Origin of the sequence: Corynebacterium sp. LK26 (genome assembly GCF_014335085.1) — a bacterium.
GTDB lineage: Bacteria > Actinomycetota > Actinomycetes > Mycobacteriales > Mycobacteriaceae > Corynebacterium > Corynebacterium jeikeium_D.
In genome coordinates, this window is record NZ_PDHB01000018.1 from 57,672 (window position 1) to 115,342 (window position 57,671).

The window sequence follows — 57,671 nt, forward strand, 5'->3', positions numbered from 1 at the left end:
AACCTTGGTCAGCTTCTTGGTATTGGTGATGGTCATCAGTGTCGTGGTTGGGTAGCCAGCTTCCTTGACCTTGTCGAAATCGACCTCGGCAAGAACATCGCCGGCCTCGACGTGCTGCTTCTTGGAAACCTGGACATCGAAGCCTTCACCGGCCATCTTGACCGTGTCGATACCGACGTGGACGAGTACCTCTACACCGTCATCGGTCTTAATACCGAAGGCGTGACCGGTCTTTGCCACAGTCATCAACGTGCCCGATACGGGTGCGACCACGGTAGAACTGGTCGGCTTGATACCGACACCGTCACCGAGAGCACCGGAGGCAAAGACCGCGTCGCCGGCCTCAGCAAGGCTGACAACCTCACCGGCAACCGGGGCCTGCACCTGTACAGGCTTGGTATCAACGGCAGTTGCGACACCACCGGCGCCAGCTGCCGCAGCAGCCGGTGCGGCAGCCTCGGCGTTGGTACCAGCGTCACCGGAAGCCTCAGCTGGAGCCGAATCGGAGCCACTGGTGGCAGCGTGTGGGGTGGCGTCGCTGGGTTCGTCGTCAAGCTCTGCGGCGCGTGCGGCCTCGGCCTCAGCCTTCTCTTCCGGCGTGCGGTAGTCGGTGAGAATGATGGCGAACATGGCGACGAAGAATGCCACGGCGACGGAAATCAGGTAGACCCACATCGGTTTGAACACGACAGTGGTGATGAGGGAGGTGAAGACGAAGGCGTTGGTTGTCACACCACCGAACGGAGCCGACAGGATGGCGATAGTCAGACCGCCGGCAAAACAACCGAGCAGCATGCGTGGGTAGATCCGCTTGAAGCGCAGGTGAATACCGTAGAGGGACGGCTCGGAGATACCACCGAAGAGACCGGCAGCGAGTGCACCCGTTGCAGTTTGGCGCATCTGAGTGTCGTGGTCGCGCATGGAAAGAACCAGCACACCGGCAGTTGCGCCGAAGCAGGCGAAGTTCCAGGCCCCCATCGGGCCTTGGATGAAGTCGTAGCCGAGAGTCTGGATATTGACCAGCATCAGCGCATTCAGTGGCCAGTGCAGGCCAAGCGGTACGAGGAACGGGTAGAGCATCGGGATGAGAATTGCGAACACAAACGGTGCGTTCGAGTTCATCCATGCCAGGCCGGAGCCGATGCCGTTACCCAGCCAGATTCCCAGTGGGCCGATGAGGAAAGCGGTCAGCGGAATCATAATCAACATGGAGATAAACGGAACGAAGACCATCTGCACATTCTCCGGGAAGATTTTCTTCAAACCGTGGTAGACCACTGCCAGGATGGCGACCATGATCAGCGGTACAAAGACCTGTCCGCCGTAGTCATTGAGCTGCATTGGCAGGCCGAAGATGTTGGCGGTGAAAGTTTCGGTACCGAGTTCCTCGTTGACTGTCTTGATGGTGTCCGAGAAGCGATCGGTATCCTGCAGACTCATAAACTCCGGCGTCATTAGGGCAGCCATGATGGCTGCGCCCAGCCATGGATCTACCCGCAGCTTCTTCGCTGCGTTGTAGGCGACCATGATTGGCAGGAAGTAGAAGACGCTGCGCCACATGGCGTCAACAAAGATCCAAGTAGCGGACTTATCCTCAGCGCGGAAGTCGACGATGTTCAGACCGTCGAGAACCGCGGCAATAGCGATAATCAGCGATGCGCCCAACAGCACACCCAGGATTGGGCGGAACGAATCGGAGAGGTACTCGAAGAAGTTGTCCAACCAGGAGTACTTGCCGCGTGCCTTCGAGCGAGCTTCTGCCTTAACGTCTGCGTCGGACTTAGTGGCGACTGCGCCGGCGCCCTTCATTTCCGGTAGATGCTTAATTGCCGTGTACATCGATTCGACGCCACCGCCACAGATGACCTGGTAGCGGTTATCGCCCTGGTGAACGACACCGAGTACGCCCGGCACCTTGTCAATCTTGTCCTCGTTAATCTTGGAGACATCACCGAGTTCAAAACGCAGACGCGTCGCACAGTGCGTCATGCTTGTGATGTTTCCGGGTCCACCGAGGTTTTCAACTATTGCCCTCGCGCTGGAATCTTTTGACGACCCCATCGTGACCTTCCTTCACAGTAAGCAGGGCCGTTAAACGCAAAAAGACCCGAGGCACCACAAACTGTGGGCCTCAGGTCTTGCCTCAAAAGAGTAACAACCCTGGGTTGATATCTATTAACTTCGACCCTACTCCGCTTTACATAGTTTTGACAAGGTAGTAATTCAAGCTCAAATTTCACATTTGGGGATAGCCTGGATTGTCTGTGGACAACCGCATGCAACCTATTTCGCGCTCAGTGCGGAAGTCGTAAGGTGGCAGCTATGAGGATTGGAGTTTTAGGTGTAGGAGCTGTCGGCGGCTGGTTTGGCGGTCGCCTCGTGCAAGCGGGTTATGATGTCGTCTTTCTCGCCCGCGGCGAGACCCTGACACGTCTTCGTGAGGTGGGGCTCACGCTTATCGACGAGCACGGGGAACGCAGCATTATCCCCGTCAAAGCAGCCGACAATTGGGGTGAACTCACTGCCGATGGCGTCGACGTCGATGTTGTGATTGCGGCAACCAAGGCGCTGCCGGGCAACGATCCTTTCCCGCAAGTTCCGGCTGGTGCAGCAGTGGTGACCACCCATAACTCGGTGGAAATCCCTTATTTGGCAGCGGGGCGGTTCGGTGAAGACAAGGTGTTCCCGGGTGTTATCCGCGGTTTCTTTATCCACACTGGCCCGGCAGAAGTCACCTTCCGACCAGGACCGATGAGCCTGAACATCGGCACATTCGATGACTCCACTAATGACCTGGTCGGGGCAGTTATCGAGGCATTGCACATGGCTGGGCTCGGTGGCGAACAGCTCCCGGATATCTGGGTCGATATCTGGGCAAAAGCGATGTTCGTGGCTAACCTCGGTGCCCTAGGTGCCCTGGCTGATAGTCCGATTGGTTACTTGCGTTCGGAAATGCGCGACAGCTTGACGCGGATGTTTGAAGAAACCGAGGCAGTCGGTCGAGCCTGCGGCGTTGCGCTGCCAGAGGACATCGTGTCGCGGACCTTGGCCTTTACTGATGATCAAGGGTACGACAACACCTCGTCGATGCAGCGCGACTACACCGCGGGACTTACCAATGAGCTCGATGCCCAGATTGGCGCGATCCGCCGGATGGGGCAGAAGGCGAAAGTGGAAACGCCGACGCTGGATCTGGTGTATGGCGCTCTGGTTGGGCGTCAACACAAGCATATGAATTAAGAGCTGCGGTGCTCAGCTAAGTCAAACCGGAATTGGGGGATTGGAAAGACTGATGAAAATTGGATCGGACTACACGGAAAACAATGGGCTCATCATCGGTGAGGATGGATTGGCTCGACCGGCATGGGCTGCTCACAGTGAGCTGCTGAGAGAGTACTACGACACCGAGTGGGGGATGCCGGTGCGCGATGAGCAAGGACTATTCGAACGGCTCAGCCTGGAGGTATTTCAGGCGGGGTTGTCGTGGGAGACAGTGCTGAAGAAGCGGCCCGCGTTTCAGGAAGCCTTCGCGAACTTCGACCCCGATGCGGTTGCTGATTTCGATGACGAAGATGTCGAAAGATTGATGAATGATGAACGAATCATTCGGAATCACAGGAAGATTACCGCGGTAATCAATAACGCCGCCGCGACTATTGCCTTGCGTGAAAACGGCGGCTTAGCCGAGTTGATGTGGTCGTTTAAACCGGAGAAGTCTCCCGAGCCACGTTCAATCGAAGAGGTGCCCAGCTTCTCCGAGGAGTCCGAGGCGCTTGCCAAGGCATTGAAGAAAGCTGGTTTTAAGTTCGTAGGCCCCACCACGGTCTTTGCATCAATGGCTGCCGTGGGGATTGTCGATATCAACATTGTTGGCGCACATCGGCGCGGTGCCTCTGGCGTTTTTGACTAGGGGGGGGGGAAGAGGAGCTTGACTAGTTAGGGGGAAAGAAAAAGAGCGTGCCAACCGGCACGCTCAAAATCTTTCGGTTCGTGTCGAACTACTTGTTCTCGTAGGAGTCGGAGTAGTTCTGGCCGTCCTCAGAGGTCCACTTCATGGTGTCCTTAGTGAACGGCTGCTCCCAGCCGTTTTCAATCTCCGACTCCGGTGCGGTCGGCAGACCAATCTCGTTTTCCAGTGCACCGTTGGCAACCCAGGTCTCGCGAATCTTACCGATCAGCGGCTGTGCACCATTAGTCTCTGGGGACTCAACGAAGGTGACGTTCTCGTATTCAGCGGCAACCGCGTCGCCGACCTTCTTAGCGGACTTGAACTCGCCAGCCTCAGAATCGTACGGGGAGGTGAAGGAAGAAGCTGCCTCGGTGATGGACTCAGGCAGGTCAGCCTCTGCCACATCCTCGCCAGCAGCGTCGCCCAGCCCCAGACCGTTCATAGCCTCGCCAGCCTTGTCCTTAGCGCCATCAGCAGCCTCGCCAGCCTTGTCCTTAGCGCCATCAGCAGCCTCGCCAGCCTTGTCCTTAGCGCCGTCCATAGCGTCGCCAGCCTTATCAGTGGCGTCGGTTGCTACCTGGCCCGCCTGATCCTTGGCGTTGTTAGCAGCATCCTGTGCGTCATCGGAAGAACATGCAGCCAGGCCGCCGAGAAGAGCGGCGGAGCCAACGATTGCGGTAGCGATACGGGTCATCTTCTTGTTCTGCATTTCAAAACCACTTTCTTGAGAGCTAACTAAGTTACCTATTCAATTATTGGCATCTTCCACTATTTGTCCGAATTAAATTCAAAGAGAAATTGACAATTCTTTTGAATATCGGACATTCGAAGATGGTGTGGCTTCAAAGCCGTACAGAAAGAACACTAGGTAATTCTGGGGCCTGTGCAAGTCAAATGGCGCGAATCTGTGCACTCTATGCTCTATTTGTTACCGAATTTGCGTGATTGCGAAATTGGAATAGTGCTGGTGAGGGCGTTGCGAGTAACGGAAAGGTATCAATCTTATTAAGCTTGACGTTTATTGCTTATTTTCTTTCTCTGCGTGGTTGGAGCCGCGGGCATCGTCGTCAAGCGTGTACTCGCCATCTGGCAGGACGAACCAGGCCAAGAGGTAAAGAGCTAGGAACCCAGCGCCAATCTTCCAGCCAATCATCGATCCAACGCAGGGAAGGATGATGTAGACCATTCGTGTGAAAGTGATATCCCAGCCTTGGCTTTCCGCGATTCCTGCGAGGATGCCACCGAGGAGGCGGTCATTACGCGAGCGGTAAATTTTCTTGGTGGGTTTTTCGGGAGCGGCGTCGCTCATTAGATAAATACTCCAAGGTATGGCTATTTAGGTATTTTTCGGTCGACCGCGCTTATACGTAAGTTTCCTTCGGCATGATAATCCATGCTGCGAGGTAGAGAAGAAACTGCGGACCAGGCATCAGGAAAGACGCGACAAATATAACGCGCAGCAAAGTCGCATCCCAGTTGAAATACTCAGCGAATCCACCGAGTACACCTGCAACCATTTTGTTATTGGTGGAACGGGTCAGTGACTTGTTGTTCATAACAATCAAGGGTAGCCCCAATCCGTTTAGTTCGCAGTGGTGCTAGCTCTACTAAATGTGCCGACTAAAAACAGCGTGTCCCAGCTAAAAACACCGCTACCCCAATACGGTTAGGTGGGGTAGCGGTGTGGGCGTCGTCAAGCGAGCTTTTACGGGGCGAATGCTAGCAGTCGTAGTAGAGCTCGAACTCCTGCGTCGTCGGGCGCAGACGTGCCGGCATAATCTCCTGCTCGAACTTGTAGCGGATATGCGCGTCGATGAGATCCTGTGTGAAGACATCGCCGGCAAGCAGGAACTCGTGGTCCTCTTCCAGCGCCTTCAGCGCACCCTCCAGCGAATGCGGGACGGTGGGGACGTCCTTGAGTTCCTCTGGTGGCAGCTCGTAGAGATCCTTGTCAATCGGCTTGCCAGGCTCGATGCGGTTCTTGATGCCGTCGAGACCAGCCATCATTGCGGCGGTGAAAGCCAAGTACGGGTTGCCCGACGGGTCCGGAGCGCGGAACTCGATGCGCTTGGCCTTCGGGTTTGCGCCGGTAATCGGGATTCGGATGGCGGCCGAGCGGTTCTCCTGGCTGTAGACCAAGTTGACGGGAGCCTCGAATCCCGGAACCAGGCGGTGGTAGCTGTTCATTGTCGGGTTGGTGAAAGCCAGGACTGCACCGGCGTGCTTCAAGATGCCGCCAATGTAGTAGCGCGCCATGTCGGACAGGCCACCGTAACCGTTTTCATCGTGGAATAGTGGCTTGCCATCCTTCCACAGTGACTGGTGGATGTGCATACCAGAGCCGCCATCGCCGGCCAACGGCTTCGGCATGAAGGTAGCGGACTTCTGGTTGAACTTGGCGGTGTTCTTCACCACGTACTTGAAAGTCTGCATGTCATCGGCGGCGTGCAGCAGGGTATTGAAACGATAGTTAATCTCCTGCTGACCGCCGGAGCCCATCTCGTGGTGGGAGCGCTCAACATGGAAGCCAACATCCTGCAGGTGCTCGCCGATTTCGTCACGAAGATCCTGCATGTGGTCATACGGAGCAGTAGGGAAGTAGCCGCCTTTGGTGCGCACCTTGTGGCCGAGGTTGCGCGATCCGTCCGGGTTTACCTTCACACCGGAGTTCCACCAGCCCTCAACCGAGTCCACCTCGTGGAATGACTTGTTTGAACTGGAGTCGTAGCGGACGGAGTCGAAGATGTAGAACTCTGCCTCAGCGCCAAAATTACAGGTATCGGCGAAGCCCAGTTCGTTCAGGTAGTTCTCGGCCTTACGGGCAATATTGCGCGGGTCGCGGCTAAATGGCTCGCGGGTGTGCGGGTCATGGACGAAGAACTTCATGTTCAGCGTCTTCGATTTGCGGAACGGGTCGATGAAAGCCGTGTCCAGGTCGGGCAGCAGCATCATGTCGGAGTTATCCACCGAGGTGTAACCCGCAATGGACGATCCGTCGAAGGCAAGGCCCTCGTAAGCGGAGTCCTCATCAAACTCGGATACCGGAACGGTTAGGTGCTGTTCGATGCCGGGAACGTCGGTGAACTGGACGTCTACCCAGCGAATGTCATTGTCCCGGATGTATCGTTGGATTCCTTCCGGAGTTGTCTGGTCACTGCTGGGTTTGAACTTACCCATTGGTAAAACTCGCCTACTTCGCGTCTAGCTTGTTGAGCTTACTAATCGTGTTGTCGAACTTACTGGTCACTATTACTTCAGCAGCGGAACATCCCACAGGTTCAGCTTGGTGCCGATGCCCTTTGCCAGGGCGTTGTCGTAGACATCGGTGGCCCAGGCGACGTCCTCGACTGGCATGCCTCCGATGGAGTAGCAGAAGATTTCCTCGTCGTTCTGGCGACCCGGGGCCTTACCGGAAGCGATATCGCCGATGTTGACAAGCTTCTCGGCGGGAAGAGTGCCCTCTTCCTTCATGTCCCACCAGCGGTTACCCGGAATACCGAGCAAGCGCTCATAGGTCACGTCTGGGCCGTTCTCGTTGAACCACTCTTCGTACAGGCCGGTGTAGTCAACGACGAGGTTGCAGTCGTCGGAACGCACGAAGTCGTCGTCGAGGCGTGCAGCGGCTGGCATGAGCAGCAGCGCGCCGGGCTTCAGGTACTCCTTCTTGAAGTACGGGAAACCGGACGGGCCATCGGAGGAAGTCGAGGTGCCGGCGATGAGGATGTCGGAGTCGCGGATGGCCTCTTCTTCGGTCTCGACGATACGGACCTCTTCAAGCTGTGGGAACTCGTCCTTAATCCAATCGACAGCCTTCTGGGTCGAAGCCTGGGAGCGGCCCTTGACCTTGACCTTCTTGATGCCCGGACGCTGCGACATGGCAGAGCCGAGAATGGTGCGGCTCATAACACCCGGGCCAATGATGCCAACGACCTCGGCGTCTTCGACGGCAAGGTGCTTGACGCCGACACCCGGAACAGCGCCAGTGCGGTATGCCGACAGGAGGTTTGCCGACATGACAGCCTTCGGGGCACCCGTAATTGCATCGTTGAGAATGAACAGGTGGATCGAACGTGGCAGGTCGTTCTGGCGGTTATCGGCATTGGAGCCGTACCACTTCACACCTGCGCCGTTGAAGCGACCACCGAGGTAAGCGGGCATTGCCATGAAACGACGGTCAGGGCCATTTGCCGGCATACCCTCATGGATTGGGTTATCCGGGAAGTTGATCTGGGCACCGTGGGAGTTAGCGGAAGCGCCGGCCATCCGGTAGTCGCCGTCGGCCAGCAGAATCAGGGTTTCTTCCATGGTCTCAACACACTTGGCGAAATCCGTGACACCAGCTTCAACCATGTCAGGTTCGCTGAGGTAGAGAAAATCAATGCGAGTTGAGTTTTCTGGGTTGGCAGCGTTTTCGTTAGTCAAGAATGCTCAAATCCTTCTTAATGTTCATCGGCCACCCTATGCGGCGGCTGGGCTTAAGTTATTCCAGATGCATGCTCTCCAGAATCAATCAAAACGCCTCGGCGCGGGCTCTCGAGGCGCCATTTCCGAGGGGTATGTCGTACCACCATACGGAAAAACCACAGCGTAGGGGGCGTTTACGCAGTTTTCAGCACGCCATTTCTGCTTTACGACGGTCACAGCGACAGAGCCCAATTTCCGTCAATAAGTTGCCCGTAATAACTACTTCGACATGCACAATTGATACTTTTTGAGAACGATTACAGATGAGTGAATTATCCTCCCACGCATCAATGTTTATGAACTTTGTCACATGTCATTAAGTTGCGACACATTTCTGGTTCAACGGGCGTGATTGCCTGGCATCCTACCTTCGCAGCATGCCCCATCCGCTCTTGGTGTCCGCCCCCCCCTTGCGGTGTCCCTCGCATCCGTCCCTCGTGTTGTCCCTAGCGACACCCTCGCACGTATGGCCAATTTCCTGGCACTTATCGATGATTTTCCTTCACTTATCGACGATTTTTCGTCACTTATCGACGGCTGTCCGGCACTTATGCGCACGGTATCCTCCCCACCCTGTCACTTGTCGATGCGCTGTTCACTTATGGCCACGCTATAGCGCATCGACAAGTGAATATTGCATCGATAAGACTGGGGCGGAGAGTGTGCAACTCTACTCGTGCAGGAGTCGCGGCCCTTTTGTGGTGGTGTATGACCCTGTTCAGGGGAGTGGCCCGGAACCGCGCACAAATTCGTGCTCACATACGCGCGCGTATGCGGGCCCAGGCGCCCGCAGCCAGCATGACCGCAATGAAAAACCGCCTGACCACATTAACTGTGGTCAGGCGGCATCTAACAAGCTCGTTGGGCGGCCATGAGGAGCAATGGGGGGGGTGCTTGCTGTGGCCGTCGTGAAGCGAAAACTTTAGCAGTCGTAGTACATTTCGTATTCCTGCGGAGTCGGGCGCAGGCGAACCGGTTCGATCTCGTTTTCGTACTTGTAGTCGATGTAGGTCTGGATGAGGTCCTCGGTGAAGACATCGCCCTCGAGCAGGAACTCGTGGTCGTTGCGCAGGGCCTCGAGTGCGGCCTCGAGAGAGGTCGGAGCCTGCGGGATGTCGGCGGCTTCCTCCGGCGGGAGCTCGTAGAGATCCTTGTCGACCGGAGCGTGCGGCTCGATGCGGTTCTTCACGCCGTCCAGTCCGGCCATCATCATGGCAGCGAAGCCAAGGTACGGGTTGCCCGACGGGTCCGGGGCGCGGAACTCGATGCGCTTTGCCTTCGGGTTGGAGCCGGTGATCGGAATGCGAACAGCGGCAGAGCGATTGCGCTGCGAGTAGACCAGGTTGATCGGAGCCTCGAAGCCCTTGACCAGGCGGTGGTAGGAGTTCAGGGTCGGGTTGGTGAAGGCCAGTACCGCACCTGCGTGGTGCAGGATGCCGCCGATGTACCAGCGAGCGATGTCCGACAGGCCTGCATAACCGGCCTCATCGTGGAACAGTGGCTTGCCGTCCTTCCACAGCGACTGGTGAGCGTGCATGCCCGAGCCGTTGTCGCCAGCCAGCGGCTTCGGCATAAAGGTGACGGACTTGCCCTCTTCCCAGGCGGTGTTCTTGATGATGTACTTGAAGGTTTGCAGGTCGTCTGCAGCGTGCAACATCGTGTTGAACTTGTAGTTGATCTCCTGCTGGCCACCAGTGCCGACCTCGTGGTGGGCGCGCTCCAGGTCGAAGCCGGCGTCAGCGAGCTTCAGGCACATCTTGTCGCGCAGGTCCTGGTAGTGGTCGTACGGAGCGGTAGGGAAGTAGCCGCCCTTTAGACGGGTCTTGTAACCCAGGTTTGCAGAGCCGTCCGGGTTCTGGTCCTTGCCGCGGTTCCACCAGCCTTCGATGGAATCAACTTCGTAGAAGCCGCGGTTGGTGTCGGTCTCGAACTTGACGTTGTCGAAGATGTAAAACTCCGCCTCAGCGCCGAAGAAGCAGGTGTCGGCGATGCCGGTAGAGATGAGGTATTCCTCCGCCTTCTTCGCGACGTTACGCGGGTCGCGGGAGAACGGCTCGAGGGTAAACGGATCGTGGACGAAGAACTTGACGTTCAGGGTCTTTGCCTTGCGGAACGGGTCAATGCGCGCGGTGCTCAGGTCGGGCAGCAGTGCCATGTCGGACTCGTCGATGGAAGTGAAACCACGAATCGAGGAACCGTCGAATGCCAGGCCTTCGGCCATCGCGTCCTCGTCAAATGCGGATGCCGGGATGGTGAAGTGCTGCTCGATGCCGGGAACATCCGTGAAGCGGACGTCGACGAACTCGACGCCCTCTTCCTTGATATACGCGACTACTTCCTCGGGAGTTTTGAAGGACATGTGCGGTCTCCTTAGTTGGCCTTGTTTAGTACGCAGTAGGGAATTCTTGCACGATGTTTCGTGCACCTGCCGCGCTGTCAAGGACTGGCCGGTTGACGCCTTCAAGCTTAACGAACCACGCATTCATTCTGGAATTAGAACCACGAATTTCTGGCATGGTGCGTGAGAAATTCGCCAATACGGAACAGGTTACGCAAATAGGGAGCAGGTTATCTATTTGTGGAAACAAGGCAATACCCTGCGCATTCATGTCACACACGCTTTACGACGCGCCTTTAGCTCCCGTGCTGATAAGAAAATGGAAAAGGCGACGCAACATCGCCCCCGGATTACCCCCGCACGCGCTGAATGGCTGTCCCAGCCCGTGATTTGATAGCCGGATTGCTGCATTAGACTATGAACACATGGAAGAAAAGCACAGTTGGCTAGATGGCCCTCAGATTCCGGGAGAGTTCGATAATCCGGACAAGCTCTCGGACTATCCCGGCCAGGCATTGGGTCTTGCCCCCGATGGCCCAGGATCGCAAGCGACGTTGATGCGTCGCGTCGGCGGCATTCTCATTGACTGGATTATTTCCTTGATGATTGCCGGCGCTTTTTCGATGTTCTTCGGCCCGAGCGAGGCGCAGATTGACCAGTTCGGGGATTCGTTTATCGCCTGGCAGTCATTCCTTGCGACCTATTCGCCAGTTGTCTTCCTCATTATTGGCACGGTGTCGGTTTGGCTGTTCGCCCGCACTCCGGGCCAGTGGATGATGAAGATGGGTGTCGCTCGCGTGGACAAGCCCGGCGAGCGAGTTGGCTTTGTTCGTGCCTTCTTCCGCAGCTTGCTTACTCTTTTCTTGCTGCCGCCAGCAATCACCGACTCGGATATGCGCGGCATGCACGACCGTGCCACTGGCACGGCCGTCATTTTGGGTTAGCGCTATAGCACCAACACAACCAGGACCTGGGCGAGAATAATCTTCATGATCATGGCCATTGGATACACCGTTGTGTATCCCATTGCCGGCAACTCGTTCTTGGCCTGGTCGTTGACGTATGAGAGCACTGCCGGGTGAGTCTGCAAGCCCGAGAGGATACCCGCAGTTTGGCCGAATGGAATCTTCAGCACACGGTGACCGACAATGAGGGTCAACAGTGCGGAGCTAAACGCGATGATGGCGGCAAGACCCAGAACTGTCAGTGATGCCGGGTCAGACAACGCAGCCTGGAATCCCTTACCGGCAGTGGTGCCGATACCTGCCAGGAACAGTGCTAGACCCATGGTGCGGAACGCCAGGTTGGCCGAGTAGGGGATAGGCCAGACCAACGGGCCAGTGCGACCGACAGCACCCAGAATCAGCGCCACAACCAGTGGACCACCAGCGGATCCCAGGGCGAGCGAGCTGCCGCCCGGAAGCGGAATCTTGATGAGACCCACCAAGACACCCAGCGTAAGCCCAAGGGTGAGGGGCAAGAGGTTGACGTCGGAAAGCTTCTTGTAGGAGTCGCCGAAGAACTTTGTTGCGTCCTTGATTTTCTCTGGCGGTGCAACTACGCGGACGCGATCACCAAGCTCTAGGCGCATGTTTGGCTCTGCGACGATGTCGTGGTCGCCGCGGCGAATACGCGTAATGATTATGCCGTCCATGCGAGTCTGAAGTTCCGCAATGGGTACACCGACCACGTCAGATGCAGAGACGAAGATGCGACGGAAGTCCAGGCGACCGTCGTGTGTCGGATCACCCGGCATAAGCTCGCCAATGTACTCGGCGGCACGAGCAATTTCTTCCTCTGTACCGACGACGGAAATAATATCGCCGACGGAGACAGTGTCACCCGGAGACGGAATGTAGAGGTGGCCCTTGTACTCAATGCGTGAAACCGTAATGTCCAAACCGAACTTCGACGGAAGGTCAGTGATGGAAGGCAGGTCGTCCTTGAGAATCTTGATGTCCCGAGTATGCAGCGGAAGCGCGGCAACACCTGCGTCAATAGCTTCCTGGTCGTGATCGACGCGGAAGACCTTCGACATAATACCGATAGAAGCAATCACTGCCAGCACGCCGATTGGGTAGGCCAGGGAGTAACCAATCACCGGCATATCGTGCGCAGCGGCCAGCTCGCCCTTATCCGAAATGAGGCTAGGAAGAGCATCGACGATTGCTGCCATAGCCGGGGTGTTGGTCAGGGCGCCTGTGAAGGCGCCTGCGCCTTCCACCGGATCGATAGGCAAAAACTTGATCAGCAGGAAAGACTCGATGGTGACAACTGCGAGCACACCAATGCCGAACAGGTTGTGCTTGATGCCGCGCGAGCGTAACGAGCTGAAGAACTCGGGGCCCGCCTCCAGCCCGATGGTGTAGACGAATAATGCCAGGCCCACGATGTAAATCAACGGGGAGATTTGAATTTCCGGCTCAATAGTCGCGAGGATAAGGCCGACGAAGAGGACGGCAGCCACGCCAAGCTTGAAGCCGAAGATCTTGATCTGGCCAATTGCCAGGCCAAGAAACAAAATCACTAGAAGCGCTAAGAGTTCATTTTCAGCCAAGAGTTGCACATATCCCATGGTGGCACAACTAGCAGTAATCTTCATTAAGCATTGTTTCCAGCAAGGATATGACCTTTGCTGACAGCGTGATAAGTGAGAGCAATCACTTCAACAAGACATCAATAACTGTGTTTGAAGTCATGGCTTTAGTCTTCGTTTTAAAGCTTTAAAGCACAAAAAAAGGGGGCCCGAAAGCCCCTTTTTTCTGCTTCAACCTAGATTGCCCCTCGGCGGGTTGCCCGAGCAACCGACCCTGGTGAAACCTAGCTAAAACCTCTAGTGCTTCTTGCCGCGATTGGCGGCACGGCGCGCACGACGGTTCATGCCGGCCTGTGGGTTAGCGCCCTTCGGCATTGGACCCTTGGGCATGTTCGCGCGCGCATCGCGAATACGGTCCATCGACTGGATGCGCTCATTCAGAGCGTTGGCCTGATCCTTATTCAGGTTGCGCGGCAAACGCATGAGTTCGCGCTGCAGCTTCTTCGGCGGGACCTGGCCCTCGTCGCTACCAGCAATCATGTCGTAAATCGGAGCTTCGCCCGCAATGCGTGCCAGCGACTTCTTCTCACGAGCAATCATCTGCTTGACGCGGTTCGGATCACCTTCACCGACCAGCACAACACCGGCGTTACCAATAACACGGTGAACAGCATCCATGTGCTGATTAGCGACAACACCGGTCTTGACGTGCCAGACATAGCCAACGCCCTGACGCATATTGTCCAGCGTCCACGCCGCAGCGCCGGCCTGGCCTTCCGCCTCTGTGTAGAAGGACGCCTCAAGACGCTTAGAGAAGATGTACATCGCGACCATAAAGCCGATCGAAATACCAATAATCGTCAGAATCCAGGGCCAGACTCCACCAATGAGCAGACCAATCAGTAACAGCAGGATGATCGGACCGAAGAAGCCCAGTGCCATGTAAGGCACGAGCTTGTTGTCCCGCGAGCGCTGCAGCTTAAACGCCTGCCACATCTGGCTACGAGTCTGCTTACGCTGAGCGCGCTTGGCGGCGCGGTTCGCCTTCTTCATTTCTTTCGCATCATTGGTCGCCATAATCACCAACTTTAGGGCATGCGATGTAGTTTTAGGCAATAGACCGCGCCGTAGCGCCGTTTCGCTTTACGACGGCGCTGCGGCCGTCGGCCTCTAGGAAGCCGGAATAGTCGAAGTGACTGGCGTATCCTCCGATGCGCCATAGCGGTCGAGCAGAGTCGAGGCTTCCTGAAGCGCGAGGTTGTTGTCGTTGTCGTCGGCAAGCGCGGACAGATGCGCAGGCAGCTCCTGACCGCGGTGCGCCAGTGCGCGGGCGTAGAGCCGTCCAGCGCGGTAGGAAGAGCGGACCAGCGGGCCGGACATGACGCCGGCAAAGCCCATCTCTTCAGCGGTCTTGGAGAGCTTGACGAACTCCTCCGGCTTAACCCAACGTTCAATTGGATGGTGCAGTGGAGTGGGGCGGAGGTACTGAGTGATTGTCAGAATATCGCAGCCGGCATCGTGCAAATCTTGCATAGCGGAGATGATCTCGTCGTAGGATTCGCCCATGCCCAGGATGAGGTTGGACTTGGTAACTAGCCCAGCTTCGCGAGCGCGAGTGATGAGTTCCAAGGAACGCTCGTAGCGGAATGCGGGGCGGATGCGCTTGAAGATACGCGGCACCGTTTCCAAGTTGTGGGCGAAAACCTCGGGCTTGGCGTCGAATACCTGCTGTGCTGCAGATTCGTCGCCACGGAAGTCATCGACAAGGAGCTCGACTCCGGTATTCGGGTTGAGTTCGTGGATCTGGCGGCAGGTCTCAGCGTAGAGCCAGGATGCACCGTCGGGCAGATCGTCGCGGGCGACACCGGTGATAGTGGCGTAACGAAGACCCATCTCGCGGACGGATTCCGCAACACGACGCGGCTCATCCTTATCCAATGGGTCGGGCTTGGCTGAGTTAATCTGGCAGAAGTCGCAGCGGCGGGTGCACTTATCGCCGCCGATGAGGAAGGTGGCCTCGCGGTCTTCCCAACATTCGTGAATGTTCGGGCAGCCAGCCTCCTGACAGACCGTGTGCAAAGAGGCACCCGAGACACGGTTTTTCATGTCCTTGTAGCTGGGGCCCGGACGAACCTGGTTGCGAATCCACCGGGGCTTGTTCTCGATAGGGGTCTCGGCATTTCGTGCCTCGACGCGCAGTAACTTACGTCCTTCTGGCTTAACAGTCACAGTTTCATCCTACTCTTTTGTTGATGAGTACTCGAATATGCCGGTGGTGGAGTTGTGCTTCACCCGGTGTGGCAGGTCCTTCGTGGGGTCGGGCGCGGAGCCGAAGGAATGGTCGGCAACGGTCAAACGGCCTTCCAAAGCATCTTGCAAATCTGCCAGAAGCGGCTCTGTCATCTCTGACACGCTAACATTTCGGTCAAGCTCCCGGGATAGGGTGGTCACTCCAGCATCGGAGATGCCACACGGGATGATGTAGTTGTAGAACTCCATAGAGTTGTCGCAGTTCAGACTGAGTCCGTGCATGGTTACACCATGGGTCACGCGGATTCCCAGTGCCGCAATCTTTCGGTCGCTCAGTCCGTTTGATGCGGGAACCCATACCCCCGAGCGGCCATCGATGCGGCCAGCAGCCGCGATGCCGGCTCGGCGAACGGTTTGAATGAGGGCTTCTTCCAGTCTGCGGACGTAGTCCACCACATCGACCGGCTGAGCGAGCTTGATGATGGGATACATCACAAGCTGGCCCGGGCCGTGCCAGGTGATGCGGCCACCGCGGTCGACATCGACGACCGGCAACCCATTGGTAGGACGGTCCTCCGGCTGGGTGCGCTTTCCTGCTGTGTAAAGACTCGGGTGCTCAAGCACGAGAACCTGATCTGGAATTAGGTCTTTCGCACGCTTGGCAGCAAGGTCTGCCTGTAGGTGCCAGGTCTCTTCGTAGTCGACAAGGCCGAGATGTTGAATCTCGATGTCGGAGCTTGATTCCCGAATGGATTTATCTGCGCGAGTAAAAGGTTTTCTTGGGGCAGTCATGGTGGCCTATAGGATACGCCGAAATTCTGTAGGCCTCAGATTACTTGTTACTTGGATAGCGCCAAACTTACTTGGATAGCGCCAGACGTAAAAATACCCCGGTGGTCACTAGAAAGTGACCGCCGGGGTAAAAGTGGCGTGCTTTTGTGGGCTTAGCCGAAGACGACGCGGAGGATGGAAACGGTGATTGCCGAGATACCTGCAGCGGCCGGAAGGGTAATAACCCAGGCCAAACCAATCGGCTTCATCAGGTTCCAGTTAGCGGCACGGTTAACGATACCGACACCGAGAACGGCACCAATCAGAATGTGGGTGGAGGAAACCGGCAGACCCAGCAGGGAAGCAATCATAACGACCACAGCAGCGGAAAGCTCTGCGGCAAAACCCGATGCTGGGTGGATCTCAGTCAGGCCGGATCCGACGGTCTTGATAACGAAGCGGCCGATAAACCACAGACCGGAGATGAGAGCGACACCCATGGTGGTCATGACTGCCAGCGGGACGCCGGACTCGGAAGAGATCTCGTTGGTACGGAGAACATCCAGAATTGCCACGAACGGGCCAAGCGCGTTAGCGATGTCGTTCGAGCCGTGGGAGAAAGCGAACGCAGCAGCGGTGAAGACCTGCATCCAGCTGAACAGCAGGAAGGTGGAACGATCCAAATCCTGACGCTTCAAAGTACGCGCGAAGATGTAAACGGCAAGCCACACTGCGGTGGCGATCATGCCCATAATCAGGAAGTTGTCCAGGCTGGAAAGCCCTAGGTGAAGGTTCTTCAGACCCTTGAACAGCATCATCGCGGAGATGACAATAGAGCCCAGGGCTGCTAGACCCGGAACCCAAGCTTCCAGCGCACGGTGAGCGCGGACATCATCAACCTTGGATTCGATGTGGACGAGCTTGCGGAAGTACTCAGACTCCAGGTCATCCGGAGTCCAGTCGTTGTCACGCATCGTCGTAGCGTCGCGAAGCATCGCGTTGGTGTACGAGATCTGATCGTGCTCAGGGAGCTTTTCGAAGTCGTCGCGGTGCTGCGCCTTGAGGTCCGCCTTTTCCTGGTGGATGGCCTGCAGCTGCTTGGAAGCCTTGTCGTTGTAGACGAGAATCGAGTTCTTAATGCCGCCGAACAGGAGGAACGCGACCAAACCGCCGAGGAGCGGAGAGAGGACCCAGGAAACGGCGATCTGACCAATCTGATCCCACTGGACCATGCTCCAGCCACCCTTGCCGGTGATGAAACCGACCGTCAGTGCGGCACCGACGATACCGCCGACGATGGAGTGGGTAGTGGAGACTGGCCAACCCATGCGGGTGGCAACGAGGAGCCACACTGCCGCGCCGAGAAGCGCGGACATCATGATGAAGGCGAACTCCATCGGGTCCAAACCGTGGATTGCGTTCAGGTCCACAATGCCGGAACGGACGGTGTCAGTAACCTCGCCACCAGCGAGGACGGCGCCCGAAACCTCAAAGACTGAAGCGACAACAAGCGCCTGCTTCATGCTCAGGGTGCCGGCACCGACTGAAGTACCGAAGGAGTTAGCAACGTCGTTACCGCCGATGTTGAACGCCATGAAGACGGCGAACGCGATGGTAATCAGAAGGATTGCCGTATTTGCCTGCGGGCCCACAAAGTCATAAGCCCAGAAGACAAAAACTACGATGTTGATTGCGAGAAGCCCGCCGAAGAAGAGGTGCCACCACTTATCTGAGGAGCTCGATTGCTCAGATGATGTGGTCCCGGTCGACGAACTAGTATTCGCTGGAGCCGAGGACATGCTCCACCTTTCTAAGTTACGTACAGAGAGCAAAAATAGGCACGCCAAAGAAGCCTGCTGTCTAATGATTTCTTAGATTGGTAAAGGCTAATTGCTAACTAGGTGACGGCGAGGTTAACAAATAATGAATTTAATTATCGCTATCTTCAGCTCTCGTCGGTGTAGCTGAAAGCGATAGCCGGAACTGTGTGCGGGGGTGTGTGGTGTTCTCGCATTTCGGCAGGACAAAAAGTATGCGCATTTGCTACTTGCAGCTTTGCTTTCGGTTCGACCCTCCCGCTGTCTGCTAATGGCTTAACGGCGCAATAACAGCACGTTAATTCTTTGTGCCGATGGAGCCTTTGCTAGCTATGTGTGGCTACGTGAAATCTGAGCACTAGCCAAGAATAGGGGGCCTGCGCATTTGAAGGAATCGCTGATTAGGTTCAACTGCGGGACGAATGCGGCAAAAGAAATACCCGCGTCAGCCGCAAAGTGCGACTAACGCGGGCAGGGAAGAGGCAGAACCTCCTGCTAGCAAGCCAGCTAGATTCCCGCGGCGCTACTACCCCAGGAAGGGAGCAAGCTGCTTAGAGCTGCAGATCCGATTCGAAGTTAGCAACCTCGAGGCGGTCAACAACGGTCGTCATAAAGCGACCTGCATCAGCGCCGTCGATCAGGCGGTGATCGTAGGTAATTGGCAGGAAGACCATGGCGCGAATACCAATGGCATCTGCCTCATTCTCGGTGACGACTACTGCGCGCTTCTTAATCGCGCCGGTGCCGACCATTGCGGCCTGCGGCGGAACCAGAATCGGAGTGTCGGTCAGAGCGCCCTCGGAGCCGATGTTGGTAATGGTGAAGGTGCCGCCGGACAGGTCGTTCGGGGTCAGCTTGTTGTTGCGAGCGCGGTCTGCGATGTCCGCAATAGCAGCAGCCAGCTCCGGCAGGGACATATCCTGAGCGTTGTGGATGACCGGGGAGAGCAAACCCCGCTCGGTATCGACAGCGATACCCAGGTTGACCTGCTCGTGGTAGGTAATCTCCTTGGTCTCTTCGTTCCAGGAAGCGTTGACGTTCGGGTGGCTGACCAGAGCCTCAACGATTGCCTTTGCAAAGAATGGCAGGAAGGTCAGCTTCGCGCCGTGCTTCTTCTCGAACTCAGCCTTCTTAGTAGCGCGCAGATCCCAGATGGCAGTCATATCGGCCTCGTGGACCTGGGTCAGCTGTGCGGAAGTCTGCAGAGACTCGAGGGTCTTGGCAGCGGTAATCTCGCGGATGCGGTTGACACGCTGGGTGGTGCCGCGCAGCTCAGCGAGCTCAGGGCGAACGCCCTTGGTGGACCAGTTGGAGCCGGACTCAGCAGTAGTCTCCTGGCCGCCCTCGGCAGCGCGCAGAACATCCTGCTTACGAATGCGGCCGCCGATTCCAGAGCCCTCGACCTTAGTCAGGTCAACGCCGTGCTTGTCAGCCAGCTTGCGGACCAGCGGGGTGACGTAAGGAACGTCCTTGTTAGCGGAAGGCTTGGATTCAGCCTTCGGAGTCTCCTTCTTCGGCTCTTCCTTCTTCGGCTCTTCCTTCTTCGGCTCCGGCTTGGACTCTGCCTTCGGCTCTTCCTTCTTTGGCTCCGGCTTGGATTCAGCCTTTGGAGCTTCCTTCTTCGGTGCAGCCTTCTTTGGCTGGCCACTGCCAACGCGAGCGATGACCTCGCCGACGTCAACGGTGTCGTCTTCGTCGTAGAGGACCTCGAGCAGGGTGCCTGCGACCGGGGAAGGAATTTCGGTGTCGACCTTGTCGGTGGAAACCTCGAGCAGTGGCTCGTCGACCTCGACGGTGTCGCCGACCTTCTTCAGCCAGGTGGTGATGGTGCCTTCGGTGACGGATTCGCCGAGCTCCGGCATCTCAACGTCAGTAGCGTCGCCAGCGTCAACGTCGGTGGAGTCTTCCTCAGTCTCCTCGTTAGCCTTTACTGGCTCCTCGTCCTTCTCGACTGTGGCAGATGCCTCCTCGGCCTCTTCCTTGGCGGCTGGAGCAGCGTCTGCATCGCCAACGCGAGCGATGACCTCGCCGACGTCAACGGTGTCGTCTTCGTCGTAGAGGACCTCGAGCAGGGTGCCTGCGACCGGGGAAGGAATTTCGGTGTCGACCTTGTCGGTGGAAACCTCGAGCAACGGTTCGTCGACCTCGACGGTGTCGCCGACCTTCTTCAGCCAGGTGGTGATGGTTCCTTCGGTGACGGACTCGCCGAGCTCCGGCATCTCAACATCAGTAGCGGAACCGGAGGCAGCCTTCGGTGCTTCCTTCTTTGGCTCTTCAGCGTCTTCCTTCGGAGCCTCTTCCTCGGTCTCCTCAGCGGAATCGTCAGCGCCTTCCGGCTCTTCGCCCGGCTCGCCGACCTTTGCGATGACCTCGCCAACATCGACGGTGTCGTCTTCTTCAAAGAGAATCTCGGTGAGAACACCGGCGACCGGAGATGGAATTTCGGTGTCGACCTTGTCGGTGGAAACCTCGAGCAACGGTTCGTCGACCTCGACGGTGTCGCCGACCTTCTTCAGCCAGGTGGTAATGGTGCCTTCGGTAACTGATTCACCGAGCTCCGGCATCTCAATAGAGGTCGCCATGTTTGTGCACTCCTCGAAAAGTTAAGAAATCTCGTTTTAAGACGGTTATTACAAATTAGCTTACAGGTTGAAAACTCTGCTTGCCCCGTGGGCTGCGCCCGCTTTCGACTGGTGCTTGGAATAGCTCATTCCAGCCATGATTCCAGCCGGGCGGGACGCAGTCGGATGACCGGCTACTTCGTTGCCAAATCCTCAATCACAGAGAACATCGTCCGAACCGGAACACCAGTGCCCCGCTTCGGGGTATAACCATACTCCCCGGTGGTGTTGAAGGCCGGACCGGCAACGTCGATGTGAACCCATTCAACATCCTCGCCAACGAATTCGCGCAGGTATGCAGCTGCAACGCTCATGCCACCAAAGCGAGAGTTCGTGACATTCCGCAGGTCAGCTACCGGCGACTTCAGGGCCTCTGCTAGCTCAACTGGAATCGGCATTGCCCAACCATTTTCACCAATGCTCTGAGACAGCTCTGCAACACGGTCACGGAACTCGTCGTTACCCAGGACACCCGGGGTGCGCTCGCCAAGAGCGACTAGCTGCGCACCGGTCAGGGTGGCGGTGTCAATCAGGTGAGTCGGATTGTCTTCGCAGGCGCGGACAATGGCATCTGCGAGTACGAGGCGGCCCTCTGCGTCGGTATTCAGAATCTCAATGGTCTTACCGCCGTACTGTGTGATGACATCGCCCGGACGGTACGCCTTACCGCCCGGCATGTTCTCCGCCATTGGAACGGTTGCGGTCACTGGGGTGGATACGCCTAGGCGAGCAGCCAGGACGACTGTGGCAATAACAGCCGCAGCGCCGCCCATATCGGAGATCATGTTCTCCATGCTGGCGCCCGGCTTCAGCGAAATACCGCCAGTATCAAAGGTGATGCCCTTACCGACCAGGCCCAGCGAATTCTCTGCCGACTCATCGCCCTTCCAGATCAGGCGCACCAGGCGCGGCCCGCGCGAGGATCCACCACCCACGGCATTGAGGCCTCCGAAACCGCCGGCGCGCAGAGCGTCGTCGTCAAGCACCTCGACCTCGAGCCCCGCGTCACGGCCCAGCGCTGCAGCAGCGTCAGCAAACGTCTCGGGGTAGAGGTGCGACGATGCTGTATTGACGAAGTCACGCGCGGTGGCAACGGCATCTACAATTGCCGAAGCGCGCTTTACGACGTCGTCATCAGCGCCCAACACAACCACCTTCTGGGTGGCCTCGTTGCTTTCTTCGTCGCTCTTCTGACCGGAGTAAGCGTAAGCGCCCAGCGCAAAGCCCTCGGCTGCAGCCTGCGGATCGATGGCGCCGAGAGTGTTAAAGACCACCTTGGCCTTGGTCATACGGCGCGCAGCGGCGCCGCAGGCACGGCGGATGTCCTCGGCATCCAGGTCCTCAGAACCCACGCCAACGCCCGTGACACTGTCGACATCCAGGCCAGCAGGAGCCGGGATGGTGGTCACGGACTCGGCCTTAGCGCTGGCGGAGACTGCCTCAAAGGAGGCGAGCAGCTGCTCTGCAACCGAACCGATGGCCTCGGGTGCGACCAGCTCGAGGCCATCCTCGCCGTCGATAAGCGCGACGAGGACCGCGTCGGCGTCCGCGGGCAGAGAGTTGTCGGCAGCGATGACCACGCGAGTGCCGATAGCCGGCAGGTAATTGGACAAAACAGCGGCGTTGCGAGAAGCGCCGAGCTGTGCCGAATCATTGTTAGCGGGGACTGACATGTAGTTGCATCTCCTTGTAGTCGTACTATGTGGTACACCACCGTATCCCTATTTGCCGGTTCGTGTCCTTCACCCCTGGACAGCGGACTGACGAGCCAGCGCCACGACTATTGGAATGTACCCGCGCCTAGTGCCCGCGACGCTGACATTGCCCTGACTAACACGGTCTTTCGGGGGCGAGTATTGATACGACTCGATCCTCGACGGTTTAGGATGAAAGACATGTCTGCTTTGGAATTTGCAATCGAACGTAACCCGAATCCACTCTCTGATGCCGAGCGCGAGGAGATTTTGGCCAACCCTGGTTTCGGTAAGCACTTCACCGACCACATGGTCCGAATTGACTGGACTGCAGACAAAGGCTGGCATGGCGCCAAGCTGCAGGCATACGGTTCGATTGAAATGCAGCCGTCTTCTTCGGTCCTGCATTACGGGCAGTCGATTTTTGAGGGACTGAAGGCGTATCGCATGCCGGATGGTTCCATTGTTACTTTCCGCCCGGAGCAGAACGCTCGTCGCTTCCAGCGCTCCGCTGACCGCATTGCAATGCCGCAGCTGCCGGAGGAGACCTTCCTCGAGGCAATTCGCCTGCTGGTTGAAGCCGATGCAGCATGGGTGCCGCCAGCTGGTGGCGAAGAATCCCTGTACCTGCGTCCAATCATGTTCTCCACCGAGAGCACCCTGGGCGTGCACCCGTCGAACTCTTACACCTTCCTGCTCATCGCTTCACCTGCTGGCGCGTACTTCTCCGGTGGTATTAACCCGGTGACCGTGTGGATCTCCCACGAGTACGTGCGTGCCGCGCCGGGCGGCACCGGTGCTGCGAAGTTCGCAGGTAACTATGCAGCTTCGCTGGCGGCTCAGCAGCAGGCAGAGGAAAAGGGCTGCGACCAGGTTGTGTGGCTGGACGCTGTCGAGCGCAAGTACATCGAGGAGATGGGCGGCATGAACCTGGCGTTTATCTACCCGGATGAGAATGCTGAGGCTGGTGTTCGGCTGGTGACTCCAGAGCTGTCTGGTTCGCTGCTGCCGGGCATTACTCGGGCATCGCTGCTGCAGGCTGCTCAGGATCTGGGCATGAATGTCGAGGAGCGTCGCATTTCCACCGAGGAATGGAAGAATGATGCCACCTCCGGTGTTATGAGCGAGGCATTCGCCTGCGGTACTGCTGCAGTCATCACCCCGGTCGGTTTTGTGAAGTCCGCTGAGGGCGAGTTTGAGGTCAACGGCGGCGAGACGGGCGAGTGGACTATGAAGCTGCGCGAGCGGCTGACCGGTATCCAGCACGGCGAGGTTGAGGATACCCACGGTTGGATTTACAAGCTCGTTGAGGCTTAGTTTCGGCGTAGGTCGGCTAAGAAAAATTTAATAGTGGTTACTAGAATTAGTACTTTCGCAGCCCCTGTTTAGTATTCGCTGGTCAGGGGCTGCGTTTTTGCTTTGCTGGTTCCCCAACGGCTGTGCGATTTTCTCATGGTTCATGAATTGTTCAGATGGCATTTGTTTAGCCGTTAAAAACATCTCTAGCGTGACCGGGGTCACTGTGAAAAACTACCAACACGATTGATTTTTGTAGTTGGGAAAACAGTTTGAGGCGCTGTGATGGTGGTAGTTCAAGACTTTTTTAAAGATAGTTTTTCGTCAAGTAGTTCAAAGCGCCTAAGGGTAACCATCGTTGTCACTCTGTTGTTGGCTGCGTGGACGATTGGGTTTAGTGCGATTCCGGCTCCGGTGGCGGCAGCCCAAGATTCGCCTTCGCCGTCCGGGGTGGAACGGCCCGCTCCTACGGGCGAAGGGGGTACGGGCGAAGCAAAAGCAGAGCTAATCATGGATCTGTCTGGTTCGATGCTTGCCGACGACGCCGGAGGCACCCGCCTCGATGCGGCAAAGCGCGCATCCACGGAGCTGATTGACTCCCTCCCGGATGATGCGCTGCTTGGCATGCTGGTTTATGGCCAGCGCGAATCCAGTGATGAATCCAACCGCGAACGTGGTTGCCAGGACATCGAGGTGCTGTCGCCTGTCCAAAAGGTCGACAAAGAAGGCCTGAAGAGCAGGATTGCCGGGTTGGAAGCTCAGGGCTACACGCCGATCGGCAATGCACTGCGTAAGGCGGCTGATGAGCTTGGCCCAGACGGTGAGCGGTCAATTATTTTGGTCTCTGACGGTATCGACACCTGCGCGCCGCCACCGGTGTGTGAGGTTGCGAAGGAACTGGCAGGGCAGGGTGTTGGCCTGACGATTCACACAGTGGGCTTCAAGGTCGATGAAGAAGCTCGCGCTGAGCTGGAGTGTGTTGCGCAGGTATCCGGTGGACAGAGCATGACTGCGGACGATGCTACCCAGCTTGCAGACCACATGAAGTTCTTGACTCAGCGGTCAGTGCAGGGCTACGAAACCACGGGTACTCCTTTCGAGTTCTCCGAGACTAAGGAAGGCGCGAAATGGCTCGGCGAGGGCAAGTACCAGACGACGCTGGTGCCAGAGGTTGCTCAACACGATCGCACCCCGCTCTACTACCGAATCGCAGTGCCGAAGGGACACAACGCGATTGTTACCTCAAAGGTGTTAGCGAATATCGATGCTGAGGGTAAGGGCCAGCAGGATGTCCGAACTGAAGTTGACGAAATCATCAATGAAACTGGCGGAAAATGCCAGGACGACGGTCGTATGGGGTCGCTGACTGGCGCCGAAGCTAGTGCCGATTCGTGGACTCCAACTTCGGCTGATGCAAGCATTCTTGCATGGGATAGTGACCGCATCGAATCCAGTTGCGATCAAACCAAGTGGCTCGTCGCAAATAACGTGTGGGTCTATGACGGTGATTCAGTAGCGGACTATCGTGATGAACCGGTGAAGGTCGAGGTTAGCGTCCAGTTTGAGCCAGTCCTGAAGAAGCAGGATGCTGGCAAGCTAAATGAGGGGCGGTCTTCTTCGACCGGCGACAAAGCCTACAAAAAGGCCACTTTTGGAGAGGCCAAGCCCGTAAACGGTGGCAATAACGCAGCCCAAGCGCCGGAAGTTAAATCTGGGGATACCATCTCTGACACAATCGTGCCCGGTGAACAGAAGTTCTACAAGATCCCTGTCGAGTGGGGTCAGCGACCAGTGATTGCTGCCCGCACTGGAAATTCGGAGCGCGATAATGCCGATTCCATGGGAGTTGCCCTGCTGAATCCGTTCGAGGTTTCCGTTGCGGATGGAACAATGCACTTTTATCAGGATTCCGAGGACCTGAACTTGTCAACAGATCGTCCGGTCGAATACAACAACCGAGAATCTAATGTTGGAGGACGACCTGTAGCCAACGCCGGCTACTACTACGCGACTGTCCGAATGGCTAACTATCGCCCGGATGAAGAGGTCAGTGGCATCGATCAGCCGTTCCAGCTCGCATTCCTCCTGGACAACAAGCCAACTAAGGGGCCTGACTGGCGACCGACTGACAAGAACGGCCCGACTCCATCCGATAAGCCGATTCTGGCCAAGGGAGAGTCGGAACAGGAAACGTCAAAGGACTCGTCAGAAGATGCGTCGAATGAATCTGACTCCTCGGATACGGATTCTCAGGCATCCGCATCCTCGTCGGACATGGAAGATGAGGGCATGAGCCCGTTGGTCATTGGCACCGTTGTAGCAGTGGTCGCCGTGTTTATCGGCATTGCCGGCGCAATCGTCTACCAGAACAAGAAGCGCAAGGAGTAGACAAACCGTAAGATCAGGAAGTTCCTGAGCAGGGGGGGGGCAGGGTGGGGAAGGCAGCAAAATTGTGTCCGCTTGGCGTATCGCTGGCGGGCACATTTTTTGCTACTTAGCCGCAAGAACTGACAACTCCAAGAATTATGGGCTGCAGATGTGAAACTGTGTGAGTTTATGACACTTTCAAGCCATTTTTCGGACCATTTTTGACATAAACGCAGTCAGTAACTCGCATTGGCCCGCCGTCGCTAACATAACCGCAGTCACTAGCCCCCCACTGAACCCAAACCCCACTGAACCCAAACCCCACTGAACCCAAACCTGGGAGTGTTATCCCAACAAAGAAAAGCGCGTCCCGTGCATTGCTGCGGTGGGACGCGCTTTTTTAATTAGCTGGGAGGCTAGAAGGTGTGCTCGTTCTTGGCGCCCCGGCAAACGGTCGGCGCAAAATAATTTGGGCGAGCCCCGAAACGAGCCTCCTGTACTCCGCCTTCCCGGCGGTGTGCCCTCAGAATACGTCCGCGTCAAAGCGACCGTCAATAGTTCTTTTTAAAGAAAACCCCAACGGGGGCAATGCGCGCATTTTCCCTGCTAGAACCCTATGGCAAGTGCCACGGCACAGACAGCGCACGCTATCTCAATGACTGCACCAAACACGTCGCCGTTGACTCCGCCAAACCTCTTCACGCAATGCCGCGTCAGCAGCAGTGTAACGCCAAAGCTCAGTGCACAAGCGACTACGCCCACGAGCCCAACCACCCAGCCCGACACAGCGAGCAGCAGTATCCACCAGCAGGTCACCGTGACTGTGGACTGAGTACCGGCAGTCAGAGAGCCGAAGCCGCTGTTCGAAAAAGGCGGAAAGCCGCGCCAGCAGGCAGTCGTTGCTGCCGCGCGAGAGGCTACAAAAGGCAAGCACAGCGCAACCACACCAGGCCACATCTGACCAGCAGACCACTGCGACAGCACACTAGCCACAATCACGGCAAAAGCAGTCGTCGTCGTCAACATCGTCAGCACGATGGAGCCCACGCCCATTGGGCCGGTGCTCGGATCGCGCAGCACCTCCCGCGCCCCCTCCGGCGGCTTATACGAGCCGAGGGCATCCGCCACATCCGCCAGCCCATCCAGGTGCATCGCGCGGGTCAACATCTGTGCCGCCACCATAATCAGGGTGCCGCCGAGGATCGGGGTGACGTCGTAAAGCGTGGGCGTGCCTGACGACGACGTTGCGAACAGCGCCGCCGTGATGAGAACTGCACCCGCGGCAGGAACGAGCCCAGCTACTGGCAGTGCAGCGATGGCGCGGCGGCCGGTGATGCGGTCGAACACGCTCGCGCCTTTGAAAGGCAGGACAGTGAGCCAGGACAGGGCAGTGGTGATGGCCTCAGCGACGGCATTGCCGTGAGCGGAGGGATCACCGTCGAGGTTGTCCTGGTGAGACGGGCCGGCTTTGTCGGACAAGTCGATTAGTCCTTGGTGCTTACGCCTGCGTCGGCGAAGGTAGCCATGTTGCGCAGGACGGATACGCCGGACTTGACCAGCGGTAGGGCAGCGACGGCGCCGGAGCCTTCGCCAAGACGCATCCCGTATTCGAGAAGTGGTTCCTTATCCAGGTGTCGAAGGGCAAGCGCGTGCGCGGGCTCTGCCGACTTGTGGCCGGCGACCCACCAATCGCGGGCGCCCGGAGCGAGCTGGTCAGCCAGCAGAGCAGCGGATGTGACAACCACGCCGTCCAAAATCACAGGAGTGCGACGCACCGCTGCCTGAGCCAAGAATGCGGCCATCACAGTCATATCCGGCGAGGAAATACGACGGAGCACCTCAACCGGGTCATTGCGCAGGCGACGCACGCGGAACATGGCATCGCGCACGGCAGCGACCTTGAGCTTCCAGCCCTCGTCATCAATACCAGTGCCTCGGCCGACGACGACAACTGGTTCGGAGTTGGTCACGGCACCAATCAGCGCTGCGGCTGGAGTAGTGTTTCCGATGCCCAGGTCGCCGGCAATGAGCAGGTCAGCTCCTTCATCAACGGCGGCGTCGGCAATAGCGACGCCCGTGCGGATGGCCTTATCGACCTCCTCCTCGCTCATCGCATCCTCGCGGTCGATAGAACCGCAGCTGCGACGGATACGGTATGGCCCTTCGGCATCGTGGTCGAGGGAAATGTCTACACCGGTAACTGTGGCTCCCGCGATGTCAGCGATAGCGTTCACGCCGGCACCCTTTTCCTCGATGTTGGCAAGCATCTGGATAGACACCTCGGACGGGTACGCGGACACCCCGCCCTGGGCAATACCGTGGTCACCAGCGAAGACATAAACACGACAATCGTCCAGGTCATGCGGAGGGCATTCTCCCTGGCACGCCGAAATCCAAATGCCGAGTTCTTCCAACCGGCCGAGTGAGCCTGCGGGTTTAGTCAACTGCTCATGGCGCGCGCGGGCGGCCTGTTCAGTCTCTTCGTCAGGGCGCGCTACCGGTCCAAAATAATCCGCGTTCATACTCTCAAACGCTACCCGAAAATGATTTGTGTACCGACCATTGGTACACAGTTATTCGCATTGCTGGGAAGACTGTCATAGGAGGAGGGGCGTGGAGTGAATCTAGCTCGCCGCCTTGACTTCCATAGGGCAGCCCGCCACAACTAAGACAACACGATCACAGACAGCTGCGAGCTGCTGGTTGAGAAGGCCAATTTCATCACGGAAAAGCCGCCCTGAGCGGTGCTCGGGAATGACACCGAAGCCCACTTCGGGTGACACAATGAACAGGTCGGAATCTGCGGGGAAGTTGCGCACGGCGTCGACAAGCGAGTGCGTCCACGGCGCGACGCTGCCCCTCGGTGCCTCCCACAGCCCCTGCGCATCGATGATGTGCGTCAGCCAGGTGCCGACATCGTCGAGCAACATGCGCCGCCCCGGCCCAGCGAGTGCATCCACCGCATCGACGTCATCAACCGTGTGCCAGGCCACTCCGTGCTCTTGTGCCTGTGCTTGACGACGAATGCGGTGCTCCTCGACCCTGGAGTGAAAGTCACTATCACCGGGGAAAGGCCGTGCAGTTGCGATGTAGTGCAACACTGCTGAGGCTGCGGCATCTGAGGCACCGTCGGTCGAGACTGCGGCGGTGGCCAGCAGCTCGTGCTCAGCCCATGAGGACTTGCCTGAGCGGGCGCCACCGAGAACCAGAGTGCGCATGGCAGATGGAGGCTACTTGATCTCGTCGCCGATGTTGACCTGCGGACGCGGAGTACGCAGACGACGCGGCTGAGAAGCGCGGGAGTAAGCGTAGAAGCCCAGCCCCCAGGCTCCCTCGGTGGTCTTCGGGAAGCGCTCACGCGTCAGCTTGATGGCGCGGCGGCCGATGTAGATACCCTCGATAATCAGGGCGATGATGAGAACCATCGCGATGAGAGATGCGATGTTGGCCAGCTTTGGCAGGGAAGTGCCAATCATCATAATCAGCAGCAGAATCAGCGCGAACGGGAGGAACACGTTAGCGAGGAAGCGACGGGAATCAACCCAGTCGCGGACAAACTTGCGCTCAGCGCCCTGGTCACGCGGCAGCATGTAGCGCGGATCGCCGGCGGCCATACGCTCGTCGGCAATGCGACGCTGCTCACGTCGCTCTGCTCGCTCGCGTGCCTTGGCGGCCTTGAGCTCTTCCTTGGACATGGAGGCCTTAAGTTCCTTGCGGCGTTGGCGAGCTTCCTTAGCGGTCAGCGGTGCCTCGACCGGGCCACGGCGGATGCCGCGTTCGCGCTCAACCTCGTTGCGCTTCGGGGTGGGGCGCCCCTTCTTCGGAGTAAAAGCACCGCTGTGCTTCTTCTCGGGCTGCTGAGACTCCGAAGCGGTGCCCTTGGCGCCGCTGGATGCGGTCGCGTCGGTGGCTACGTCTCCGGCGTTGGTTGCGTCAGCTTTAGTTGCGTCAGCTGCCTTGGACTTTTTGTCATTCTTTTTCCACGGTAGATTCACGACCCCAGATTATAAGGTCTCCAAGGTGCTTCCCTAATTAGGTTGCAGGTTGAGGGCCAGGGTTCCGGGGCAAGGGCGTGGTTTTTGGGGTGGCCGCAGCGTGGGGTGGGAGGGGAGAGAGTGCGGTTGTGGCGTGGGAAGCCGTGGTGCGGTTGCGAGGTGGCGGCAAGAAGAGACTTCAGAAAAAGAGAAAGAAAAAGAGAACCCAGAATTGGGAATTAAAGACTGGTCGGTAAGGTTGTGATAAATAATGACGTAGCCGACCTTGGGGTCGACTCGCATACTTAAACACTTCAACAAGGAGGACACGCGCTATGACTACTGCTCAGAGCACTGGCGTTACCCTGACCGAAGCTGCGGCTGCCAAGGCAAAGGCACTTCTGGACCAAGAAGGTGCTACCGACCTGGCACTGCGTATTTCCGTGGCTCCGGGCGGCTGCGCCGGCCTGCGCTACCAGCTCTACTTCGATGACCGCAGCCTCGACGGCGATGTCGCCGAGGTTTTCGGTGGTGTCAAGCTGGTTGTTGATCGCCAGTCGGTTCCGTACCTGTCCGGTGCCACTATCGACTTCGCTGACACCATTGAGCAGCAGGGCTTCACCATCGATAATCCGAATGCCACCGGCTCCTGTGCTTGCGGTGACTCCTTCAACTAAGTCATTAGCTGAGCAGAGCTGTTAGTAGACGCTGTAAAAAGCGTCGGATAGCAAAAGGCTCGGACCTCACTCTTGTTAATTGAGTGAGGTCCGAGCCTTTTCTTTTGGTTGCGCCGGCTATGGTGGCAGCCTGCCGGGGCAGGATGGGGTTGAGGCGCGGGAACCGTCGTAAAGCGAACTAGCGAACTAGATCTCGACGGGGTAGTCGCGCTGCTCGATGTCCGGAGTGATGCGGTCTTCGATGAAGATGCCGTGCCAGACCATGAAGGCCAGGATGGTCCAGAGGCGGCGGGAGTGGTCGCGCTCGGTTGGGTGGTGCTCGGCGAGCATCTTGAGCACGGCGTCCTTATTAATGAACTCATCAGTCTGGGACTCGCGGATGATGTCCTCGGCCCAACCGTGCAGTTCGTCGCCTGCCAGCCAGTGGCGAATCGGCACCGGGAAGCCCAGTTTGCGGCGGTTGAGAACGTGCTCCGGAACAATCTGCTCCATGGCGCGACGCAGTGCGTACTTGGTGGTGCCGTGAGAGACACGCATGTCCACCGGCAGCGTCTGTGCAACGTCGAAGACCACACGGTCGAGGAACGGCACGCGCAGCTCCAGGGAGTTGGCCATGGTGATCTTGTCGGCCTTGACCAGAATGTCGCCACGCAACCAGGTGAACAGATCCAAGTGCTGCATCCGGGTCACCGGGTCCCAGCCTTCAGACTGCGCGTAAATCGGTGCCGTGACATCGCTGTGGTCCCATTCCTGCTTGGCCCACGGCAGGACTTCCTGCAGCTGCTCAAAGTTAAAGGAACGAGCATTGCCGTAGTAGCGCTGCTCCAGCGGAGTAGTGCCTCGCTGCAGCAGCGACTTGCCACGCATGCCTTCTGGCAGAGCTTCTCCGACCTTAGCCAGACCACGCAGCAGGGGAGAGGGAACCTTGTCGAACGGTTTCAGCGACAGCGGCTCCTTATAAATGGTGTAACCACCAAAGAGCTCATCTGCGCCCTCACCGGACAGTACGACCTTAACGTGCTTACGAGCCTCTGCAGCCACGAAGTACAGCGGCACCAGTGCAGGGTCAGCTACCGGGTCATCGAGGTACCACATAATCTTCGGAATCGCCCCGGCGAACTCCTCCGGCGAGACGACCTTCACAATGTGCTCGACGCCAATGGCGGCGGCGGACTCGGCAGCCACATCGACCTCGGAGAAGCCCTCGCGCTCGAAGCCGGTGGTAAACGTCAGCAGGTTCGGGTTGTGGCGCTTAGCCAAAGTTGCAATCGCAGTGGAGTCGATACCGCCCGACAGGAACGAGCCCACCGTGACGTCGGCACGCATATGCTTCTCGACGCTGTCCTCCAGCGCACGGGCAATGCGGTCAAAAACGTCCTGCTCAGCGCCCTTAGTCACTGGCTGAATCGGGAAATCTGGCTTGAAGTAGCGGGTCTGCTTAACTTCGCCACCAGGCGTAACGATGGCAGTGCAACCCGACTCCAGACGAACAATGTCGGTGTGCAGCGACTCCGGCTCCGGCACGTACTGCAGATCGACGTAGTGCTCCAGTGCGCGCTTATTCAGCTTCTTCGCATCGATGCCCATCTCCGGCGCGGCCTCGAGCAGGGACTTCTTCTCAGAACCGAAAATCGTGCCGCGCTCGGTGGTGGCGTAGTAGAGAGGCTTAATGCCGAACGGATCGCGCGCCAGGAAAAGCTTGCGCTCGACGCTGTCCCAAATAGCAATGCCGAACATGCCGCGCAAGTGCTTTACGACGTCGGCTCCCCAGTGGTGGAACCCAACGACGATAGGTTCGCCATCGCCGGAGGTATTAAAGGCGTAACCTTCCTTCTCCAGCTGCTCGCGAAGTTCGACGAAATTGTAGATTTCGCCGTTGAAGGTCATGGAGTACCGATTCGGCTGATTTTCTGGTCCCCACTGCAGCGGCTGGTGGCTGTGAGCAATATCAATAATGGATAGGCGGTTGAAGCCGAAAACTGCGTCCTCATCGTGCCACGTGCCTGCATCGTCAGGACCGCGGTGCCGCATGCAGGGCAGAGCCCTTTCGACAACGGGAACGAGCTCCGCTGCGTCAGAATTTGCAGTCAGGATTCCGAGAAGACCACACATGCTTCGTGCGCGCACCTTTCAGTTAGTGTCACTTAGTGGATTTTGACGGCTTCGTAGCTAGAGGCTCAGCGCGACTGACTGTCGTCTGAACCGGTGGCCATGAAGAACCGCCGCGTGGCTGAGTAGTTGGGTTGAACCCCAGATTGGCGCCACATAGAAATGCTGCACCTACTTTAATGCCTTTTGGGGAAAAGGGAGAATGTCTTAGCTCGCCGTGTCTGGCCTCGGCGCGGGGTTATGCGGAACGGTGTGGGCGTCAGCTCGTGGCGCAAACACTAAAAAATTCATAGACTTGGGAGCGGCAACAGGGTGTAACTGGTGAGAATGCCACCCCCGATAGGCGGGTCTTTCTCAGTATTTTATTAGGGCAGATATACTCAAAGGCACCCCACAGCCATATTTATTGTGGAGAAAGCTTAAGAATCGACTACTCTGCTTGGGTAGGACGAAACCTTAATCGGTTATCGAAAATTGTGTGGATCAGGAAGGCAGACACACGTGAATCAGCGTAGAAAGTTCGGAGTCGCCCGTAAGCTCGGCGTCCTCGGCGTTGCCGCCGGTAGCGCAGCCTTGCTTGCCGGCTGTGATGTTAATCCTCCGGAGAACGGCTTCTTCAAGCTGCTCCGCTTTGGTTGGCCGGAAGGTGTTACCCCGGAAGCGCAGTCCATGGGTAACTTCTGGGTTTGGACCTGGGTTGCAGCTTGGATTATCGGCATCATTGTTTGGGGTTTCACCTTTTACTCGATGGCAAACTTCACAGCCAAGAAGGCTGAGAAGAAGGGCAAGGGCGAGTTCCCGCGCCAGACTGCATACAACGTTCCGGTTGAGTTGTCTCTGACTATTCTGCCGATTCTGATCGTGATGGCTCTGTTCTTCTTCACCGTTCAGACGCAGGACAAGGTGACTGCCCTGGATAAGGATCCGGAGGTCACTGTCGACGTCACCGGTTTCCAGTGGAACTGGAAGTTCGGTTACGCCAACATTTCCGCTGACCTGATGGGCGGCGAGGAATACAACGGTCGTATTGAGAAGCCGGCTGATGAGCAGTTCTTCACCGAGGGCGGCCACGAGGTTCCGTCCGCTGAGGATCGCGCAAAGCAGAAGGAGTACCCGGTTCACGGTCGCTCCAAGGAGAGCCTCGACTACCTCCACTATGACGAGATTGAGACCCTCGGTACCACCGAAGAGGTTCCGGTCCTCGTTGTTCCGGAAGACACTGCAATCCAGTTCGACCTCGCGTCCGCTGACGTGATTCACTCCTTCTGGGTTCCGGAGTTCCTCTTCAAGCGTGACGTGTTCCCGCACCCGGAGGCCAACAAGTCCAACCGTATCTTCCAGATTGAGAAGATCGACTCGGAGAAGATGGCTAACCGCCCGGAGGACAACCCGAGCGACAAGGTCAAGAACGCATTCGTCGGCCGTTGTGCTGAGATGTGTGGTACTTACCACGCAATGATGAACTTCGAGATTCGTGCTGTCTCCCGCGAGGCATTCACCGAGTACATCAAGTTCCGCCAGGAGAACCCAGAAGCTACTAACGCTGATGCTCTGAAGCACATCGGTGAGCCGGCATTCGCAGTCTCCACTTCGCCGTTCAACTCCGGTCGTGTCGACACCCGCGACATGGGTGACCGTGGTGCTAACACCATTGACCTGAACGCGACCGCCAAGTAAACCCAGCAAGATTCTTACCTAAAGGAAGTTCTCAAATGAAGTCTGCAGCAAAGCTCTTCTACGGACTTACCGTGTTCCTGGGGGTCATGGCTGTCGTCTACATCTTCGGCACTCAGTACCTTCAGGACACCGGTAACGTCATCAACGAAAGCCATGGTCGCCTCGAGTGGGCTGGCGCAACCGGCCTGGTCCTCGCAGCTCTGATGACTCTGATGCTCGGTGGATACTTCCACTTCACTGAGCGCCGCTCCGACATCACCCCGGCTGACTTCGAAGAGGCAGAGATTGCCGACGGTGCAGGTACCCTCGGTTTCTTCTCCGCTAGCTCGATCTGGCCGTTCGTGATGACCATGGGCATCCTGCTCCTGGGCTACGGCATCGCATTCATGGCCTACTGGCTGATTGTCCTTGGCGCGGTAATCCTGATCGTCTCCAGCACCAAACTCAACACTCAGTACATCACTCCGCCGGAGAAGCACTAGTCCGAGTGCAATCAGACTGAACCACAGTCGTAGATAACCGAAAAGTCTCTCCCACTAACAACGGTGTTAGTGGGAGAGACTTTTTTGTTTGGACGAGTTGGGGATCCTAACTGGTGTTACCTCGCCGGTTAGGATCTGTAGTCAATATATGATTCCGCATCAGGCGAATTCGATGGGTTTCTGCCCCTTAGGTAGTTCGATGACCTCACCGTCAGTCACCTGCAGATGACGCGCTTCGAGCGAGTTGATCATGCGGTGATCGTGGGTAATCACAATAATTGTGCCCTCTGCAGATGCGATCGCGTCTTGGACCTGCTCGATCAGATCCACACTCAGGTGGTTCGTAGGCTCGTCGAGCAGCAAGATCTCCGGCGGGTTGGCTACGACCAACGCTAACGCCACCCGGCGCTGCTGGCCGATGGAGAGGCTTCCTACCGGTCGATTGGCATCCTCAGGGCTAAGCAATCCAAAGTCGTCGAGAGGCACGCGGGCATAGGGCGCAAGGTCGTACAACTCACGGGCGGACTTCTTTGGGTTTTCCCAGTCTTGTTCCTGAGCCAGCATGGCTACTCGACAGTTCTCGCCGATACGCACCTCGCCAGCCTGCGTCTCAACTTGCCCCATGATCGTCTTAAACAAAGTAGATTTGCCGGCCCCATTAGGGCCGGTGATCACGACCTTGTCTCCGGGACGAATAGTCAGTGAACCAACCCGAATTCGATCTGGGACGATCACACCGCGCATCTTGATGTGAAAATCTTCATCGCTGCCCGAAGCAGCGCGCTTGGTCGGTAAGGGTGCGGTCAACGGGGCATCAAAGCCCAGTAGTGCCGGTGGACGCTCCACACCTTCCTCAATGAGTTCCTCCAGCCGTTGCTTAGCCGAACGCACGCGGCGGGCGATTTGCCGCTCTACACGACCGCCACGGCGGTCATAAGCCATCTTGTTATTGTCCGTCATTTCCCGACCCGGTGAGACCTCACGAGCGCCATTCTCGATGGTGTCTTCCAACCGATTGCGTTCATGCTCCTCCGAGCGCCACTGGTGCTCCCATAGCTCACGCTGGTGGCGACGGTGCTTCGCGTAGTCGGAGTAATTACCACGGAACAGCCCAATACCAGGGCGCCCCGGCACCAAGTCTCCAATTACAGTACAAACGGCATCCAGGAAGTCGCGGTCATGTGTTGCCACCACAACCACTCCAGGGTGGTTCTGGATGGTGTCAATCACGAGCTGGCGACCGCGTTCATCGAGATGGTTGGTGGGCTCGTCGAGAAGCAAAATCTCTGGCTTTCGAATGAGCGTAATCGCGAGCCCCAGCCGCGCCCGCTGCCCGCCGGAAATCTCCGTGGTTAGTTGCTCTGTCAGGGGAGCGCCGTCCGGAGCAGTACCGGTCAGGCCGAGATGGTCGAGCACAATCTCCGCATTATGTTCGGCGTTCCAGTCATCGTGAGCCATGACGTCCGAGAAGGCCTTCGAATACGCCTTCTCTGCCGCCTCAGACTCATCTGGGGTCTTTGCTAAGGCCATCGCCTCAGCTGCTTCTTCTAGCTCCGCTAAACGACGTTTCGAGGGGCCGAGGGCCTCATCGATAAGCATTTGCACCGTGGAGTCGAAAGGCGCTTCCAGCTCCTGAGAGCCGAGGACACGCGTGCCAATATGAGTCACCGTACCGCTCGTGGGCCGACGACGACCAGATAGTAGCCAAAGAAGTGTGGACTTGCCGGCTCCGTTGTCTCCAACCAGACCGAGGACATCGCCGTCGGAAAGCGTGAGCGAGACATCGCGCAGAACAGGCGTGGCCTCGTAGTCGAAATTGACACCGTTGGCGACAAGCTGTGTGGCGTTGTTCGAAAGATCGGTGGTGGGGGAGGGACTGGTAGACATATGTCCATTTTAGTACTGGTAAACAGCAGATTTGGTATCCGACGTATGTTGGGTCAAGGCGAGGTCGGAAGAATCTGGGTAACAAAAACCACCCCGGTCGACATCCGAAGTGGATGCGGACCGGGGTGGTCTTATTTGAGCGCAGTAGAAAACCTACCGCGGAGTTTTACTGCTCGAGCTGGCGACGCTCTTCAGCGTTCTGAGCTTCGAGGTCACGGAACATCTGAGCCTGCTGCTCGTGGTTCTCGTGCTCGATACGAGCTGCCTCTTCGGCGATCTCCGGGGAGTCCGGGCTGAAGAAGCTACCGCGACCCGGGCTACCAGCGGCACCCAGTTCGTTCATGGTCTTCGGGACGTAAGCACCCTGGTACTCGAGCGGAACGGCGTGGCCGTGCTCGTCGACCGGACCCAGTGGCTGGTGGACCTCGATGAAGGAACCATCAGGCAGCTGGTTGATGATGCCCGTCTCGATGCCGTGCTCCAGGACAGCGCGGTCAGAGCGCTGCAGGCCGATGCAGATTCGGTAAGTGACGAAGTAAGCGATCGGAGGCAGGATGATCAGACCGATACGGCCAACCCAGGTCATCACGTTCAGCGAAATCTGGAAGTGGTATGCGATCAGGTCGTTACCACCGGACAGAGTCAGCAGGGTGTAGAAGACCAGAGCCATGGCACCCAGGCCGGAGCGAACCGGCACGTCGCGCGGACGCTGCAGCAGGTTGTGGTGGGCGTTGTCGCCGGTGATCTTCGCCTCGATGAACGGGTAAGCGAAGAGCAGGACAACCAGAACACCACAGAGCAGGGCGACCCAGAAGACTGCCGGGATCGTGTAAGAGCCCAAGTAGAGCTCCCACGGCGGCATGACACGGGCAGCACCGTCAGTCCACAGCATGTAGATATCCGGCTGGGAACCAGCGGAAACCTGCGCCGGGTTGTACGGGCCAAGGTTCCAAATTGCGTTGATCTGGAAGATACCAGCGAATAGCGCCAGGAAGCCGAACGTAATCAGACCGAAGGAAACGGACTTGACTGCGAAGATCGGGAGAATACGAACGCCGACGACGTTGTTCTCGGTACGACCTGCGCCAGGGAACTGGGTGTGCTTCTGGTACCAGACCAGAGCCAGGTGAGCGGCAATCAGACCCAGCAGCAGGGCCGGGAGAATCAGCACGTGTGCAATGTACAGGCGCGGGATAATCATGTCACCCGGGAAGTCGCCGTTGAACATCATCCAGTGCAGCCAGGTGCCGATAATCGGCAGACCAATGATGATTGCGGACATAATACGCAGACCAACACCGGAAAGCAGGTCGTCCGGCAGGGAGTAACCCATGAAGCCCTCTGCTACGGACAGCAGCAGGAGGATGGAACCGATGACCCAGTTAGCCTCACGCGGCTTGCGGAATGCGCCGGTGAAGAAGATGCGGAACATGTGCGCCATGATGGACACGGCGAACAGAAGAGCACCCCAGTGGTGAACCTGGCGAATAAACAGACCACCGCGGACCTCAAAGGAAATCTGCAGCGCGGTCTCATAGGCGCGAGACATCTCGACGCCATTGAGCGGTGCGTATGCACCGTCATAAATGACCTTCGACATCGACGGGTCGAAGAACAGAGTCAGGTAAACACCCGAGAAAAGCAGGACTACGAAGGAGTAGAGTGCAATCTCGCCCAGCAGGAAGGACCAGTGGGTAGGGAATACCTTATTGAGCTGCTTACGCATGCCGCCAGACAGGGTGTAGCGGTCATCCATATTCTTAGCAGCGGTTGCTAGTTTCGTTGGATTACTCATGACTGACGCTCCCAGAATGCCGGACCGACGGGCTCAATAAAGTTGCCCTCTGCGTACATGTAGCCTTCTTCGTCAACGCTGATCGGCAGCTCTGGAAGAGCGCGAGCAGCTGGACCGAAGACCGGCTTGCCGTAGTGCAGTGCATCGAACTGCGACTGGTGGCATGGGCAGAGAATACGGTTCGTCTGCTGTTCGTACAGAGAAGTCGGGCAACCGATGTGTGTACAAATCTTCGAGTAGGCGAAGTAGTCGCCGTAGTGGAAGTCTTCCTGACCCTTGCGCAGGATTGCCTTTTCAGCGTCCTGGGAACGCAGACGGATCAGCATGACCGAGTTGCGGGAGCCGTGAATCGAGTGCATGTGTGCCTCGTAGACATCAGCATCCTTGGAGTACTTGTCGCCGTCGTTGACGTCCTCCTCCGGAAGAGGGAAGACGGTCTCCATGGAACCTGCGGACAGGTCCTCTGGGCGGAGGCGAACCAGGCGGGAAACGCCCTTAGTGGTGTAGCCGTGTACGCCCTCTTCAGCGATAGCGCCGGTGTCGCGACCCAGGTAAACCTTGTGGCCCTTCTCGACGAGAGTCCAGCCAGTGGTCCACAGGGTGCCGTCACCAGTGACGTCAACGTCGTGGCGTGGCTTCCACGGGTTCTTAATCATGCCGCCAAGCGGAAGGATCATGCCGATACCAGCCAGGACGGCGCCGGTACCAAGGAGGCCCTTGATAGCGGAGCGACGACCCAGGGTGGAGGTCTGCCAAGAATCGTTCAGCAGGGCAACGATGGTCTTCTGGTCGACCTCTTCGGACGGACCATCGTGGCGGCGCTGAACCGAAATCTCTTCCGGAATGAAGCGCTTGGTGAACTTAACTGCACCAATACCCAGGGTGACGATGCAGCCACCGATGGTGATACCCAGCAGCGGGGTGTACATAGTGTACAGCCACAGACCCTCTTCGCCGTGCCCCTTGTAGTGCCACGGGTAGAACAGGTAGATGGCGATGAATGCCAGGCCAAGAATGACCGACAGTGCCAGCCAGATGGTGACACCACGAGCCGCGCGCTTTTCAGCCGGGTCGTTGGCAATCGGGAAGCGTTCCTTGCGGTAAGCAATGGTCACGTCATCGAGTTCAGCACCCAGACGAGCGAGATCCGCATTGCTCATCTTCGACAGCTCTTCGGAGCTGTACTTCTTGTTTTCGTTATTACTCATCGGCGGGATCCAATCCAAAGAGCGGCCGCTACGAGAGCGACAATGCCTACAATCCACATGACAAGGCCCTCAGCAACTGGGCCGATGCCACCAATGCCCCAACCACCCGGGGTCGGAGTTTCCTTGGCGTTCTTGATGTAGGCGATGATGTCCTTCTTCTCGTCAGCAGACAGCTGGCGGTCAGAGAACTTCGGCATATTCTGCGGGCCGGTCAGCATGGCCTGGTAGATTTCCTGCTCATTTGCAGGATCCAGGACCGGTGCGTACTTACCGCTGGACAGTGCGCCGCCACGACCGGTGAAGTTGTGGCAGGATGCACAGTTCAGGCGGAACAGCTCGGAACCGCGTGCAACGTCAGCCTTGTCAAGCTCACCGTTCGGGCCAGCGTTCTTACCGCGTAGCGACTCCATAGCGATGGAGCCGTCCTCGTCGCGGACGATGCCGGCGCCGCCGCCATTAGCCTGGACGTAGGCTGCGATAGCCAGCGTCTGCTCTTCGGAGTAACGCGGGGTCTTACGTGCTGCCTGAGCCTCGTTGCGGAGCATCGGCATACGACCGGAGTGAACCTGGAAGTAAACCGAGCCTTCGCCGACGCCGATCAGCGACTTGCCGCGGTCCTTAACGCCCTGAAGGTTGGCGCCGTGGCAAGTAATACAAGCAACGTCGTAAAGCTCCTTGCCCTGCTGAATCATTGCGGCTTCATCCTGCTGAGCAGTAGCCGTCTGTGCATCAGGGGTCAGAGCATTAGCGAGGAAGCCCGCGCCGGTGAGGGCGAGAGCCATAGCCATAATGCCGGAGGCAGTACGGCGCATCTTGCGGCGGCCCTTTGACTTCGGGGCCGCAGCCAAGGACGTGGTGTCCTTGGTTTCGGAGGTAGTGTTTTCCATCTTTTTCCCTTTAATACTGTTCGTGGAAAGTGGATGGGCTGTAGGCCGTACTAAACAAAGGACGGCCAATACGGCCTACTGGATGAAGTAGATGGTGATAAACAGGCCAATCCACACGACGTCGACGAAGTGCCAGTAGTACGAGACCACGATGGCAGCAGTGGCCTGTGCCGGGGTGAACTTCGCCTTGGAGGTACGGATAAGCACCACAACGAAAGCCAGCACACCCGCGAGGACGTGGGCTGCGTGGAATCCGGTGGTGATGAAGAAGACCGAACCGTAAATGGAGTTCTGAATGGTCAGACCGTGGCTAACCAGTGTGAAGTACTCGTAAGCCTGGCCGACGAGGAAGATTGCACCCAGGGCGGTAGACAGTGCGTACCACTTACGGAGTGCGAAAACGTCGCCACGCTCGGCCGCGAACACGCCCCACTGGGCAGTGAACGAAGACGACACTAGGATCACGGTGATCAATAGTGCGTACGGGACATTGAGGTGGCCGGTACCCCAATCCCACGAATCGCCCTGGCCGTTCGCGCGTGACACGAAGTACATCGCGAACAGACCGGCGAAGAACATTAATTCCTGAGACAGGAACACAATCGTGCCGACACTGACCATATTCGGTCGGTTCAGTGTCGCAGCACGACGTGGTGCTGTCATACCTTGATTTTCAACTGCGCTCGTCACAACTAACAGTATGTACTGTTCTTAAGGAGTAGTCACGTTGCAACCCCCGTTTTTGTATAAAAATTCCTAAAATCCCAGGTCGCGAGGAAAGGTTTCTGAGAATTTCACTAATTTTTCCCCCTGATGGGAACTTTCCGGTGTCTTTATCCGACGCGGGCGAATTCGAGGGTTTGGTTGTGCTGAGTTGCGCGGTGTCCATCCCCTGGACTGCCAGGTTCACCTCCGGTGAACCTGGGTTAGCGATACTGCGACATCAGTTGTCGGTTAGTTTATCGCAGGTTCGGCTCTGTTTAATATCGTATTTTTCCAGTTGCCCCAATGGGGGTGAGATTTTCGGTGAACGCAAAAGGTGGACCTGGTGATGCGCTGGATATATGGGGGAGGTATCTTGTCTTATTACGTACATCACGGTGGGATTTTTTTCAACAGCCCTGTGATGTGGTGCGCCTGGTGGGCGGGATAGCCAGCAGTACCTAGGTGCAGTTGTATTAATAAAGTACGAATACAGACTTGACTATCTAGTGGAAGGGAGTGGCGATGAGCGAGATCGGCGATAAGAGGGCGGTCGAAAACTGGCGCCATGTTCTCTCCACGATTGGCGCTGGCCGCGAAGTTTCCGGTGAGGGCATTCGATTCGCCATGGATCAAATCATGTCCGGTGCTTCCGGAGACGTGCAGACCGCAACGTTTGCTTTCGGTCTCCTCGCCAAGGGGATTACGGCTGCCGAGCTCGATGCTGCGGCTGAGGGCATGCTTTCATTTGCCCGCCCAGTTCATGATCCACAGCTCGCCGGTGTTATTGAGCGCGGTGCAGTCGATATCGTCGGCACCGGTGGTGATGGCGCAAATACCGTCAACATCTCCACGATGTCCATGATTGTTATCGCGGCCAGTGGTGTGCCGGTGCTCAAGCACGGTAACCGCGCGGCTTCCTCGAAGTCGGGCGGAGCTGACATGCTGGAGGCCTTTGGCATCGACATTGAGAACGGTCTCGTTACTTCTCCGGAACATCCGGATTTCTACGTGCGCTTCCTCTTTGCCGCTCGCTTTCATCCGGCCATGCGCTTCGCTGGACCGGTGCGTAAGGAGCTAGCGGTTCCGACAGTCTTCAACCTGTTGGGGCCGCTGACGAATCCAGCACGCCCGCAGGCGAGCTTGATTGGCTGTGCCTTCGAAGATCAGATGGAGACGATGGCGGACACCTTCGCTCGCCGTGGTCAGCGCGCGCTGGTGGTTCGCGGAAGCGATGGTCTCGACGAGATTACCGTTACTGGCCCCACCAAGGTCTTTATTGTGGAAAACGGTGGAGTTGCCGAAGATGTCATCGATCCACATGACTATGGCATGGAGTACTCCGAAATTGACGCGCTGCGTGGCGGTGACCCTGCTTACAACGCTGATGTTGCACGTCGCATTTGGGCTGGCGAGCTCGAAGGTCCGATTCGCGATGCAGTCATCCTTAACTCCGCCGCCGCAATCGCCATTTCGCGTGGTCTGAGTGGCCGTCCACTAAAGGAAGCTATGGCCGACTCCATTGAAGAGGTCAAGGAAACGCTCCAGTCGGGGCTGTGCTTGGACATCCTTACCGCGGCGATGAAGGGTTAAGGTTCGCGTCGCGCTTCACGACGTGCTTGCTGCGCGTCAATTGCCCACTGAAGGTATTTTCCTGCGCCCAGCCTAGGGTAGGAAAACTCGCCTCCGGTGGGCTTTATTCGTACCTCCGGGCGCTGCAGCCATTTCCAGATAATACTGAGTTCATCAATTGATGCTCCTTTATATAAGGAGTCATCTGGAGTGACTGTTTGGGCTGAACTCTCCATGAGGTCGATGATGTAGTTCATATCCGCGCCACGTGGTGCAGTGCTGGCGCCGGCCAACCTGCCATAGCGAATTTCCGCTAGGTGCCAGCCTCCATTGCCATCGGGGAAAGCGGCTTGCAGAGATGGGATGGCGGCAAGCATGCTCAGGCGCTGCTGCTTGTCCAAGCTGATAATGAACTCCGCAGTGCGGTCACGCTGCACTGCCGCGCGTTGGAAGCGGTGTGCTTCGGCAAGTGCTGATATCTCTGCAATCATGTCTGCGATCTCGTTGGAACCGGTGGTAGAGATCTGGGTGGTTGTTATCGCAAAGTCGTCGTTAAGCGCAGAGAACCTGTCGCGGATGGCGGTAGCGGTGTCGCGCGTGCGGAAAGGACCTAGGCCGCGGGCGTCGGTGACTGTCCGGCTAATCTTGGCAGGCCGACCGGGGCTAGTGGGGACGATGTACCAGCCGCGGGTTGGTTCGGTGCGTTGTCGGTTGTAGGGCGGACGGAGTGCAGAGATTAGACGGGCCTCGCGGATTTCTGCAGCGAAGCCGTGCGGGCACTCGATGATCTCGACGCGTTCGGCTAGAGAGACCATTTCCGTAATCTTGCGACGAGAATCAGTGCCGTTGAAATACTGCAGAAGTCTACGTCGCAAATCGAGAGCTGTACCTATATATAAGGGGTCGTCATTTCTTGACCGGAAAACATAGACACCAGGGGTGTGCGGAGCTCCATCGGCAAGGTGCCGTTTAGCACGAACCTCTGGAGCGACGGTGGGCGAGTAGTGCACTAGCTCGGACGCTGTTTGTACTTCATCGCCAGCTAGTCTCTCCATGAGGTAGTGAAGGACGTCGACGGTTGCGATTGCGTCGTCAAGCGCCCGGTGGGTGGGGCGATTCGGAGAACCGACGTACCGTGCGAGCTGTGAGAGCTTGAAACTGTCAACTTGTGAGCGGTCGAGGACGCGACGCGCCAACGTGAGGGTGTCTACGACACTGGGGCTCGGCCAATCTAGGCCCAAATCTGTGCAAGCCTGGCGGAGGAATCCAATATCGAACTTGGCATTATGCGCAACCCAGACGCTTCCCCGGGCAAATTCGAGGAACTGAGTAATAACTGTGCCGAGCTGTGGGGCGGTTTCAACATCGGCGGTAGTGATGCCGGTCAGAGATGTGATGTGGTCGGGGATCTCCATACCGGGGTCGATGAAGCTGGAAAAGGTGCCAATTGTCTTACCGCCACGGGTTTTGATGGCCCCAATTTCAATGATGTGGTCGTTTTTGGCCTTCAATCCGGTCGTTTCCAGGTCTACGACGACAAAGGTGGTGTTGAAAAGAGAATCATCGACGGTGCCTTCGAGAGGGAAGTGCTGTTGTCCTGAATCCACGTCAATAATCCTATGCTGAGCGCTCCTAGTGGTGTTAAAACTGTGAAACTTGAGCAAATTGAGCTGTTGCAAGCTGGAGTGTGACATAAAACACGTTTTGAGCCCGCGATAAAAATGTGTCGACTTTAAGGCGTTAAGTGTAAAGTTCTCGGCGGACTTCAAAATGCCAGGTAGTGACGTGTTTATCAAACTGTTACTATTCCGCTATAGGGGGAGTGTCTAGTTGTAACAGCTTGGTAACGGTTTAGTTCTATCGATGGTAACAACCGGGCCTCGAGCGGTTTTCTGGACAAACGGCTAGACAAAACTTGATGCCATTTCGTAACCTTATCGAGACATTGAAACGGGGCCACTGAGTTGGTGCCGGTCATTGATAAGAAAACACAGAGCCTTATCGAAGGTCCTGAGGGTCTAAGTAGTGAGAGCCTCAGGAGATTCGAGCCGGGGACCCACCTCGAACCATGGGGTGAATCCCAAAGGGAAATCCCGGAGGGTAGGAAGTCTTCCATTCTTCCGAACCCGTCAGCTAACCCGGTCGGCTAAACAGGAAGATTTTGGAGTTTCAAAACAATGGGCAAGCACCACCGCCGTTCTAACTTTGCACGCAACGCAGTCGCATTTGGCGCAACTGTCGCCGGCGTTACCGCTCTCGCAGTTCCGACCGCTAACGCTAACCCGCTGAACGACATCCAGGGCGCACTGAACGGCTTCGATACCCCGCAGGTTGCAGGTATGCAGGATGTTGTTGGCAAGTTCAACGACATCGCAGGTGAGGTTACCTCCGGCAGCGTTGCAAACGTTGCAGCACCGTCCACTGGTTCGGCTATCGTCTCCGCTGCACGTTCCAAGATCGGTTCCCCGTACGTGTGGGGCGCTACCGGTCCGAACTCTTTCGACTGCTCCGGTCTGACCTCCTGGGCATACCAGCAGGTCGGTAAGTCGATCCCACGTACCTCCCAGGCGCAGGCTTCCCAGGGTACCGCGGTCTCCAGCCCGGCACTGGGTGACATCGTTTCCTTCTACTCTGGCGCTACCCACGTCGGCATCTTCTCCGGCAACGGCAACGTGATTCACGCTCCGCAGTCCGGCGATGTCGTCAAGGAAGCTCCGATGAACTACATGCCGGTTCACAACTTCGTCCGCTTCTAATCTGTTTGAACGGATGACAACCTGCGGGGCCTTGATGCCCCGCAGAGCCTTGGCTCTCTTTTGAGTGAGGGGGCACTGAGGCGAGCGCCCGGGTGCTGACGCTATGCGCGTCGTAAAGCACTATAGGGGTGCTCGCCTCATTTTTGTTTTTCTACTGCGGTTACGCAATGCGTGGAGTCGAAGGGCTATCCTGGTTACTCCCTTTGGATACCCCTTTGTGCTGGCGGTTTGTCGGTGTGTTGTTCCGCGGCAAGGCTGCTACAATTTGCTCGAATGCGTCAAGTGGTTTGATGTTTTGTTTTTCGGGGAAGAAATTTGAATACACAACTTGAAAAGGGTTTGGATTTGTCGCGTCACCGTGTCTCTCGTCGTCGCCACAACTCTCGTCGCGGTGTAGTCGGGCTTACGGTCGTGACTGGGCTAACCTTTGGCGCCGTAGGTTTGGCGCCGATTGCGTCTGCACAGGATGAACAGCCAGCCCCGGATCTGGCTACTGCAGACGGCATTATTGCAGAGCTGGAGAGGATTTCTCGGGATACCGAAGCGGTTTCTGAGGAAGTTACCGAGCTGGATTCCCAGGTTCAGGCCAAGGAAGAGGAACTCCGGCACGCCGAGGGGGAGCTGAAGCACTCTGAGGATCAGGTTCTCCGAGCACAGGATGACCTCAAGGCGCTCTCTGGTGAGATTTCTTACTTCGCGAAGAAGCGGATGCGTGGTGAAATCGTCGACCCATTGTCGGCCGCCCTGGGATCTGCCAGTGCTCAGGACGCTATCGACCGTGCCGGTTACATCAACAAGATGTTCCGCGACAACGATGAAGTCGTCAGCCGTGCGGTGCAAGCCCGCAAGGATGCTGAGGATGGTAAGGCCAATGCGCTGCGTCTGCAGGGCGATATCCGCAAGCAGCTCGATGACCTGGCCAAGCGCCGCGATGATTTGGACAAGCGCAGCGCCGAATTTGATGAGCGCGCCGAGCATGTCAAGTCCATGGTTGAATCGCTGAGCCCCGAACAGCGGGAAATCTGGATTTCCAAGAACAACCCAATTACCGAAGGGTTGGACAAACTGCTCGGATCTTCCGCCGCAGTTGATGCCGCGATGTCGAAGCTGGGTTCCCCGTACTCGTGGGGAGCTGCTGGTCCCTCCGCATTCGACTGCTCCGGCCTGATGTACTGGGCGTACCAGCAGATTGGTAAGTCCATCCCGCGGACCTCGCAGGCACAGCTCGCCGGTGGTACTCCGGTGAGCCGCGACCAGCTGCAGCCGGGCGACATCATCGGTTACTACCCGGGAATCACGCACGTGGGCATGTACATCGGCAATGGTCAGATTGTCCATGCTTCCGACTACGGTATTCCAGTCCAGGTCGTTTCCATCGACCAGGGGGGCCCGTACCAAGGCGCTGTCCGCTTCTAACTAGCGGCAGGTGACCTCGCGTCCTTTTAGTCAAGGTAGATAAACTCGGCTCCATGTCTGCGCGCGTACTGCTCATTACGAATGACTTCCCGCCTCGCGATGGTGGAATCGAGTCCTACCTGCGTGATTTCTGTGCTCGTTTGGATCCGGAGAACCTCGTAGTCCTCGCGTCCTCGCGAGCCCCCGAAGAAAAGCTCCGCGCCTACGACGAGTCGCTACCGTACCGTGTTTATCGCATGCGTGATTCCGTGCTGCTGCCACTGCCGCACGTAGCTCGTCGCGCCGCTCAGATTATTCGCACCGAACGCATTGACACCGTATGGTTTGGTGCCGCCGCGCCACTTGGTTTGCTTGCCGACGCATGCCGTCGCGCAGGTGCCACCCGCATCGTTGCTACCACTCACGGACATGAAGTGGGCTGGTCGATGCTGCCATTGGCCCGCCAGATGCTGAGGCGCATTGGTAAGAGCTCCGATGTTGTGACCTATATTTCCCGCTACACCCGTGGTCGATTTGCGGCAGCCTTTGGTCCGCAAACAGCATTTGAACGCCTGCCTTCCGGTGTCGATATCGAGCGATTTTCTCCGGACCCCGAGGCGGGACAGAAGATCCGGCAGCACCACGGAATCGGTGAGTCTCAGCCGCTTATCGTCTGTATTTCTCGGCTAGTGCGCCGAAAAGGCCAAGATATGCTGATTCGCAGCATGCCTAAGGTTCTTGAGCAGCACCCGGATGCCAGGTTGCTGATCGTGGGTGTTGGTCCGTTGAACCGAGAATTGAAAAAGCTGGCAGTAAAGCTCGGGGTCTCCGAGCAGGTCATTTTTGCCGGCAAGGTCTCTTATGATGACCTCCCCGCCTATTACAATGCGGCCAGCATTTTTGCCATGCCCGCCCGAACCCGCGGACGTGGCCTCGATGTAGAAGGCCTCGGCATTGTCTACTTGGAAGCACAGGCCTGCGGTGTCCCTGTCATAGCTGGCAAGTCTGGTGGCGCCCCGGAGACAGTTATCGATGGCGAAACTGGCATCGTTGTCGACGGGGCCTCGAAGCGCAGCGTCGCCACCGGGCTGGTTGAGATTTTGGATAATCCGGAGCGCGCGGCGGCGATGGGAGCCTGTGGTCGGGAGCATGTTGTGCAGTCGTGGACCTGGGAGGTCATGGCTGCTCGGGCTCGCCGAATTCTCCGAACCTGCGCAATCCCTTTATAATCAACTGTTATGTCCACCGATATTCCGATTCATCCGAACTCAGACGAGTCCGACGCCGCTGATCGCCCGGCTATCGGTTTTGATATTGGTGGAACAAACCTGCGCGCTGCAGTGGTCAGCGCTGATGGGCAGGTGTTGTATCGAGTTCAGACCAGTTCTGATGGCAGTGTGGATGCCATTGAACGTGGCATTGTCCAGACATCCGAGCGCTTGGTTGAACGCTTTCCAGATGTCAGCGCCATCGGTTTAGCTGTAGCTGGTTTTTTGGATTCTGACCGCCAGACGGTTCGTTTTGCCCCGCATCTGCCGTGGCGCGATGCGAACGTCGTCAAGCGTTTATCCTTGCTTCTCCCATGTCCGCTGCAGCTTGAGCACGATGCCAACTCGGCCGCCTGGGGTGAGTATCGCTTTGGTGCGGCTCGCGGTGCGGATAATTGGGTGCTGTTTGCGCTGGGTACGGGAATCGGCGGCGCGATGATGCAGGGTGGTGAGATTTACCGTGGCGCGTACGGCACGGCGCCGGAATTCGGCCACCTCACCGTTGTGCCGGATGGTCGTCCCTGCTCCTGCGGAAAGCGTGGTTGCTTGGAGCGTTACTGCTCGGGTACGGCGTTGGTTACCACCGCTCAGGAACTCTCTGAATCCGGTCGCTACTTCTCGCGGCTTACCGACGGACTCGTGGCCGGCTCGGTAACTGGTACCGATGTCGTCTCGGCTGCTCGCCAGGGGGATGAATTGGCTCTAGCTGCGATTGATGACTTTGCTACCTGGCTGGGGCGTGGCCTGTCGATGGTGGGCGATGTCTTTGATCCGGAATTGATTGTTATCGGTGGCGGTGTTGCCTCGGCGTCTGATCTATACCTGGACAAGGCCAAGGCCGAGTTTGCCCGCAATCTCACCGGTACTGGCTATCGTCCGGTAGCGGATGTGCGGGTCGCTGAACTAGGTGCGGATGCTGGGTTGATCGGTGCGGCGGATATTGCGCGCAGCGTTGTGGCTGCCGAGGGTGCGGCATCGTCGTAAAGCGTCAATTGGGGAATGTAGGGGAATTCGCCCGCGAAAAGGTGGGGGAATGGCTGCGGAGATGGATCGTCGGACCACCTGAACCTGTATAGTTTTAAACTGTGAATAATCGCTGGTACAAGTTCTTTAAGTACATCCTCATTGGCCCTTGGCTGCGGATCTATAATCGCCCGTACTACATCGGTGGTGAGAAGATTCCTCAGGAAGGTCCAGCGCTGATGGCGTCGAACCACCTTGCTGTGATGGATCACTTTTTCTTCCCACTGGTCTGCCGTCGTCAGCTGACGTTCCTGGCGAAGGCGGAGTACTTCACCACGCCGGGCTTTGTCGGCGGTATCCAGAAGTTCTTCTTCTCCTCGGTGGGGCAGGTGCCGATTGACCGTACCTCTGGTGATGCAGCTCGCGATGCGCTGAACGCCGGCTTGAAGGTGCTGTCACGCGGTGACCTGCTGGGCATTTCCTTGGAAGGCACCCGTAGTCCGGATGGTCGACTGTACCGCGGTAAAACCGGTGCGGCACGTGTCGCGCTGGAGGCCGGTGTGCCGGTGTTCCCAATGGCGATGATTGATACGGAGAAGGCCAACCCGATTGGTTCGTGGATTCCTCGTCCGGTGAAGGTCGGCACGATTATCGGCGATCCGATTGATCCGTCGGAGTACAAAGCCAAGTACAGCGATGAGTATGAAGCGGCCAGGGCACTGACGGATGACCTGATCAAGGAAATTCAGAAGCTTTCTGGTCAGGAATATGTCGATGCTTATGCGACTGATGTGAAGAAGTCCTTGGAGGCCGGCACCGGCTATCCAGCGGGAACCGAGCCGGGTGGAGAGCTGACCACTCCGGCTCCGGGGCCGAAGCCGACCCCTCGTCGCTGGTTCCGACGCGCTCGCTAGAATAATTAGGCGCAGATAGTTTTCGCGACAGTGGGGCTGCACACTTCCTATGGCGATTCGGTGCATGGGTAAGATTTGCTCGGTAGGGCTCCACGGTCTTTTGGTCGCGAGGTAGCCGACGCGAGGCCGAGGCTGGAGAGGATTCCACACCGTGCGTTATTTTTATGACACCGAGTTTATTGAAGACGGCAAGACTATTGATCTTGTCTCCATCGGTGTCGTAGCTGAGGATGGCCGCGAGTACTACGCGGTGTCTACCGAGTTCAATGAGAGCAAAGCCGGGCCGTGGGTTCGGACCAATGTGCTCAATCAGCTGCCCAACCCCTCATCTCCGCTGTGGAAGAACCGGGACACAATCCGCGAGGAACTGCTGGCATTTTTCACCGAACCCGGTACAGGCAGCCCAGAACTGTGGGCCTGGGTAGGCGCCTACGACCACATTGCGTTGGTGCAGCTTTGGGGTGATATGACCAAGCTGCCGCAGTTTATGCCGCGCTATACCCGTGAACTCAAGCAGTACTGGGAGATGGCGGGCAAGCCACGGTTGCCAAAACAGACTGCAGGTAAGCACGACGCGCTGGCAGATGCCCAGCACAATCTGCTGAAGTTTCAAAAGATTGCCCAGAAGTTGCCGCTTGATTAAGCGGCGGAGTTCGAATATTTGGTGACCTGACTAACACCCTTCTGGCAGGGGCATTACAATGAACTTCTGTGAGTTGGACTATTGATCTCCCTGTAGATGACCTGCCCGATCTGCCACCGCTTCCCGGCGACATGGCTGAGCGTTTTGCTGATGTCGTATCCCGCCAAGCCCTACAGCAGCCAAGCTGGGATGCCCGCGCCGCTGCAAATGTGCGTCGCATTCTCGAATCGGTGCCGCCAATTGTGGTCGCGCCTGAGGTTCGTAAGCTTCGTCAGGAGCTTGCCGACGTCGCTAATGGTAAGGCCTTCCTGTTGCAGGGCGGTGATTGTGCGGAGACCTTTGAGTCCAATACTGAGCCGCACATTCGCGCCAATGTGAAGACCTTGCTGCAGATGGCCGTTGTGCTGACCTACGGCGCATCCACCCCGGTCGTAAAGATGGCTCGTATCGCTGGTCAGTACGCCAAGCCGCGCTCGAAGGATATCGACGGCGACGGTTTGCTTAGCTACCGCGGTGACATGGTCAACGGCGTTGAGCCGACCGAAGAAGCTCGAGTTCACGACCCAGCTCGAATGGTGCGTGCTTACGCCAATGCCTCTGCGGCGATGAACCTGGTACGTGCACTGACAGGTTCGGGCACCGCTGACCTGCACCGTCTGCACGAGTGGAACCGTGAGTTCGTCAGCAACTCGCCGGCTGGCGCCCGCTACGAGGACCTGGCACGCGAGATTGATCACGCACTGCAGTTCATGGCTGCCTGTGGTGTTGCGGACTCGAACCTGCAGACCGCGCAGATTTACTGCTCGCATGAGGCGCTGGTTGTTGACTACGAGCGCGCTATGCTGCGCCTTTCTGAAAACGATGGCAGCCAGGAGCTGTTCAACCTCTCCGCGCATCAGCTGTGGATTGGTGAGCGCACCCGTGGCATTGAGGATTTCCACATCAACCTGGCTGCCATGATTGGCAACCCCGTCGGTGTGAAGATTGGCCCGACCACCACGCCGGAGGAGGCTGTCACTTACGCCGACAAGCTCGACCCGTTCTTCCAGCCTGGTCGCCTGACCCTGACTTCGCGTCTGGGCAATGACAAGGTTCGCTCCGTGCTGCCTCCCATCGTTGAGGCTGTGGAAGCTTCTGGTCACAAGGTCATTTGGCAGTGCGACCCGATGCATGGCAACACTTACTCGGCCTCCAATGGGTACAAGACCCGCCACTTCGACCGCATCGTCGACGAGGTTCAGGGCTTCTTCGAGGTGCACCGCTCGATCGGTTCACACCCGGGCGGTATCCACGTGGAGCTGACCGGCGAAGATGTCACTGAGTGCCTCGGTGGCGCGCAGGACATTTCCGATGTCGACCTGCCAGGCCGTTACGCATCCGCCTGTGACCCGCGTTTGAACACTCAGCAGTCGCTGGAGCTGGCCTTCCTGGTTGCCGAGATGCTGCGCAACTAGTTGCAACCAGCTCAGCTAGGTACAACTAGCCCAGCTGGTGCAGCGCCGCGTTCAGTGGAGCGCTGCACTTTTTACAGAGTGCTGACCGAAATGCGGTCGCCCGCCGTGGCCTTGGCGCCCGGTCGGGGTGACTGCAATACGATGCGATCCTCCTCGTTCGCAGAGACGTCGATGTCGAGCTGAAGATGCTGTTTCTCCGCTTCACGACGTGCCTGCGCAACAGTTTTACCCAGCAGCTGCGGAACCTTCACTGCTCTGGACACCGTCAGCGTGACAGTCGCATCATTGGGGTTAACCAAACGACCTGCACTCGGTGAGACTGCGTCGACACGGCCGTAGTCGCGCGAGGAGGAGGACGCGTCCTTTACTTCGCTTACCTCAATGCCCTCGCGCTGCAGAATTTGGCGAGCAGTATCCTCCGACTTGCCCACGACATTGGGCACTTCGATGCCGTTGTTAATGGTCAACGTCACAGAACTACCGCGTTCGAGGCCAGTGCCTTCCTCAGGAGACACGGAAAGAACCTCTTCCGGCTCAGCAGAGGAGGAGAACTCCGCCGATACCTCCCGGACTTCCAGCCCGGCCTTGCTCAACAGCTCACGAGCTTCATCCTCTTGAAGCCCCACGATTTTTGGCACCTTCACCGGTGCTGGCCCCTTGGAGTAATGCACAGTCACAACTGAGCCAACTTCGACGGTCTGTCCTGGAGCAGGAACCGCATATACCAAGCCGCCGGTGGAGACATCATCGGAAAAGACGGGGTCTCCGACCTCTTCTTTCAACGTCCGCTTAGCTAGGGCAGCACTGAACACTTCCTTTGAGTGGTTCGCGGGATATGCGGGCACAGTCGGGCGGCCGAGACTGACCAGTACGCGAACATCATCACCGCGGACAACCCGCGCTCCAGCCAGGGGGTCCGAGCCAATAATCTGGGACACTGCGACATCGTTGTCGTAGCGCTCATCAACCACCGGTTCAAAGCCCGCCTCACTGATTGCGGTCATCGCCTGTGGTTGCGACAGCCCAGTGATAGAGGGCACTTCGCCATAACGGCCAGAGCCCAGCCACCACGCGCCAAGCCCCATGCCCAACGTGGCAACCAGGGCGATAATCAGCCACAATGCACATCCACGGCGCGTCCGCTGTCGGGTAGCTCGACGGCTCTTAGGCGTCTGAGTCTGAGCAGATCGCGGCTGCGGATGCTGTGGGTGCTGTGGCCCCTGAGTGTCCGGCGGCAGCGGATATTCCGGAGCGCCTGGAACGTCGGCTGGTACGAGAGCTCCACCAGACGGCTCCGGGGATTCCCAGCCAGTGGGGTTGTACTCGTCATAGCGATCGAAAGTGCGTGTCCGCCCCGCATCCGGGTCGTCGAAATCATCGAAAACGTTTGGTGGTCCCGGTGGTCGGGAAGAAACGGGGCTACCGGGTGCGTCCGTCGAGAAGCCATAGCCGTCGTGACCGAAGCGCTCGGGTGCCGTCTCTGCGGTGCCGTGTCTGTCATCGAAATGGTCGTTGCCCGGTCGGTGGAAGTCCTCTGTGAGCCCCTCCATGGCGGCAGCGTTGGCGGCTGCTGAATTGACGGGCGATGGCACGCGGAATGGTGGCAGCGCGAGTTTGTCCGCAATGTCTTCGAGTGCGTCACCGAATTCCTCGGCCGTCTCAAACCGATCCTCCGGCCTGCGGGAACAAGCGCGGGCGACCAACTCGTCGAACTCCTCGGGAACGCCGTCGATGAGCTCCGAGGGTGGCGGGACATCTTCGTTCAATCGCTTCATGGCAACGCCGAGCGAAGAATCGGCGATGAATGGCGTGGTGCCGGTAAGCAGCTCAAAGAGCAAAATACCCGCCGCATACACATCGGAGGCAGGGGAGATGGATTCACCCGTGACCTGCTCCGGAGCCAGATAAGCGACGGTGCCGACGATGACCGAGTTAGAGGTCACCTTGGCATCAGCGGCCGCGCGCACTAGACCGAAGTCCGCCAGCTTCACTCGCCCGTCCGAGGCAATCAGCACATTTTCCGGCTTGATATCTCGGTGCACCATGCCGCGGGAATGCGCCACCGATAGGGCGCGCAAAACCGAGCGCATTACGACGGCAGCTGCATGTGGAGGCATCGGACCGCGCTGACGGAGCAGCTCGCGGAGGGTCCCACCGTCGACGAATTCCATAATGAGGAAAACATGCCCCGCCGGGTCCGTGCCCTGGTCGTAGACGTTGACGAGCGACTCGTCATTGAGGTGCGCGACCGCGCGGGCCTCACGTTCGAAGCGGATGCGGAAAGACTCGTCGTCGACAAAACGCGGATCCATGACCTTTGCGGCCACCCTGCGATCGAGCCGCAAATCGGTGGCGCAGTACACGGTGCTCATGCCACCGTGTGCGATGGTGGCTCCGATGCGGTAGCGACCATCGAGAATCTGCCCCTCGACAAGCTGCGACATAAACCAGCCTTCCCTGTTCCAATCAGTTGCTTCTAATAAGTATATGGGGACGTACCTACTGCAAGGCCAACGCGCTAAAGTGACCAGTGTGAGAAAGATTCCAACTTGCCACGATGTCCTGAGCGCCGACGAACCCACTCTTGCGCTGCCCGATGCCGCTGACCTCATTGGCGTCACCGTCACCCGAATTCACGCGTTGCTGCAGGAGGGTCGCCTTATTGCAGTCCACCGCGACGGCATTGCACAAATTCCCGCCCGCTTCTTTGAAGATGATGAGGTCGCGCGTTTTGTACCTGGCGCACTCGCATTGCTTGCCGACGGCGGCTACACGCGAGAAGAAACGCTGGAGTGGCTATTCACCGAAGATGAATCTCTGCCTGGACGTCCGGTGGACGCCCTGCACGGTCACCTTGCACGCGAAGTAATGCGCCGCGCACAGGCTATGGCGTTGTAAAGACCCGGACGGCGTCCTACGCCCGCCGTCCTACGCCCGCGATAGCTCCTGTCGTAATCGCCCGGCCACTGCTGTGAAAAGCAGCGGGAGGGCGATTTTTGCTTTTCGAGCGCGTCCCACTTGAGCGCGTTGCGCAAAGACGTTGTAGTTCATGCGCTCAATTTCGCCGAGAATGTCTGAGTAGAGAATCTCCGCGGCACGGATAGCCTGACGCCCTGGCACCTCTAACATGTCCACGCCGCTGCTGGCTTCGGCATAGAGTGCGCGGTTGCGAGCGATGAAGAAGGCCAATGCCTGACGTACCGCCGGGGTCGTCTGTCCCGTGGCGGCACAGTAGCCGATCTCCTCGGTACCCACTCCGAAGGCCTCCCACTCATTCAGTGGTAGGTAAATACGGCCACGGCGAAAATCCTCGGCGATGTCGCGGAGGAAATTCGTCACCTGAAAGGCTTTTCCCAGGAGCTCTGCGTAGGGAGTGGCTTCCTCCCGGGAGACCCCTGTGCGGGTGCCTAGGATGGGCATCATCTCAAGGCCGATGACTGCTGCGGAGCCCCACATATACGAGTCGAGTTGCTCCCATGTTTCAAAATGCGCAATGTGGCACGATGTGTCGGGCACGTCCATCAACATGGAGTGAACAAAGTCCGCAGAGAGCTGTGGATCGATGTCGTAGTCGCGAAAAGTCTGTGCGGCCGCCGAGATGACGGCACGGTCGCGGTCGCGGTGGACGTCGTCAAGCGAACCGATGACGACAGCTGAGTGGAAAAGCTCGCTTAAACGTGTGACCGTGGCTTCGATGTGCGTGGGGGAGCGGTCGGCGTCGGCGGGGCAGTCGACGTAGTCATCGACGATGCGTGCCCAGGCGTAGAGAGACCACACCGCACGCTGTTGGCGGGGTGCCAATAGTCGCGTGGCCAGGGAATACGTGCGACCGTGGGAGGCCATAATATCGCGGCAGAGCTCGTAGGACTGTGGCAGCGCGATGGTCGAGAGGGGCTGTGGGGTGGGCATGGACAACTATGCGACCTCGGTCGACCGCGACAGGGGCGCCACCGTGGAATCCGTGTCTGCGGCGGTTTTATCGTCGCGCCACGGGTACTTCCAGCTGAATTTTCCAGTGGTCAGCCAGCCGACGGCCAGCCAGCCGAGAACGGTAATGATAACCATCCAGGGCACGTCGTAGAAGCGGTGATTGCCGCCGCCGGCGAAGGACAGCGACAGGATGAATGTGAACAACACGGTGCCTTGAACCACCCATCGTGGCGGGCGAATCGTTCCCATGGGAGTCAATAAGCTGGCGTAGTACCAGGGAAGTGCCACGGCATTAAATACGCAGGCCACCACGTAAGCGGCAATCATGCCAGCGACATTGTTACGAGGGGTGGCTCGGAAGTAGAACCAGGAGATCACGAGTCCCACCAGCATGATGATAGAGGAGACCACGCGTGTGTGGCTGACGATGACATTGAAACCGATGTCGTCGTTGAACCACGCCATGACGCCCGAGATCACACCAGCGACCGCTGACGGTGCTGCCAGGGGGTTAATCACCTTGGTATTGCCGCTGATCTCGGAGATCCAGCCCCAGCTCGAGCCGGTCAGCCAGGTCACCACTGCAAGCGTGCCGACGCAGACTGCGACCAACACGATGCCCACACCGGCAATCGCCGGAATCTTGCGCAGCATCTCTTGAACCGTGGCGATGGGCTGGCGCCTGGTCAACACAATCCACACGACGAAGGGCAGCGCCAGGACAGCGGTGGCTTTCAGCGCGACGCCGATTCCGATGAGGACAGCAGCGACCAGGCCACCCCGCATGTGCTCCATGTGCAGTGCGGCGACTAGTGCCAGGCTGACCAATCCGACCATCAGTGCCTCGTTGTGCATACCCGCAATCAGATGCAGTAGCACCAGTGGATTGAGCACACCGAGCCACTGTGCGAAAGCCGGATTTGCTCCAAGCTCCCGGGCGATTCGCGGGATCGACCAGACAATGGCGGCGAAGCCCAGCAGACACACAATGCGGTAGAGAATCACGCCGACGGTGATGTTGTCGCCGACAATCCGCGTGATGACCTCGCCAATTCCCAGATGCAGCGGGCCATACGGGGTGGTGGTATTCCGCCAATCTGCGGATACCTCCAGCAGCATCGGCCCTGGATTGGCTGCAGCTCCCTCAGTGTAGGGATCAAACCCATCGCGGACCATCGCGCCCTGCATGAGATACGAATAGACATCGCGAGAGAACAGCGGTGCGGCCAGCGCGAGGGGAATTGCCCAGGCCATCAGGATTGAATTGAACCGACG

Annotated in this window: 45 protein-coding genes and 1 riboswitch (2 of these 46 cut by a window edge); of the genes, 17 read left to right on the top strand and 28 right to left on the bottom strand. The window is 57.7% G+C overall.

Annotation, left to right across the window (positions count from 1 at the left end):
- Positions 1–2,061 carry the 5' portion of a glucose PTS transporter subunit IIA gene (locus tag CRD13_RS09910; RefSeq protein WP_049189584.1) on the bottom strand. 60 nt of this gene lie to the left of the window's left edge, so only the first 2,061 of its 2,121 coding nucleotides appear in the window; its start codon is at positions 2,059–2,061; its stop codon lies beyond the left edge, outside the window.
- A 261-nt stretch (positions 2,062–2,322) separates the two neighbouring features.
- Here CRD13_RS09910 and CRD13_RS09915 point away from each other — a divergent pair, with 261 nt between their 5' ends.
- Together CRD13_RS09915 and CRD13_RS09920 are read left to right on the top strand one after the other, a co-directional pair.
- Positions 2,323–3,240 carry a 2-dehydropantoate 2-reductase gene (locus tag CRD13_RS09915; RefSeq protein ID WP_049192897.1) on the top strand — a complete coding sequence of 306 codons (918 nt, stop codon included), beginning with the start codon at positions 2,323–2,325 and terminating at the stop codon, positions 3,238–3,240.
- 52 nt (positions 3,241–3,292) lie between these two features.
- Entirely contained in the window at positions 3,293–3,910 is a 618-nt protein-coding gene (locus tag CRD13_RS09920; RefSeq protein WP_049192898.1) for a DNA-3-methyladenine glycosylase I, read from the top strand.
- A gap of 88 nt (positions 3,911–3,998) precedes the next feature.
- On the opposite strand, the gene CRD13_RS09925 is transcribed toward CRD13_RS09920, so the two are convergent.
- The 6 genes from CRD13_RS09925 to glnA (CRD13_RS09950) all read right to left on the bottom strand — a co-directional run bounded on the left by CRD13_RS09925 (position 3,999) and on the right by glnA (CRD13_RS09950) (position 10,772).
- Positions 3,999–4,658, bottom strand: coding sequence for a hypothetical protein (locus CRD13_RS09925; RefSeq protein ID WP_070546241.1), 660 nt, complete (start codon positions 4,656–4,658; stop codon positions 3,999–4,001).
- A 309-nt stretch (positions 4,659–4,967) separates the two neighbouring features.
- Positions 4,968–5,258, bottom strand: coding sequence for a PspC domain-containing protein (locus CRD13_RS09930; protein ID WP_049192900.1), 291 nt, complete (start codon positions 5,256–5,258; stop codon positions 4,968–4,970).
- Between the two features lie 52 nt (positions 5,259–5,310).
- On the bottom strand, positions 5,311–5,505 hold the full coding sequence (locus CRD13_RS09935; protein WP_048732581.1) for a PspC domain-containing protein: 195 nt from the start codon (positions 5,503–5,505) through the stop codon (positions 5,311–5,313).
- Positions 5,506–5,668: 163 nt separating this feature from the next.
- Positions 5,669–7,126 carry a type I glutamate--ammonia ligase gene (gene glnA / locus CRD13_RS09940; protein ID WP_048732579.1) on the bottom strand — a complete coding sequence of 486 codons (1,458 nt, stop codon included), beginning with the start codon at positions 7,124–7,126 and terminating at the stop codon, positions 5,669–5,671.
- Between the two features lie 72 nt (positions 7,127–7,198).
- Positions 7,199–8,371, bottom strand: a complete 1,173-nt coding sequence (locus CRD13_RS09945; RefSeq protein ID WP_070605658.1) for a tyramine oxidase subunit B — start codon at positions 8,369–8,371, stop codon at positions 7,199–7,201.
- A 964-nt stretch (positions 8,372–9,335) separates the two neighbouring features.
- Entirely contained in the window at positions 9,336–10,772 is a 1,437-nt protein-coding gene (gene glnA, locus CRD13_RS09950) for a type I glutamate--ammonia ligase (RefSeq protein WP_048732575.1), read from the bottom strand.
- A 404-nt stretch (positions 10,773–11,176) separates the two neighbouring features.
- Here glnA (CRD13_RS09950) and CRD13_RS09955 point away from each other — a divergent pair, with 404 nt between their 5' ends.
- On the top strand, positions 11,177–11,695 hold the full coding sequence (locus CRD13_RS09955) for an RDD family protein (RefSeq protein ID WP_016423046.1): 519 nt from the start codon (positions 11,177–11,179) through the stop codon (positions 11,693–11,695).
- A gap of 2 nt (positions 11,696–11,697) precedes the next feature.
- Here the strand turns inward: CRD13_RS09955 and CRD13_RS09960 are convergent, their stop codons facing one another.
- From CRD13_RS09960 to CRD13_RS09990, 7 genes are all read right to left on the bottom strand, one after another.
- The gene (locus CRD13_RS09960; RefSeq protein ID WP_172954657.1) at positions 11,698–13,317 is read right to left on the bottom strand and encodes an aspartate:alanine exchanger family transporter; all 1,620 of its coding nucleotides are present in this window, start codon (positions 13,315–13,317) and stop codon (positions 11,698–11,700) included.
- Between the two features lie 267 nt (positions 13,318–13,584).
- Positions 13,585–14,364 carry a DUF4191 domain-containing protein gene (locus CRD13_RS09965; protein ID WP_049170211.1) on the bottom strand — a complete coding sequence of 260 codons (780 nt, stop codon included), beginning with the start codon at positions 14,362–14,364 and terminating at the stop codon, positions 13,585–13,587.
- 93 nt (positions 14,365–14,457) lie between these two features.
- Complete coding sequence (gene lipA / locus CRD13_RS09970) at positions 14,458–15,516, bottom strand: lipoyl synthase (protein WP_016423044.1); 1,059 nt, start codon at positions 15,514–15,516, stop codon at positions 14,458–14,460.
- A gap of 9 nt (positions 15,517–15,525) precedes the next feature.
- Positions 15,526–16,329 carry a lipoyl(octanoyl) transferase LipB gene (gene lipB, locus CRD13_RS09975; protein ID WP_049170215.1) on the bottom strand — a complete coding sequence of 268 codons (804 nt, stop codon included), beginning with the start codon at positions 16,327–16,329 and terminating at the stop codon, positions 15,526–15,528.
- Positions 16,330–16,481: 152 nt separating this feature from the next.
- On the bottom strand, positions 16,482–18,107 hold the full coding sequence (locus CRD13_RS09980) for an inorganic phosphate transporter (protein ID WP_187401568.1): 1,626 nt from the start codon (positions 18,105–18,107) through the stop codon (positions 16,482–16,484).
- 569 nt (positions 18,108–18,676) lie between these two features.
- Positions 18,677–20,707: a 2-oxoglutarate dehydrogenase, E2 component, dihydrolipoamide succinyltransferase gene (gene sucB, locus CRD13_RS09985; protein WP_187401569.1), complete on the bottom strand. Its 2,031-nt coding sequence runs from the start codon at positions 20,705–20,707 to the stop codon at positions 18,677–18,679.
- Positions 20,708–20,880: 173 nt separating this feature from the next.
- Positions 20,881–22,419, bottom strand: a complete 1,539-nt coding sequence (locus CRD13_RS09990; protein WP_083296886.1) for a leucyl aminopeptidase — start codon at positions 22,417–22,419, stop codon at positions 20,881–20,883.
- Between the two features lie 222 nt (positions 22,420–22,641).
- Between CRD13_RS09990 and CRD13_RS09995 the strand changes: the two genes are divergently transcribed.
- Both CRD13_RS09995 and CRD13_RS10000 read left to right on the top strand, forming a co-directional pair.
- Positions 22,642–23,757, top strand: coding sequence for a branched-chain amino acid aminotransferase (locus CRD13_RS09995; protein WP_147721802.1), 1,116 nt, complete (start codon positions 22,642–22,644; stop codon positions 23,755–23,757).
- 489 nt (positions 23,758–24,246) lie between these two features.
- Positions 24,247–26,124 (top strand): VWA domain-containing protein, encoded by a 1,878-nt coding sequence (locus CRD13_RS10000; RefSeq protein WP_070566889.1) that lies wholly within the window; start codon positions 24,247–24,249, stop codon positions 26,122–26,124.
- A gap of 585 nt (positions 26,125–26,709) precedes the next feature.
- On the opposite strand, the gene CRD13_RS10005 is transcribed toward CRD13_RS10000, so the two are convergent.
- From CRD13_RS10005 to CRD13_RS10020, 4 genes are all read right to left on the bottom strand, one after another.
- The gene (locus tag CRD13_RS10005; protein ID WP_049170224.1) at positions 26,710–27,582 is read right to left on the bottom strand and encodes an adenosylcobinamide-GDP ribazoletransferase; all 873 of its coding nucleotides are present in this window, start codon (positions 27,580–27,582) and stop codon (positions 26,710–26,712) included.
- 5 nt (positions 27,583–27,587) lie between these two features.
- Complete coding sequence (cobT, locus tag CRD13_RS10010) at positions 27,588–28,625, bottom strand: nicotinate-nucleotide--dimethylbenzimidazole phosphoribosyltransferase (protein WP_049170226.1); 1,038 nt, start codon at positions 28,623–28,625, stop codon at positions 27,588–27,590.
- Between the two features lie 102 nt (positions 28,626–28,727).
- Positions 28,728–29,321, bottom strand: coding sequence for a bifunctional adenosylcobinamide kinase/adenosylcobinamide-phosphate guanylyltransferase (locus CRD13_RS10015; protein WP_049170228.1), 594 nt, complete (start codon positions 29,319–29,321; stop codon positions 28,728–28,730).
- A gap of 12 nt (positions 29,322–29,333) precedes the next feature.
- Positions 29,334–30,098 (bottom strand): DUF3043 domain-containing protein, encoded by a 765-nt coding sequence (locus CRD13_RS10020; RefSeq protein WP_049170231.1) that lies wholly within the window; start codon positions 30,096–30,098, stop codon positions 29,334–29,336.
- A gap of 314 nt (positions 30,099–30,412) precedes the next feature.
- Between CRD13_RS10020 and CRD13_RS10025 the strand changes: the two genes are divergently transcribed.
- On the top strand, positions 30,413–30,754 hold the full coding sequence (locus CRD13_RS10025; protein ID WP_005512007.1) for an iron-sulfur cluster assembly accessory protein: 342 nt from the start codon (positions 30,413–30,415) through the stop codon (positions 30,752–30,754).
- A gap of 186 nt (positions 30,755–30,940) precedes the next feature.
- Here the strand turns inward: CRD13_RS10025 and asnB are convergent, their stop codons facing one another.
- Positions 30,941–32,866, bottom strand: coding sequence for an asparagine synthase (glutamine-hydrolyzing) (gene asnB / locus CRD13_RS10030; protein ID WP_187401570.1), 1,926 nt, complete (start codon positions 32,864–32,866; stop codon positions 30,941–30,943).
- A 498-nt stretch (positions 32,867–33,364) separates the two neighbouring features.
- Between asnB and CRD13_RS10035 the strand changes: the two genes are divergently transcribed.
- Complete coding sequence (locus CRD13_RS10035; RefSeq protein WP_049170235.1) at positions 33,365–34,540, top strand: cytochrome c oxidase subunit II; 1,176 nt, start codon at positions 33,365–33,367, stop codon at positions 34,538–34,540.
- A 35-nt stretch (positions 34,541–34,575) separates the two neighbouring features.
- Positions 34,576–35,022, top strand: coding sequence for a cytochrome c oxidase subunit 4 (locus CRD13_RS10040; protein ID WP_070652755.1), 447 nt, complete (start codon positions 34,576–34,578; stop codon positions 35,020–35,022).
- A gap of 159 nt (positions 35,023–35,181) precedes the next feature.
- Here CRD13_RS10040 and CRD13_RS10045 read toward each other — a convergent pair whose 3' ends face one another.
- The 5 genes from CRD13_RS10045 to CRD13_RS10065 all read right to left on the bottom strand — a co-directional run bounded on the left by CRD13_RS10045 (position 35,182) and on the right by CRD13_RS10065 (position 41,489).
- On the bottom strand, positions 35,182–36,909 hold the full coding sequence (locus CRD13_RS10045) for an ABC-F family ATP-binding cassette domain-containing protein (protein WP_070827218.1): 1,728 nt from the start codon (positions 36,907–36,909) through the stop codon (positions 35,182–35,184).
- 166 nt (positions 36,910–37,075) lie between these two features.
- On the bottom strand, positions 37,076–38,704 hold the full coding sequence (locus CRD13_RS10050; protein ID WP_187401571.1) for a cytochrome bc complex cytochrome b subunit: 1,629 nt from the start codon (positions 38,702–38,704) through the stop codon (positions 37,076–37,078).
- On the bottom strand, positions 38,701–39,912 hold the full coding sequence (locus CRD13_RS10055; protein WP_049170241.1) for a ubiquinol-cytochrome c reductase iron-sulfur subunit: 1,212 nt from the start codon (positions 39,910–39,912) through the stop codon (positions 38,701–38,703). Before CRD13_RS10055 ends, CRD13_RS10050 begins: the two co-directional genes overlap by 4 nt.
- Positions 39,909–40,799, bottom strand: coding sequence for a c-type cytochrome (locus CRD13_RS10060; protein ID WP_016423027.1), 891 nt, complete (start codon positions 40,797–40,799; stop codon positions 39,909–39,911). Before CRD13_RS10060 ends, CRD13_RS10055 begins: the two co-directional genes overlap by 4 nt.
- Positions 40,800–40,874: 75 nt before the next feature.
- On the bottom strand, positions 40,875–41,489 hold the full coding sequence (locus tag CRD13_RS10065) for a heme-copper oxidase subunit III (RefSeq protein ID WP_088611596.1): 615 nt from the start codon (positions 41,487–41,489) through the stop codon (positions 40,875–40,877).
- Between the two features lie 537 nt (positions 41,490–42,026).
- Here CRD13_RS10065 and trpD point away from each other — a divergent pair.
- Positions 42,027–43,094, top strand: a complete 1,068-nt coding sequence (gene trpD / locus CRD13_RS10070) for an anthranilate phosphoribosyltransferase (RefSeq protein WP_049192934.1) — start codon at positions 42,027–42,029, stop codon at positions 43,092–43,094.
- On the opposite strand, the gene CRD13_RS10075 is transcribed toward trpD, so the two are convergent.
- Positions 43,091–44,680, bottom strand: a complete 1,590-nt coding sequence (locus CRD13_RS10075) for a DEDD exonuclease domain-containing protein (RefSeq protein ID WP_187401572.1) — start codon at positions 44,678–44,680, stop codon at positions 43,091–43,093. The genes trpD and CRD13_RS10075 overlap by 4 nt on opposite strands.
- Positions 44,681–45,093: 413 nt before the next feature.
- Positions 45,094–45,236: riboswitch (cyclic di-AMP (ydaO/yuaA leader) on the top strand.
- A 14-nt stretch (positions 45,237–45,250) separates the two neighbouring features.
- On the opposite strand from CRD13_RS10075, the gene CRD13_RS10080 reads away from it, so the two are divergent.
- From CRD13_RS10080 to CRD13_RS10110, 7 genes are all read left to right on the top strand, one after another.
- Positions 45,251–45,829 (top strand): C40 family peptidase, encoded by a 579-nt coding sequence (locus CRD13_RS10080; protein ID WP_048731217.1) that lies wholly within the window; start codon positions 45,251–45,253, stop codon positions 45,827–45,829.
- A 345-nt stretch (positions 45,830–46,174) separates the two neighbouring features.
- Positions 46,175–47,245 (top strand): NlpC/P60 family protein, encoded by a 1,071-nt coding sequence (locus tag CRD13_RS10085; RefSeq protein WP_370549796.1) that lies wholly within the window; start codon positions 46,175–46,177, stop codon positions 47,243–47,245.
- Between the two features lie 53 nt (positions 47,246–47,298).
- Positions 47,299–48,453 carry a glycosyltransferase family 4 protein gene (locus CRD13_RS10090; RefSeq protein ID WP_049190492.1) on the top strand — a complete coding sequence of 385 codons (1,155 nt, stop codon included), beginning with the start codon at positions 47,299–47,301 and terminating at the stop codon, positions 48,451–48,453.
- 9 nt (positions 48,454–48,462) lie between these two features.
- Positions 48,463–49,476, top strand: coding sequence for an ROK family glucokinase (locus CRD13_RS10095; RefSeq protein ID WP_147719380.1), 1,014 nt, complete (start codon positions 48,463–48,465; stop codon positions 49,474–49,476).
- Between the two features lie 101 nt (positions 49,477–49,577).
- Positions 49,578–50,369 carry a 1-acyl-sn-glycerol-3-phosphate acyltransferase gene (locus tag CRD13_RS10100; RefSeq protein WP_049170252.1) on the top strand — a complete coding sequence of 264 codons (792 nt, stop codon included), beginning with the start codon at positions 49,578–49,580 and terminating at the stop codon, positions 50,367–50,369.
- A gap of 151 nt (positions 50,370–50,520) precedes the next feature.
- Positions 50,521–51,012 carry a polyadenylate-specific 3'-exoribonuclease AS gene (locus CRD13_RS10105; RefSeq protein ID WP_048731205.1) on the top strand — a complete coding sequence of 164 codons (492 nt, stop codon included), beginning with the start codon at positions 50,521–50,523 and terminating at the stop codon, positions 51,010–51,012.
- A 68-nt stretch (positions 51,013–51,080) separates the two neighbouring features.
- Complete coding sequence (locus CRD13_RS10110; RefSeq protein WP_070429538.1) at positions 51,081–52,466, top strand: class II 3-deoxy-7-phosphoheptulonate synthase; 1,386 nt, start codon at positions 51,081–51,083, stop codon at positions 52,464–52,466.
- Positions 52,467–52,537: 71 nt separating this feature from the next.
- On the opposite strand, the gene CRD13_RS10115 is transcribed toward CRD13_RS10110, so the two are convergent.
- Positions 52,538–54,910 (bottom strand): PASTA domain-containing protein, encoded by a 2,373-nt coding sequence (locus tag CRD13_RS10115; protein ID WP_070429539.1) that lies wholly within the window; start codon positions 54,908–54,910, stop codon positions 52,538–52,540.
- 79 nt (positions 54,911–54,989) lie between these two features.
- Between CRD13_RS10115 and CRD13_RS10120 the strand changes: the two genes are divergently transcribed.
- Entirely contained in the window at positions 54,990–55,364 is a 375-nt protein-coding gene (locus tag CRD13_RS10120; protein WP_005510311.1) for an Rv2175c family DNA-binding protein, read from the top strand.
- Positions 55,365–55,394: 30 nt separating this feature from the next.
- On the opposite strand, the gene CRD13_RS10125 is transcribed toward CRD13_RS10120, so the two are convergent.
- Together CRD13_RS10125 and CRD13_RS10130 are read right to left on the bottom strand one after the other, a co-directional pair.
- Positions 55,395–56,375, bottom strand: a complete 981-nt coding sequence (locus CRD13_RS10125; protein ID WP_049170403.1) for a phytoene/squalene synthase family protein — start codon at positions 56,373–56,375, stop codon at positions 55,395–55,397.
- Positions 56,376–56,381: 6 nt separating this feature from the next.
- On the bottom strand, positions 56,382–57,671 hold the 3' portion of the coding sequence (locus CRD13_RS10130; protein WP_049170255.1) for an alpha-(1->6)-mannopyranosyltransferase A. The gene runs 327 nt beyond the window's last position; only the last 1,290 of its 1,617 coding nucleotides appear in the window; its start codon lies off the right edge, out of view; its stop codon occupies positions 56,382–56,384.

Excerpts from the sequence above, each read along its gene's own strand:
- CRD13_RS09990 (WP_083296886.1), bottom strand. The coding sequence starts at position 22,419 with ATGTCAGTCCCCGCTAACAATGATTCGGCACAGCTCGGCGCTTCTCGC.
- CRD13_RS09930 (WP_049192900.1), bottom strand. The coding sequence starts at position 5,258 with ATGAGCGACGCCGCTCCCGAAAAACCCACCAAGAAAATTTACCGCTCG.
- cobT (WP_049170226.1), bottom strand. The coding sequence starts at position 28,625 with ATGAACGCGGATTATTTTGGACCGGTAGCGCGCCCTGACGAAGAGACT.
- trpD (WP_049192934.1), top strand. The coding sequence starts at position 42,027 with ATGAGCGAGATCGGCGATAAGAGGGCGGTCGAAAACTGGCGCCATGTT.
- asnB (WP_187401570.1), bottom strand. The coding sequence starts at position 32,866 with ATGTGTGGTCTTCTCGGAATCCTGACTGCAAATTCTGACGCAGCGGAG.
- CRD13_RS10095 (WP_147719380.1), top strand. The coding sequence starts at position 48,463 with ATGTCCACCGATATTCCGATTCATCCGAACTCAGACGAGTCCGACGCC.
- glnA (WP_048732579.1), bottom strand. The coding sequence starts at position 7,126 with ATGGGTAAGTTCAAACCCAGCAGTGACCAGACAACTCCGGAAGGAATC.
- CRD13_RS09915 (WP_049192897.1), top strand. The coding sequence starts at position 2,323 with ATGAGGATTGGAGTTTTAGGTGTAGGAGCTGTCGGCGGCTGGTTTGGC.
- CRD13_RS10040 (WP_070652755.1), top strand. The coding sequence starts at position 34,576 with ATGAAGTCTGCAGCAAAGCTCTTCTACGGACTTACCGTGTTCCTGGGG.
- CRD13_RS10125 (WP_049170403.1), bottom strand. The coding sequence starts at position 56,375 with ATGCCCACCCCACAGCCCCTCTCGACCATCGCGCTGCCACAGTCCTAC.
- CRD13_RS09955 (WP_016423046.1), top strand. The coding sequence starts at position 11,177 with ATGGAAGAAAAGCACAGTTGGCTAGATGGCCCTCAGATTCCGGGAGAG.
- CRD13_RS10080 (WP_048731217.1), top strand. The coding sequence starts at position 45,251 with ATGGGCAAGCACCACCGCCGTTCTAACTTTGCACGCAACGCAGTCGCA.
- CRD13_RS09995 (WP_147721802.1), top strand. The coding sequence starts at position 22,642 with ATGTCTGCTTTGGAATTTGCAATCGAACGTAACCCGAATCCACTCTCT.
- CRD13_RS10000 (WP_070566889.1), top strand. The coding sequence starts at position 24,247 with ATGGATCTGTCTGGTTCGATGCTTGCCGACGACGCCGGAGGCACCCGC.
- CRD13_RS10090 (WP_049190492.1), top strand. The coding sequence starts at position 47,299 with ATGTCTGCGCGCGTACTGCTCATTACGAATGACTTCCCGCCTCGCGAT.
- CRD13_RS09965 (WP_049170211.1), bottom strand. The coding sequence starts at position 14,364 with ATGGCGACCAATGATGCGAAAGAAATGAAGAAGGCGAACCGCGCCGCC.
- sucB (WP_187401569.1), bottom strand. The coding sequence starts at position 20,707 with ATGGCGACCTCTATTGAGATGCCGGAGCTCGGTGAATCAGTTACCGAA.
- lipB (WP_049170215.1), bottom strand. The coding sequence starts at position 16,329 with ATGACTGCCCCAAGAAAACCTTTTACTCGCGCAGATAAATCCATTCGG.
- CRD13_RS10050 (WP_187401571.1), bottom strand. The coding sequence starts at position 38,704 with ATGAGTAATCCAACGAAACTAGCAACCGCTGCTAAGAATATGGATGAC.
- CRD13_RS09925 (WP_070546241.1), bottom strand. The coding sequence starts at position 4,658 with ATGCAGAACAAGAAGATGACCCGTATCGCTACCGCAATCGTTGGCTCC.
- CRD13_RS10025 (WP_005512007.1), top strand. The coding sequence starts at position 30,413 with ATGACTACTGCTCAGAGCACTGGCGTTACCCTGACCGAAGCTGCGGCT.
- CRD13_RS10060 (WP_016423027.1), bottom strand. The coding sequence starts at position 40,799 with ATGGAAAACACTACCTCCGAAACCAAGGACACCACGTCCTTGGCTGCG.
- CRD13_RS09980 (WP_187401568.1), bottom strand. The coding sequence starts at position 18,107 with ATGTCCTCGGCTCCAGCGAATACTAGTTCGTCGACCGGGACCACATCA.
- CRD13_RS10015 (WP_049170228.1), bottom strand. The coding sequence starts at position 29,321 with ATGCGCACTCTGGTTCTCGGTGGCGCCCGCTCAGGCAAGTCCTCATGG.
- CRD13_RS09920 (WP_049192898.1), top strand. The coding sequence starts at position 3,293 with ATGAAAATTGGATCGGACTACACGGAAAACAATGGGCTCATCATCGGT.
- CRD13_RS10115 (WP_070429539.1), bottom strand. The coding sequence starts at position 54,910 with ATGTCGCAGCTTGTCGAGGGGCAGATTCTCGATGGTCGCTACCGCATC.
- glnA (WP_048732575.1), bottom strand. The coding sequence starts at position 10,772 with ATGTCCTTCAAAACTCCCGAGGAAGTAGTCGCGTATATCAAGGAAGAG.
- CRD13_RS09935 (WP_048732581.1), bottom strand. The coding sequence starts at position 5,505 with ATGAACAACAAGTCACTGACCCGTTCCACCAATAACAAAATGGTTGCA.
- CRD13_RS10055 (WP_049170241.1), bottom strand. The coding sequence starts at position 39,912 with ATGAGTAATAACGAAAACAAGAAGTACAGCTCCGAAGAGCTGTCGAAG.
- CRD13_RS10045 (WP_070827218.1), bottom strand. The coding sequence starts at position 36,909 with ATGTCTACCAGTCCCTCCCCCACCACCGATCTTTCGAACAACGCCACA.